Below are 57,671 nucleotides of genomic sequence, written 5' to 3'. Positions count from 1 at the left end.
TGCAGCAAGCTTGATCCAAGAAACAGGTGCAAATGCAGTAAAACTGGAAGGCGCAGACGATGTAATTGAACAAATCAACTATTTAACAAATGCTGGTATTCCAGTGATGGCGCACTTAGGTTTAACCCCTCAGTCAGTAGGTGTATTAGGTGGTTATAAAGTACAAGGAAAAAGTTCGGATGAAGCGAAGCGGCTTATGGATAATGCATTAAAATGCCAAGCGGCAGGAGCTTTTGCGATAGTATTGGAGTGTGTGCCGATGCAAGTTGCTAAAGAGGTGAGTAAGAGACTGGATATTCCTACAATCGGTATCGGAGCTGGAAGTGAAACAGATGGGCAAGTTCTTGTTTATCACGATTTGATCACATATGGTGTGGATCGAGTTGCAAAATTTGTAAAACAATATGCAAATGTCAATGAAGCTATTTCTCTTGCAATCGATCAATATATTTCTGAAGTGAAAATGGGGGCTTTTCCAGAAATGAAGCATAGCTTTCAGATGAAAGCGGAAGAAATAAAAAGCTTATATGGAGGAAACACCCAATGAATATCCTCACAAATCCAAAGCAATTACAGGATATAACTACTTCGTTACAAAAGAATCAAGTAACCATTGGCTTTGTGCCGACAATGGGGTATCTACATGAAGGACATCGAGCACTGCTTAAAGCTGCAAGAGAACAAAATGAAATTGTTATTATGAGTGTATTTGTCAATCCACTGCAATTTGGGCCAAATGAAGATTTTGCCTCCTATCCAAAAGATTTTGAACATGATAAACAAGTGGCAATGGAAGAAGGAGTAGATTATTTATTTCATCCATCTGTGGAAGAAATGTATCCAGGGCAAATGTCTGTGACTGTTAAAGTGGAAAAACGCACGAACTGTTTATGTGGTAAGTCAAGACCTGGTCATTTTGATGGAGTAGCAACTGTATTAACGAAGTTATTCCATTTAGTTCAGCCGACGAATGTTTATTTTGGTAAAAAAGATGCACAGCAAGTCGCAGTGGTAGATGGATTAATAGAAGATTTTCATTTTCCTATTAATCTAGTTGCGGTTAATACGGTAAGAGAAGAAGATGGCTTAGCAAAGAGTTCTAGAAATGTTCGCCTTACGCCAACCGAAAGGCAAGAGGCAGGTATTTTATATAAAGCTCTTAGTATAGCTAGAAGTGAATTAATAAAAGGAACTGCAGATAGAGAAATATTAAAAAATTCTATTATTGCTTTCATTGAAAGAGAGTCAAGCGGCAAGGTTGACTACTTTGAGATATTATCCTATCCCCAATTAGAGACATTAAAGGAGCTAAATGGGAAGATTATTATTGCGATTGCAGTCCAATTTAGTAAAGCAAGGCTAATAGACAATATAATTTTTGAATTAGACAATGCATCTAGATAAACATATGACTATAATGGAGGGTTATCCTTATGTTTCGGATAATGATGAACGGAAAAATCCATCGAGCTACTGTAACAGAAGCAAACTTAAATTATGTTGGCAGTATTACAATTGATGAAGATATTTTAGATGCGGTTGGAATGGTAGCGAATGAAAAAGTTCAAATTGTAAATAACAATAATGGTGCAAGATTAGAAACATATATTATCCCTGGTGAAAGAGGAACTGGGACGATTTGTTTAAACGGTGCAGCCGCAAGATTAGTTCAAGTAGGAGATATTGTTATTATCATTTCTTATTGTTATGTTTCAAATGAAGAGCTTACCCAGCATAAGCCTAAAGTAGCGATTATGGATGAAAACAATCGTATTACAACTATTCTTCAGCAAGAACCAGAGAAAACAGTGCTATAATAACAGAAAAAACTTAAAACCAAAATAATTATATAAATATTGCTTAATATGTACGTATATGATTCGGATTTCTATTTGGTTGGAATATTTATGTTCCAACCTTTTTTTTCGTTTATTTTTCTCTAAAGTGTAAAAGTAACGAAAAAAAAAGCACAATAAAAGAATCATTACATAAAGCAGGAACATCTTTCCCTTTTTTCATTTTTATGATACCGTTTGATTGACTGAAAGTTTGAGGTGGACGTAATGAGTAACAAATTTGTAGTAGTTGATTTGGAGACAAACGGTAATTCTCCGAGAAAAGGGGATCGAATCATACAGTTTGCAGCGGTGGTTATAGAGAATGGGAAGATTGTTGAGGAGTACTCTTCCTTACTTAATCCTCTTCAGCCGATAACTCCGTTTATTGAAGAATTAACTGGAATCACAGATGAAATGGTGGAATCAGCACCAATTTTCGAAGAAATAGCAGACAAAATTGTTCATTTATTAGAAGATGCTTATTTTGTTGCACATAATGTTTTATTTGATTTATCTTTTTTAAATGAAGAGCTAGAACAGGCAGGTTGTAGACAATTTTATGGTCCTATCCTTGATACAGTCGAACTAGCAAGGATTTTATACCCTACAGCAGACAGTTATAAATTAACAGACCTTGCCGCACAGGAAGGGATTGTCCATACAAGACCACATCAGGCTGATAGTGATGCTTATGTGACAGCAGAACTATTGCTTTTATTGCTAAAGAAACTGAATGCACTGCCTCAAGTTACGACAAAGCAATTAGAATTTCTAAGTTCATCGCTAAAAAGCGATTTAGATATTTATTTACAAACATTACTTCAAGAGAAACAATCAAAAGTTGAGTATATACCTGAAAGCTGGGAAATATATCGTGGATTAACACTTAAAAGATTACCTAATAATTTGATTAGTAGCCAAAGTAAAGATTATACTGTTTCTTTTGATGTAAATAATGTTGAAAAACGAATGAAAGATACTTTGTCTTTTTATCAAAAAAGAGAAGGACAGCTAGAAATGATGAATGCCGTTCATCAAGCACTAACAAGTAATCAGCATGGGCTTATTGAAGCTGGTACCGGTGTCGGAAAGTCTCTTGGTTATTTAGTGCCAGCAGCTTATTTTTCGATAGAGAATAAAGAGCAAGTTATTATTAGTACATTTACAACTCAGTTACAGGAACAACTGTTTCATAAAGACTTGCCTTTGCTTAAAAGAATTCTTCCGTTTCCTATTACTTATACGCTTTTAAAAGGCAGAAATCACTATATTAGTTTAGATAAATTTGAAATATCTCTAAAGGAGCAAGAGGATAACTATGATATTGTTTTAACAAAAATGCAGATTTTAGTGTGGTTAACCGAAACCGAAACGGGAGATAAAGATGAATTAAATTTAACAAGCGGTGGAATAAATTATTGGGAAAAAATAAAAAATGACGGAAATTTTTCATTACCAATTTCAAAAGAATGGGCCCAGAAGGATTTTTATCGGAGAACCCGGAATGCTGCTCAAAAGGCTAATATGATTATTACGAATCATGCTTTGCTTGTAAAAGATCTAACAGCAGATCAACATTTGCTTCCATCTTATCATTATGCCATTATCGATGAGGGCCATCATTTTGAAAAAACAGCTACTAAGCATTTTGGTTTCCGCTTTTCATATGTAGCCGTACGATTAAGTATTAATGCGATTGGGACGACAGATCAAAAGCAGCTTATGTATCATTTAGAACATTTGCTAGGTGATTTATCTCTAACGGAAAAAGTGGAATTCAATCAATTTATTTTATCGTTACATGTAGAATTAGATGAACTGTTTCGTGCTGTTCTACGTTATGTGAAAAAAACAAATCAGTCAAGTAAAGAAGGAAAAGGCAGCTACCGTTTAAAGAAAACCGAAACAGGAGATTGGAATGCAGTCAAAAGCGTTGCAGAGAGAATGGTTTTTCTATGGAAGGATGGAAGAAACGCGCTTGGAGAGAAAGTGCTTCGATTAAAAGAGCAAAATAGAAAATTTAGCTCTTCGCAAATGCTTGTAGTTGAACGAATTGAATCGATATTAAATGACTGGCAAATATATATTAATCATTTGCGAGAGATGTTTTTGCGTGAAGGAGACAATATAGCCTGGTTGGAAGCAGATAAGAAAAGTTTTCCTAATAATGCTGTTTTGTATACACAGCCATCTTCTGTTGCAGAACCTTTACAGAATCGTTTTTTTAATCAGAAACAAAGTATTGTTTTTACCTCCGCAACTATAACTGTAAATAATTCATTTGATTACTATTTGAAAGTTTTAGGGCTAGGGAAAAACCAGTTAGAGGTTCAAATTGATTCCCCATTTAAGTATGAGAAACAAGTACAGCTGCTTATTCCAACAGATGTACCCGAAGTGAATACAGTCTCATTAAATGAGTATGTATCGACTATTGGCGAACAAATCATTAATATCGCGCAAGCTACAAAAGGGAGAATGCTTATTCTTTTCACTGCAAATGATATGCTGAAAAAGACATATGATTACATGAAAGAAAGTGGCTGTCTAGAAGAATATGCTATTTTGGCCCAAGGAATTACTAATGGAAGCCGAATGAGATTAACACGTAATTTTCAACGATACGATAAGGCGATATTATTGGGAACAAATAGTTTTTGGGAAGGCATTGATATTCCAGGAGAAGACTTAACCTGCCTAATTATTGTTAGACTTCCCTTTTCTTCACCAGAAGATCCTTTAACAGAAGCGAAAAATGAACGCATTAAGAATGAGGGTGGAAATCCGTTTTTAGAAAATAGTCTTCCAGAGGCAGTTTTGCGATTTAAACAAGGATTCGGAAGATTAATTCGTACAGAAGAAGATAAAGGATTTATAATTGTATTTGATCGGCGCATTGTTACCACTTCTTATGGGGAAACATTTTTAAAGTCTATTCCTGCTGTACCAATTAAGCAGCAAAATAATGCCAAAATGGTCGAGTTTATTGAAAAGTGGCTGAAGTAGAAGTAGATAACCCTTCTGTTATCTTATTGATGCAGCTTGCATACACATCAACTTTTAAAGGAACAGAATTTCTGTTAAAAAATAGAAAAGGAAGTGGATGCAGGCTGGTCATTTCTCGAAAAAACTACTGATTATTAGTATTATTATTTCTTTCTGTTTATAAATCCTGTTATAATAACCTATGTATAAAATATTGTATTAAAGAAGTGATGAAAATGAAGAAATGGATTTGGATAATTGTCGTTGTTGTTCTTATTGGACTAGCTGTAAGTATTAATACATATGTTCAAGCGATGAAGCCTGTTAAATCTGCAAGGGAAGTAGCGGAAGATATTGCTAAGAAAGAAGTCGATTTGAAAGAAGTCGACAACTTTCAATTATATAATGGCAAGGAAGCCTATTATATTTTAGAAGGTAAAAACGATGATAATAAGGATATTATTGTTTGGATTAATGAAAAAACCCATAAAGTTACCGAGAAATTGAAAAAAGATGGGCTGACCAAACAAGAAGCGCTTAATATATTATTATCGAAGCAGACGCCAGAAAAAGTCAATCATGTGCGTTTAGGAATGTATGATGGCATACCGGTATGGGAGATCTATTCTCATACAAATAAAGACTCCATAAACTATCATTGGATAGACTTTGAAACAGGAGAAATTCTTTTAACAATTGAAAATTATTAACCAATAGGAGTGGTAAATAACAATGAAAATTCAGTTAGCACAAAGAGTGAATGCATTAACTCCATCAACAACTTTGGCCATTACTGCAAAAGCAGCTAGTTTAAAAGCAGATGGTCATGATGTGATCGGTTTAGGAGCTGGAGAGCCTGATTTTAACACTCCTCAAAATATTATTGACGCTGCAGTTAGAAGCATGAATGAAGGACATACAAAATACACTCCAGCATCAGGTTTACAAGCATTAAAAAAGGAAATTGCGGCAAAGTTAAAGCGAGATCAACAGCTGGATTATGAAACAAATCAGATTATCGTCACAAATGGAGCAAAACATGGATTATATACTTTGTTCCAAGTAATTTTGGACAAAGGGGACGAAGTTATTATCCCTACGCCTTATTGGGTTAGTTATCCAGAACAAGTGAAGCTGGCAGAAGGAGAGCCTGTTTTTATTAAAGGTTATGAATCAAATGAATTTAAGATTACCCCAGAACAATTAAAAGAGGCTATTACTTCCAAAACGAAAGCAATCATTATCAATTCACCAAGTAATCCAACTGGAATGATCTATACAGAAGAAGAATTAAAAGCAATTGGGGAGATTTGTCTAGAACATAATATTTTAATTATATCTGATGAAATTTATGAAAAGTTAGTTTATGGAGATAACAAGCATGTATCAATTGCTTCTTTATCCCCTGAACTGAAGAAAGCCACTATTATTATCAATGGGGTTTCAAAATCTCACTCCATGACTGGCTGGAGAATTGGCTATGCAGCGGGTTCTAAAGAAATTATTACAGCGATGACAAATCTAGCGAGTCACAGTACTTCAAACCCGACGACACCATCTCAGTATGCAACGATAGAAGCATATGCAGGCCCGCAAGATTCAGTCGAAGAAATGCGTCAAGCATTTAATAAGCGCTTAGATATTATTCATGAAAAATTAAATAATATTCCTGGGTTTTCATGTCTAAAACCCCAAGGAGCGTTTTATCTTTTCCCTAATGTGCAAAAGGCTGTAGAATTAACTGGATTTAAGTCTGTAGATGAGTTTTCAACAGCTTTATTAGAAGAGGCATTAGTAGCAGTTGTTCCAGGTTCAGGATTTGGAGCAGATAGTTACATCCGACTATCTTATGCAACATCACTTGAAAAACTAGAAGCAGCAGTAACGCGAATGGAGCAATTTGTCGAAAAAAAAATAGTCGTTAACAAGTAAAGTTTTATTAGTAGAGTATGCCCACAAAGATACTATTTCTTTTAGGGCATTCTTTCTTTTTCTGTTATTTATTTTTGAAGAGAAATTGACCGGAGTAGGATTAAATAAAAGAAAAGTCGTTGTATACGCTAATATTATCCTGGAAGGTGATCGATAGTGTTGATTGTCTACAGATGTAAAGGTATAATGTTTTGGTAGAATATTTTTTTATGGTGTAGAATGATTTCTATTAAATCTGCTACTAAGAGTAGAAACAATCGGTCGTTAATCCCATTTATTTTTCTATAGGGTGTACCGAAGTATCTATTTAAGTACATATATTTATTTGTTTTTGGAGGAGTTAATCGTGATTAAAGCAACTATTGCCGAGTTACCAAAATATGTTGATAAAGAGGTTAAAGTAGGCGCGTGGATTGCCAACAAGCGTTCTAGCGGAAAAATTGCCTTTTTACAACTTCGCGACGGATCAGGATTTGTACAAGGAGTTATTGTCAAAAGTGACGTAGCAGAGGAAGTTTTCCAAACAGCTAAATCAATTACTCAAGAATCATCTGTATATGTCACTGGTACTGTTCAAAAGGATGAACGTTCTCCGTTTGGATATGAGTTATTAGTAACAAATATTGAATTGATTCATACTTCAACAGATTACCCGATAACGCCAAAAGAACATGGAACAGAGTTCTTGATGGATAATCGTCATTTATGGTTACGTTCTAAGCGCCAGCATGCAGTAATGAAAGTAAGAAATGAAATAATACGTGCAACATATGAATTTTTTAATGAAAACGGCTTTGTAAAAGTCGATCCACCAATTCTGACAGGAAGTGCTCCTGAGGGTACAACAGAACTATTTGCAACTAAGTATTTTGAGGAAGATGCTTATCTGTCACAAAGTGGACAACTTTATATGGAAGCAGCTGCAATGGCTTTAGGAAAGGTGTTTTCATTTGGCCCTACATTCCGTGCCGAAAAATCTAAAACTCGTCGTCATTTAATCGAGTTTTGGATGATTGAGCCTGAAATGGCATTTGTAGAGTTTGATGAGAATTTAGAAGTTCAAGAACAATACGTATCATATGTTGTTCAATCTGTGTTGAAAAATTGTCAGCTTGAGCTTAACACTTTAGGAAGAGATGTTTCTAAATTAGAGAAAATCACTGCTCCTTTCCCTAGAATAAGCTATGACGATGCAATCACATTCTTACATGAAAAAGGCTTTGATGATATCGAATGGGGAGATGACTTTGGGTCTCCGCATGAAACAGCGATTGCGGAAAGTTTTGATAAGCCTGTGTTTATCACACATTATCCAACTAAAATTAAACCTTTCTATATGCAGCCAGACCCTGAAAGAGAAGATGTTGTCCTTTGCGCAGATTTAATTGCTCCAGAAGGCTATGGTGAAATTATTGGTGGTTCTGAGCGTATCCATGATATGGATCTATTAAATAAACGTGTAGAAGAGCATCAGCTAGATCCAGAAACATACAAATGGTATCTAGAACTAAGAGAATATGGTTCAGTACCTCATTCTGGTTTTGGTCTTGGATTAGAAAGAACAGTTGCTTGGATTACAGGAGTGGAGCATGTTCGTGAAACGATTCCATTCCCAAGATTATTAAATCGTCTATATCCTTAATCAACAAGGGTAGAAAATACGGAAAGTTTAGGAGGAAGACCTCACAGCGAATACACAGTGTGAGGTTTTCATCTTTGATAACATTCCTTGTTTTCTCCCTTCTTCTTTTTGTTAACTATTGCTAGGTTTGGGTGATTTTCATTATTACATGCTTATTGCCAACATGATATACTTAATTAGAGGTGTCCTTATGAATAAAACAATTTTTTTAAAATGGCTGCAAGAAGGGAATGTAAATATTCCTTCCACACTTCTAACACATTACAAACATTTAAAAATAAATGAAAAAGAATTAGTTCTTTTACTGCAAGTACATTATTACTTAGAACGAGGGAAGGATTTTCCGACCCCTGCAGAAATAGCTGCGCAAATGACGATAGATATTAATGAATGTCATGAATTATTGAGTCAACTTATCCGCAAAGGCTTTATCGACATATTAGATGGAAATAGTGATACTGGAATCCGATTTGAGAGATATTCATTAGAGCCTCTTTGGAATAAATTAATTGAGCAATTTCTCCTAAATAATAAAAAAGAAGAAGAAGCTTTAATAGAAAAAGAAGAATCAGATTTATATACTTGTTTTGAAAGAGAATTTGGAAGACCATTGTCTCCTTTTGAAATTGAAACGTTAAATATGTGGGTTGACGACGATCAGCATGAAATAGTAATTATAAAAGCAGCGCTTAGGGAAGCTGTGATTTCAGGTAAATTAAATTTTCGTTATATTGACCGAATCTTGTTTGAATGGAAAAAGAACGGAATTAAGACAATCGAGCAAGCAAAGAGCCATGGGAAAAAGTTTAGACAGCATCAATCTGTTGGTTATAAAGCAGAACAATCAGAAGAATCTTCTAACAACAAGACTGTGCCATTTTATAATTGGTTGGATCAATAATCTTTTGATGGAGAAGAAGGATGTATAGGCAAAAATAAGCAGGAGGCTCCTTTTTTCTTTCCTCCTGAGTACTAATTGTTCTTCCTAATATAGGATAAAAAGTAGCATACTTGTGTAAAAAAGCAACATTGAAAGCTAGGATTGTCACTAGAATAACGTTTAGACTTTCATTAAAACATCTATCAAATAGAAAGATTTCTTAGGTAGATAGATGTTAGTCTTACTATTCTTAGGATGACCCTTTTTTTTATAGAGAGTAAGTATATTCATTTCGGAGGATCACATGTTAAAAAAAGATGAAATTAGATATTGTCTAGATACGATGGGAGAGATGTTTCCAGAAGCGCATTGTGAATTAGTTCATTCTAATCCGTTTGAATTAGTGATTGCCGTATCATTATCTGCCCAGTGTACCGATGCCCTTGTTAATAAGGTAACAAAAAATTTATTTCAAAAATATAAAACACCAGAAGATTATTTGAGTGTTCCCTTAGAAGAATTACAGAATGATATTCGTTCGATCGGCTTATATCGAAATAAAGCCAAAAATATTCAAAAACTATGCCAAATGGTTTTAGACAAATATAATGGGGAAATACCAATGGATCGGGATGAACTGATTAATTTACCTGGTGTCGGAAGAAAAACGGCTAATGTCGTTGTTTCTGTCGCTTATAATATTCCCGCTATTGCTGTTGATACACATGTGGAGAGAGTTAGTAAGCGATTAGGTTTTTGTCGTTGGAAAGACTCCGTTTTAGAAGTAGAGAAAACACTTATGAAAAAAGTTCCCAAAGAGGAATGGTCTGTAACGCATCATCGTATGATCTTTTTTGGAAGATATCACTGTAAAGCTCAAAACCCGCAATGCGAGGCTTGTCCACTACTAGCATTGTGCCGAGAAGGGAAAAAGAGAATGAAGACGAAGGGGATAGTCTAATGGCTAACAATCAATTAGATGCACCACCTGAGCTTATATATGGACCGTTCCCAGCTGTAAAGCAATTTCCTAGTATCGCTCCGGATAGCTTTGAACTAATGCCAGCTTTTTTGCATGAGGCTAATTACTATCATAATAAGGTAGTTTATCAGCCATGGAACAAAGCAAACTTTTCTGAGTGTGTAAAATTGGTTTTTGATAAGTGGAGACAGCTTAAACAGGAAATACAATTATTTGTGAAAGAAAGAGATTCTAATAGGCTTCAACAAGGACTAACGATTGGAGTGGAATACTTTTTAGAATGTTTATATTGGGTTAACGAAAAACCGGTCACATTTAAAAATGGTTTAGTAGATCCTAGTTTAGAAGTAAAACCTTTCAATTTAGAAGATCGACTTCAGTTTATATTAAAAAGATTAAATGGTTATCATTCCTTTAAACAGCTGGATGAGCTATATAAAGAATTAGAAAAACAGTTTGCGATTAAATTAGTAAGATTAAAGAGAAGCAATTAAATAGTAGAAAAAGCTGGAACATAAATGTTCTATCAAAAAAACCCCAACCAATTATACGGAGGTGATAACTTTGTATAATTGGTTGGGTTTTTTATTCATTAATAAAAGAGGTCAGGTTAATTTAACTAATTATTTAACAGGGGGAGGGAAGTCCCCGCTGTTGGAAGTTCGTTTTATTGAGAATCATTTTGATTTTGTTCTCTATTACGGTTCTGGTTCTGGTTCTGGTTAGGTTCATTACTATTAGGATGATTATTTTGTCCAGTATTATTGTTACCAGTATTGTTATTATCATTATTGTTATTGTTATTGCCATTGTTGTTCTCGCCATTATTACCATTGTTATTGCCATTGTTGTTATCTTGATCGTTGTGATTTTCATCCCCATTGTCTGAGTCATCATTGTCGCCATTATCTTGATTGTCCTCAGAATCTTCGCCGTTAGGATCGTCTTGCTTATCCTCGTCATCTATTGTCTCATTCGGTTCCTCTGGCGGCTGTTCCTCAATTTTTTCTGGTACAGTAATACTAGCAGACGCAGGATCACTTTCTTGATCACCTTTAATTGCTTTTACGGCGAAGTTATAGGTGCTGCCAGGAGTAGGTTTAGCGATTTTTAAACTTGTGTCAGAAGTGACAGTTAATTGCTCACTAGCTCCACCATCTACACTGACGCTGACATCAAATTTAATGCCATCTTTTTTGCCATAATTCCAAGATAAGTCAATTTCATCACTGTTTTCATTATAACTAGCTTTTACTCCATTTGGTGCATCTGGTTTATTATATTTCTGTGATACCTCATTAAGAATATTTCCTTTTACCGCATATTCGGTCAGTATTTGACTACTTGGTGTATAGGAACTTGCTAACCGCGCCGGATAGGTTCCTTTCTCAATTTTAACGGTTTCCACACTATCTGGTTTCTTGAAATCCGCTGTTTCTACCCCTTCAGAAATATGCCCCATGACAGCTTTGAAAATTTGTTGGGCAACTTTCTGATTAGCACCGGGCGTGAGTGGATTTTTTCGTTCCGTATATCCGGTCCATACAGCCATGGTGAAATTCGTTGTGTAACCAGCGAACCAGGCGTCAGGAACACTTTTAGAATTCGTTATGCCCCATTTAGTTCGTTCTTCTTGTGAATAGTTGGTTGTTCCTGTTTTACCAGCAACAGGCAATCCAGGAATATTTGCAAGTTTTCCTGTTCCATCGCTGCTTGTAAGAACGCCTTTTAGCATATCAGATATAAGGAATGCTGTATAATCTTGCATGACAACTTTTGATTTAGGTTCCATATTTATCTTTGTACCATCTTTTAATTTAAAGGATCGCACAGCATGAGGTGCATTATATACTCCTTCATTACCAAAGGCGCTATAAGCTCCAGCCATTTCTAGTGTGCTAGCTTCAAACGCTCCGATTGCATATGATTCATATGCTTCCTCAAGCGGGATACCAAGATTCACGGCAAATTCTTTAGCATTTTCAGCACCAACAGCTTGGAATGCTTTAAGAGCAGGGATATTTCTTGACATTTCTAACGCTTTTCGCATAGTCATAGAGCCTTTATAGCTGTTATCCCAGTTGCTTATCGGTGTTCCGTCTGAATAGGTACTGCGTTCATCTACGATTGTTTGATAAGTACCCCATTTTAAATGTTCAATTGCTGGACCATAATCTAAGATTGGCTTAGCTGTTGATCCTGGCTGGCGCTTCATATCTGTTGCATAGTTTGTGCCTAGCTTTACTTCAGGATCACGATCTCCGCCAAGTGCTAAAATACCGCCTGTTTTTGTATCCAACAATGTAATTCCAGCTTGGAAATCTTTGTCAGGGAAAGGAACGATTTCTCCTTCATACATTAATTTTTCCACATATTCCTGAGCTTTCTGATCCATTGTTGTATAAATTTCTAATCCATCTGTAAATACATTAACATCCGGATATTTTTTCTCAATTTCGGCAATAACTTGTTTTATAAATGGATCAAATGGCAAGTCATTTGATTTACGTTTTTCTTTTGCCACTAATGTATCTTCCACAGAAGTCTTTTGAGCTTTTTCCATTTCCGCTTTAGAAATATAGCCATGCTGGTGCATTAAAGATAAGACGATATTACGTCTTTTCTCTGCTCTTTCCGGATTATTAAACGGATTATACGCATTTGGCGCCTGTGGCATTCCTGCTAAGAGGGCAGCCTCAGGTAAGGTTAATTCATCTAAGCTTTTATCAAAATAGACTCTGGCTGCGGTTTTCACGCCGCTCATATTTTCAGACATAAAGATTTTATTGACATACATTTCAAATATTTCTTCTTTTGAGTATTTCCGTTCTAATTCAAGAGCCAGCCATGCTTCTTGTGCTTTTCGGCTTAATGTTTTTTGCGGCTGGTTAAAGAAGAAGTTTTTCACTACTTGTTGTGTAATCGTACTTGCTCCTTCAGAACCAAACCCATCTCGGAAGTTTGCAATAACAGCTCCGCCTAGGCGAATAGGATCAATTCCATGATGCTTAAAAAATCGCGAATCCTCGGTTGCGATAAACGCATCTTTCACTAAATCAGGAATATCTTCATAGTTTACATAGTCTCGGTTTACGGCACCTACTTTGGCTATTTCATCATTGTTTTTGTCATAGATAGTAGAAGAAATAGGATCCTTTAATGTCTCTGGATTTAATTCAGGTGCGTCTTTTACCATAATAGCAAAGGTCACACCACCGGCAATAATGCCGATAATGCCGATTGTTAATAAAATAAGCAGAACGCGCTTAAACAAATTCTTGCCGCTTTTTTTCTTTGCTTTTTTAGGAGCTTTTTTCTTAGAGGCTTCAAGTTGTTTACGGCGCTCCTCTCGCGTTTGATATTTATCTGTCATAATTATTCCTACCTTTCTTTCTAAAAACAAAAGGAATTAGTTAAAATCATAAATAGTATCGATTACTTTTATATAGTCAATTCGAGGTCGGTAACCTAGGCTGATGGAATGACCATTGCTTGCTAATTCTTGTTTTGTAATCGATTTTCTTCCCCCATTTATCATTCTTTCCCAAAATACAAATAGTTTTTCTGCATCTAAATAGAATATTTCATTAGTTTCAGAAAAGGAGATAATGACAAAGCAAATTCCTTGTTGCTCACATACCAACCGCATATGCTTGATTTGGTGTTCATGGAAGTTATTCAGCGGAAAGGAAGTTGTATGCTTCGTTTCTTTCGCTTCAAAGTCAATATATTTACCTCGATAAACACCATTATAGTCTGTAGTGGAAGCTTGTTTAAAATAGGCTTCTTTTATTACAGCAGCACTTCTTTTAGGGTAATCGACTTGGACTATTTGAACAGGCGTCGGCTTTTTATGTATGACTGCCTTTCCAAATTCTAAATAGTATTTATTGGTTTCGTTCAGATCATCCTCTAGTGTCATACCTCGATTACTATAATTTACCTTTTGGGGCGGCTTGGTATGTACGTTTTTTAAAGGAGTGTACCTTTTCCCATTTGGATAATGAATCTTCATTTTTTCACCTCACAAAGATTCTTTCAAAGTATAACTTATTGCAATCAACAAACAATAATACCATAAAGCGTTCATAAGAGGTGAACAATTTGATAGGTAAAAAATCATATTTTTCTTCATTGGAAGAAGAAAAACTTATTAATAGAATAAGACTAATTACCGATAAGTGCAACTTTGACAATATTTCGAGAACGAAAGCATATCTCCACTATTATAACAAACATAAAGAAATACAATGGGCGTTTCTTGCGAGTCAGGTTTCCCGAAATGCAGGCTGGAATATGTGCGATTTGAATGGAACTTGGCTCCCACAAGTAGTTAGTCAAGAAAAAAGACAGCAAATATTCTTAACTTACGAGAAAGCTAATTGGCTGATCTTTCATGATGCATACCCCCAATTATTACTCTATGAATATTCGACGAAAAAAAACTTGCCAATGTTTCATTTATTAAAATTTTTTCAAGTTTCCTCTTTTATGGAAGAAGAATGGAATTTCTATTGGGAGAATAAAAATAAGAAAAGATTAATGAATAGCTTAATTATTAATGAACAAAATGTTATTCAACAGCCTGTCATAGAAAACACAACAATTAAGCATCATGTTTTTCATTATCTTCCATATCTTTTTCAAGATTTTTTCCATTTTAACGCAGTCCTTTTTCCAACTTTGCAAGGAACACTTTATGGGGCAAGCGTTTCTAACTTCACATCACTAAGCGAACGGATTAAGCTTGGCAATACTTTAGCAAGTCTTTTATTTAAACCTAATTTATATCAAGAGTTTTATGATTTTGCAAGAAAAATAGAACATACAGGTTCGAGGAGTGATTATGAAAAATACATATACCCAAATTTAACCAATACGACACCTATTTTACGAGCTGCTTATCCAGTAGTGAGGCATCAATATATATTAAGAAATGATTGGTTTAAAAAGAATATCAAGAAAAAGTGGCGCATCCTGAAGGAACAGAAAGAACCTTTTCATATTACTGATTGGTATCTGAAAAAACAGCAGCAATTACATGCGCTTATTCGTCAGAAAAACAAATGGTTAACCTAATATTTGCTTAATCTTGTCGAAATTTAAACCAGTAATAAGAATATGTACTTTCTTTGCCGAATCTCTTCTAGTTTTGTCAACGATGCAGGATAGTTGCTAAAAAAAAAGAAAGAGTATATATCAAAATAGCCTGGAGGGATTTGCATGGAAAATGCTTATACAAAAGAAAAGTTATTGAATCTGTTAGAGGAAATCCAAGAGGAATTAGATACATTGGATGCAATGCTTTTAAATTCCTTTAATCAAAACATGCATCTTGTGAAGGAGCATATTACTTCTTTAAATGACATAGAAAGAGGAATCACTACTATGGAGAAAAAAATGGCAGCCAGTAAATTAACTATTCATACAGATGGTCCGCGACAACAAATGCCTCTTTACTTGAACTTGGCAAAGTAAATCGTTAAAATAAAATCATTAACGATAATAGGTAAAAATGGAGTGGCAAAATTGACGGAAAATCATCAATTGATGGAATATACAACTAAGCTTCTAGAAGCAGTAGAGTATGCATTAGATACGTTTTATAAAGTGAAGGAATCAGGAGTTGATAAGGATTTTTATGAGATTGTCCGACCTTTTGCCAATCAGATTAAAGAGCTTAATGATAAATGGAAGGAAATGGCGACAGAGTGGGTGCAGAAATCTAAGCCTGATTATTTGAATAAGATCCAAATAAATACAGCCGCTGATCATATTGAAATTATTTCCATTCAGGCATTTTTTACGCAAACAAGTAAAAAACGCTTTCTTGATTCAGCGAAATCTGTAAAATATATACTGCAAACATTACTGGATGCGTTAAAAAATGAAACGAAATAAGGATTAGTAAAAGGGAGATGAAATTTCTCTTTTTTTTTTTGCTTTTTTGTTAAATTTAAATTCCTGTTCCTTCTGAGATAACATAGAGGTCAAATTATTGGTACATCAATGCACAGTATAGGCGTTATTATCATATAGTAGATAAGGATATCTTTAACGTGGGAGGATAGAATTTCATGAATAAAGCATCTAATCAACAAAGCTGGAACATGCCACCTTATCAGACCGCTTATACGCATCCTGTGTCATCTGATAACAGACTATATCATCCATATATAAATCAAGGACAGTGGAATGGAGCAGGCATGAATGGACAAAATTTTTACAACATGCCACTAATGCAGCCGAATTATCAAAATAACCAATCGAATTATTACCACCCGCAAAATGCTTATAAAAACAATACACAAGATATATTCCAAAATCCACTTCATTATATGGAGAACAGTGAACTGAATCAATACACACCCAATTATATGAATCAAAGTCAAGGCTTTATGAATCCATATCCAAAGCAGTCCTTTATTCCGAAAAAACAAGGAAATATGAAAAGCATTATGAATTCTTTTAAATCACAAGATGGTTCTTTAGATTTTAATAAAATGATGGATACTGCAGGAATGATGATGAATGCAATGAATCAAGTAACAGGATTGGTAAAAGGAGTCGGGGGAATCTTTAAGGTGTAACATACCTTTAGGAAGCAATAAGCAGAGGCTGTCATGCGACAGCCTCAATTTCTTTTTCTCTACTACCAGCGGTGTGCTTTTGCATTACTTCTTAGAATGATATTATTCTGAGACATTTGCGTATGCCCATTTACTTGGGATTTAGAACGTTTAGGTCTCGTCCAATTGTGATGAAAAAGCGCAGAATGAGAATCTAACTGATCTCTATAACTCATCATATCACCTCAGGAAGTAAGATTAGAAAGAAATAGAAGGGATAGAAAAAGGATCTCTCCTTCTACCGTATGGAAGGAGAGGATATTCTTTTAACACCCACTAATATTATGTGCAGAGAAAGGAAAATTTACTCTTTCTGAATTTATGGATTAGTCTCGGTCTTCAATCATAATTTTTTTTCCTTTTTGTTTAGGGACTTTAATCGTAAGCAATCCATTTTGATAAGATGCCGTTACTTTTCTTTCATCAATTGGATGAGGAAATGCAATGCTTCGGCTGTTTCTTTTATACGTTTTACTTGTATGAAATGTTTTAGTCTGCGAATTTTCCTCTGTTAAAATTTCCTGATGATTAATACTGATAGTTAAATAATGATCATAGATGTCTAATTGAATTTGTTCTTTATTAACTCCAGGCAGCTCTGCCTTAATAATCGTAGCACCTTCTGTTTCATTTACACTCAGTGGAAAAGCCATATTAGGAAATGGGTTACTAAAAAATTCATCCATTTGCTGCAGAAAGTTTTTCACTGGCTTTTCCTGAAAAAACTGATTCATAGAACGCATGAACCCATTTAATGGCTGCGGTGTTTTTTCTTTTTTGTTTGGATCCATTGGGAAATTGGATGACATAATAAATTCACTCCTTACACTTAAAATATGAATGAAAGCTTTAAGTATTTCTTTTTTGCTTTAAAAATGGATATACTTTTTTCTACTATCCTATGCCCAATAGCTTGAATTGGTGTTTGGGTGTAAATTTTTTGAAATTCTATATAGTCAGAGGATGTTTCGTTCATCCATATAGAAAAAAAGTGATATATTAAAGGAAAAAGAAAGAAAGGAAGTTTTTAAAGATGAATCATATTGTAGTTGACAATGAACAACTATCCTATATAGAAGAAGGAAACGGAGAAACCGTTGTATTAATTCATGGTTTTTGTGGCAGTGTCGATTATTGGGAGTATATCATTCCACTCCTTTCTGAAAAGTATCATGTAATAGCAGTAGATCTAAGAGGACACGGCAGCTCTACCTATAGCGGTGAACCATTTGAGATAGAAGATTTAGCAAAGGACATAAATAGGCTGTTAAAAAAATTAGAGATAGAAAAAGTATATATGTTTGGTCATTCACTTGGGGGCTATGTAACATTGGCCTTTGCTGAACTTTTTGCAGAGCATTTAAAAGGCTTTGGCTTAGTACATTCCACTGCCTATTCTGATACAGAAGAAGGGAAAGAAGGCCGATTAAATGCTATTCGTAAAATCCAAAATTTTGGAATAAAAGAGTTTGTCAATGGGTTAATTCCTAATTTATTCGCAGATGAGTCACTAATGAATTTACCTGATGAAGTAGAAAAAGCAAAAAAAATTGGCTATCAAACCGATGGAATTGCGGCGATGGAGACACAAGCAGCAATGAGAAAAAGACCAGATAGAAATGGTGTAGTTGAACAGGCGAAGATTCCTGTTTTACTTATAAAGGGAACGAAGGATAAAGTGGTTTCCTTAGATCGCGTTACTTCTGCTTCAAATAGGAATGTCTCAGAAGTGCAATTAGAAACAGGGCATATGAGTATGCAGGAAGCACCAGAGAAGCTGGCAAATGCGATTCATTCCTTTATTTCGTCAAATAGTAAATAATGGCTGCTTTTTTCTTGTTAAAATCTCTTTCAAATCGAACGTCTATTCGATAAAATAGATGTATTAGAGGTGAAACAAAATGAAAGTACGTAAAAATCTTCAAGAAATTATAAAGGATTTAAAAACAAAAGATGAATATAAAGAGAGAATTTCTTTTTGGCATACAATTGAAGCGAAAGAGGCTGTTACCGTTCCGCTTCCAGATGATTTAATTCCTAATTTAAAAGATGCTTTGCAAAAGCGCGGGGTCACCCGGTTATATACACATCAACATTCCTCGTATCAGGCAATTCGAGAAGGGAAAAGCATCGTTGCTGTCACCCCAACAGCATCAGGTAAAACGCTTTGCTACAATCTGCCTGTCATCCAGTCGATTGCCGAGGACAAAAACGCTCGAGCATTATATATGTTTCCTACAAAGGCACTTGCACAGGATCAGAAAAGCGAATTGAATGAATTAATTGAAAGTGCAGAACTACAAATAAATAGTTATACATATGATGGAGATACACCTGCTTCTATTCGGCAGAAAGTTCGAAAAGCTGGCCATATTGTTATTACCAATCCAGATATGCTTCATTCTGCCATTTTGCCCCATCATACAAAATGGGTATCTCTATTTGAAAATCTTAAGTACGTCATTATCGATGAGCTCCATATATACAGAGGTGTATTCGGGAGTCATGTAGCCAATGTAATCCGTAGATTAAAGCGGATTTGTGCATTTTATGGCAGCAATCCTATTTTTATATGTACATCTGCTACGATTGCAAATCCAAAAGAATTAGCGGAAAACTTAACAGAACAACGTGTCCAATTAATAAATAACAATGGTGCTCCAAGTGGAAAGAAACATTTTGTTTTTTATAATCCTCCTATTGTGAATATCCCTTTGAATATAAGGAGAAGTGCTACTTTAGAAGTACGCCAATTAGCAGGAGAATTGTTGAAAAATAAAATTCAAACGATTATTTTTGCCAAAAGCCGTGTACGAGTAGAGATATTACTTACGTACTTACAGGAACTTGTCAAATTTCAGCTTGGACCTAAATCCATCCGCGGCTATCGAGGCGGCTATTTGCCAACAGAAAGAAGAGAAATTGAACAGGGATTACGTCAAGGCAATATTTATGGTGTGGTCAGTACAAATGCGTTAGAGCTAGGAGTGGACATTGGACAACTTCAAGCTTGTGTCATGACTGGATACCCTGGTACAATTGCAAGTTCGTGGCAGCAAGCAGGAAGAGCAGGCCGCAGGCATGATGAATCCCTTGTTATTATGGTCGCTAGCTCAAGTCCTCTAGATCAGTATATGGTGGCAAATCCAGATTATTTCTTTAGCAGAAATCCAGAAACGGCGAGAATAAATCCTGATAATCTTATTATTCTCATTGATCATATGAAATGTGCAGCTTACGAACTTCCTTTTAAAGAAGGGGATACTTTTGGCAATTGTGAGATTACCGAAATACTTGAATTTTTAACAGAAGAGCGCATTCTTTTTCAAAATGGGGATAAATGGTATTGGATGAATGATTCTTTTCCAGCTCATAATATTAGTCTCCGTTCTGCTTCTCAAGAAAATATCGTTATTATTGATATTTCGGATGTAAGTAAAAGCAGAGTAATTGGCGAAAGCGATCGCTTTTCAGCGATGACATTATTGCATGAAGAAGCAATTTATATGCATCAAGGAATACAATATCAAGTAGAAAAGCTTGATTGGGAAGAAAAGAAAGCATATGTCCGCGAGGTGAGTGTTGATTATTATACAGATGCAAATTTAGCGGTATCCTTAAAAGTGTTAGAAGAAGATAATAAAAGCAACTATCTAAAAGCAGAAACCGGATTTGGTGATGTCAGCATTGTTGCAATGAGCACTATTTTTAAAAAAATAAAATTTGAAACCCATGAAAATATTGGCTCTGGCCCGATTACTCTGCCAGAAGAGGAGCTCCATACAAATGCAGCATGGATATCTTTTCAGCCAAGTGATTTGGTATGGGAACAAGAGCAAACAGAACAGGGTCTATTAGGGGCTGCTCATGCATTAAAGCATATTGCCCCATTACTTGTCATGGCAGATCCACAAGATTTGCATGTAGTCCCACAAGTAAAAGCAGAACATAATGAAAAAGCAACAATATTCTTCTATGACCAATATCCTGGCGGGATTGGTTTAAGTAAGAAGATATATGAAGAAATGCCTGCCGTATTAAAAGAAGCAAAAAAAATGGTGAAAAATTGTTCCTGTGAATATGGCTGTCCTTCCTGCATAGGGACAGAGAGCCATGCGCATAACAGTAAAAGAGATGTAATGAAAATTCTCTCGCTTTTAGAGAATAGTGAGATTTCCATATAAGGGGATTAAAATGTCTATTAAAAATAAATTGAACAGAATGAAGACACATCTAAAAAAAGAAGAGCAGACCATACTTGTGAAAAATCTCGAAGCAAAAAAGGGGACAATCCCCTTTATGAAGGAGTGGGAACAGGAAAATGTCTTGCCATATTGGTTGGATAGTGAATACTGCTTAATTCGAGAAGTTCGCTATCCTCTCGATTATAAACACGGGAATTATACATTTCGAGATTTTTGTGGGGTGGTTGATGAATGGAATAAGGTAAGCTATGATCATCCCCTTTCTGCAAAAGGACATCAGCCCAAGGATTTATTCTTTTTTGATACAGAAACAACAGGACTTGGAGGCGGTGCAGGCAATACTATTTTTATTCTTGGTTATGCTCAGCTACAACAAGAGGAGATCGTTTTAAAACAGCATGTATTGCCACATCCTGGAGCAGAAGTGCCTTTATTTAATAGTTTCTTAGAGAATGTAGACTATACAACTCTCGTAACCTATAACGGCAAGGCCTTTGATTGGCCGCAAGTGAAAACAAGACATACGTTAATTAAGGAGCATGTACCAAACCTTCCTGAATTTGGTCACTTTGATTTGTACCACGCTTCCCGCCGTATGTGGAAGCATCGTTTAGAAAGAACAAAATTATCTATAGTGGAAGAAGAAATTCTCGGGGTAAAGCGGGAGAATGACATTCCTGGGTTTCTTGCTCCAATGATTTACTTTGATTTTGTAGAAAGAAAGAATCCTGAAGGAATGCTTGGCATCTTAAAGCATAATGAAATAGATATTCTTTCTTTAATTACCTTGTACACCCATCTAAGCAGTCAATTGTTAAGAAAAGATCAAAAAATCAGTGCAAGAGAGACTTTAGAGGTAGGGAAATGGTACGCAATTATCGGGCAAACAAATGTTGCTAAGCAAAACTTAGAGAGTATTAAGGAGCAGAATAAAGAAGAGCTTTTAGAAGCAGCTTTTTTATTAGCTAAGGAGTATAAAAGAGAGAAGAAGTTTGAGGATGCTCTTGGTTTGTGGCAAAAAATTGCGGAAACATATACAGGGAAGACGAATCAGGTCATGGTTATTCAATCATTAATTGAACTAGCAAAATTCGCTGAACATAAAGAGAAAAATCCTCAAAGAGCATTACAATTCACAAAAAAAGCGCAAAATCTACTTTATAAACAAGAAACATTAGGGAAGATGGAACAAGAACTTCAAAAAAGGCACGAACGTCTAGTTAGAAAACTGCATACGATTAAATGAAATAAATAATTCCATTAATCACCTAGTTGTATGTACTCTCGTTCCCTATTAAAATAGGAATGTATTCATTAAGTGAAATAATATTCTCTTTTAAAGAAGATAGGGAAAAGAAGTATTTTTCATAGAATGATAAACAGTCTAAATGAAATACTAATGGAGTGAACGAATTGTATAAAGTAGTTATGTGTTTATTTTTTGTGCTTGTTTGTTTAACCATCATCTTGTTTTCAACACTAAAAGACAGCTTTTACGCTTTTCTTTTATACAATTTTTTGCATCGATAAACAAAGCTTTAAAAAACATGACAAAATAGGTGTTTGTATTAGTACAAGATTATCCCTTTCAACATAAGTTGTTACTGTAAGATAACTAAATTATTTGAGAGGAGATTTTCTTATGCATTGTAAACCTAATCATATTTTACCTGCAGTAGTTCATCCGACAAAATGTTGCGTGAATAACACTTTTACAAATAATATTGTGCCGCATATCCACCCAACTCACACTACTACTGTAAATCATGTGAACTACGAGCACCAACATTTCTTCCCGCACACTCAATCTAGTGAGACAGTAGTAACTAATACTCAAGCTAATATGGGTCCTGCTCCAGCTCCATTCCCAACTGCACCTGCTGTTCCTCAAATGGGAGGAACTCCATTTACAGCAACTGGTCAATTCTTCCCAGGTCAAGCTGGTATGTCTGGAATGCCTGGTGGATTTCCATTCAGAAAACGATAAGGAAAAAACACAAGGTGCTTTTTAAGTTTCTTGTAGTTTGTAGACAAAGAGGACCAGAATGTTTTCATTCTAGTCCTCTTTGTCATTTTGGGTCTCGTATTATTATATTGTGTTATTTGCTATACAACGGAATCATTTTCCTTAAGTTGCACACTAATGAGAACACGAGGCATTGCTGCAAACTCGTTTATGTTTATATAAAAATGTGTGGAAATTTATTGGGTAGATTATTTTCATTCATTTTATCAAATACTTATCATATAATGAATCTGTAATGATAGACTGGCTGCGAAACAGCAATCTTTGGCTAAAAAATATAAATTCTTTATGGGATAATATATTTATGATATATTTTATATAACTACTGTAATTGTGAAGGAGTTCCTTAGATTATTATGAAAATAGCCGTCATTTCTGGCTATAAGCCTTTCGAAATTGGAATATTTAAGCGAGACGAATTAGCAGCCGAATACATAAAGATAGCGATTAGAAAGAACTTGCAAGCACTGCTCGAAGAAGGACTCGAGTGGGTATTAATAAGTGGCCAGCTTGGAACAGAGCTATGGGCTGCAGAAGTAGTATACGATTTGCAGATGGAAGAATATCCAGACTTAAAACTAGGGGTGATTACACCTTTCCTTGAACAGGAACAGAATTGGAAAGAGGCAAATCAAGAATGGTATGAAGAAATAATCTTGCAAGCTGATTTTGTTGATTCTGTTTCGAAGAAGCCCTATGAAAGTCCCCAGCAATTAAAAGATAAGAATATTTTTTTACTAACAAAAAGTGATGTGTTACTGCTTTTTTATGATGAAGAGAACCCTGGCAGTCCTAAGTACTTATATGAGCTAGCACAAAAGTATCAGGAGCAAAACTCATATGAAATTCGCAAAATTCAATTTTCAGATCTCCAAGATATTGTAGAAGAAGCAAGGTTTCAGGACGAGTATTAATAGATTTATTGACAAAATGGCGTTTCTTTGAAAAAATAATTGAGATAAATGGTAATCGACTGAGGTGAGCGATAAATGCTATCAGATAAAATGAAATTAACAGCAAAAGATATTTTAGAAAAAGAATTTAAAACAGGTGTAAGGGGCTATAAACCAGAAGAAGTTGATAAGTTTTTGGATTTAATTATTAAAGATTATGAAACCCTTCACCAAGAAATTGAAGAACTGCAGCAAGAGAATTTACGTTTAAAGAAGCTGGCAGAGGAAGCTAGTCGTAGACAGCCTGCTCCAACGACAGCCGGAACTACAAACTTTGATATTTTAAAAAGGTTATCTAATTTAGAAAAGCATGTATTTGGAAGTAAGCTATATGATTAATGTTTTTAAATTTTCTATGCAGTGTTATAGTTGAAAAGCTAATAATTTCCTATAATAACCATTGCATTAGATAGGTAAAACAACTATAATAGCTATTGTATCAATAAAACGCTTTGGTAATCGCTGCAAACCTTGTTTGTAGAGGAAAGTCCATGCTCGCACAAGCTGAGATGCTTGTAGTGTTCGTGCCTAGTCAAAAAATAAGCTAGGGCAGCATATTTATGCTGACGGCAGGGAAAATACCTAAGTCTTCGGATATGGTATGAATACTTTGAAAGTGCCACAGTGACGTAGCTTTGTCAGAAATGACAAGGGTGGAACGAGGTAAACCCCACGAGCGAGAAACCCAAATTATGGTAGGGGAACTTTCTCTGAGGAAATGAACGGAAGAGAAGGACAGAAATTATTTTCTGTAGATAGATGATTACCGCCTTAGTACGAGATGAAAAGTCGCATGAGTACAAAGGAACAGAACATGGCTTATAGAGCGTGATATTGATTATAATGATAATAACATGACAAAGGGTGACACGTAGATTTGTGTCTGATATGCTGGGAGAATTTTTTTCTAATCAGTATGTCATTCATATAATCTGGTCATCCTTTTTATATGGAATATACATACTAATTTGAAGCTATAGAAAAAGCAATAATAATACATAAGAAAATACAGCTAAAATGATGATAAAGGAGTCGTTATGAGAAATTTTGACTTAATAGCTACTGCAGCAATGGGACTTGAAGCAATAGTTGCAAAAGAGGTAAGAGAGCTAGGCTATGAATGTTCGGTGGATAATGGTAAAGTTTTATTTAAAGGCGACGAAAAGGCAATTGCAAGAAGCAATATGTGGCTTCGTACTGCTGATCGTGTAAAGATTAAAGTTGCTGAATTTAAAGCAACAACCTTTGATGAACTTTTTGAAAAAACAAAAGCGATAAAATGGGAAGAATATCTTCCAGTAAATGCACAATTCCCGGTTTCAGGTAAATCTGTCAAATCAAAGCTTTTCAGTGTGTCAGATTGTCAAGCAATAGTTAAAAAGGCGATTGTTAATCGGATAAGCACTCATTACAAGAAAACAGGTTGGCTAGAGGAAAACGGCGCGTTATTTAAGATTGAAGTTGCTATTTTGAAGGATATTGTTACATTAACGATTGATACTTCAGGACAAGGACTCCATAAAAGGGGGTATCGCGCAGGACAAGGGGAAGCACCTTTGAAAGAGACACTTGCTGCTGCTTTAATTTTATTAACTAATTGGACAGCGGATCGACCTTTTGTAGATCCTTTTTGTGGATCTGGTACCATTCCAATTGAAGCAGCTTTAATCGGGCAAAATATCGCACCAGGCTTTAATCGTGATTTTATCTCGGAAACATGGGATTGGATGCCAAATGAAGTATGGGAAGAGATACGTCAAGAAGCAGAAGAAAACGCAAATTATGATCAACCACTTGAAATCATTGGAACTGATATCGATCATCGGATGATTCAAATAGCGCAAGAAAATGCTTTTGAAGCAGGACTGGGAGACCTTATTACCTTTAAGCAAATGCAAGTAAAAGATTTTACCACAATGAAAGATAATGGTGTTATTGTAGGCAATCCGCCATATGGAGAGCGGTTAGGAGATAAACCGTCTGTTCAAAAAATGTATCAGGAAATGGGACAAGCATTTGCACCACTTGAAACATGGTCTATTTATATGCTTACAAGTGATGAAGAGTTTGAAACACATTATGGCAGAAAAGCGACGAAAAAACGCAAACTATTCAACGGATTCATTCGAACAGATTATTATCAATACTGGGGCAAGCGAAAAAGAGACTAACACATAAAGTCTGCTTTTTAGAAAGTTACATCTTATAAATAAGTATATTTTTTGAGTAACAGTATATATTTATTCTATACGTAATTTTCTGGAGGGAAGTTTTATGAAAGATAGTAATATAGATTATACAAAAATAATCGGTGCGTTAAATTCTTCGGTAAATCTAATAGAAGAAGAAGGTATTGCTGATCAAGCTGTTTTACAGCAATTATCAGCAGCACAACAAATGGTTCAGCAGGCCATGACTTATTCCTTATCAAGAGATAGAGGATAAGAAAAAGCAGGACGAAGATATTCCAAAATAATTAATAATGAAATGATGTAAGAGAGGGTGCCTGATTCTTTTGGAGGCAACCCTCTTTTCACTTGAATATTGCAGTCAAATTGACTATGATTAAGGTTCGTCATGAAAAAATTAAGTAAATTATTCATTGCTTATTAAATAGATAAAGATTAAAGACAAACAGCATAATTCGTAGGTCGGAGGGGTTTACATGCAAAATAGCATGCCATTTGAAGTATCAAAAACAGAATCATTTTATGAGAAGCTGGGAGAGTGGATTGGCGATGTCTTTTATGACATTCTTCCAGAAGCAGGTTATGAACTACGAGATGAGCAAGTATATATGGCTTATCAATTAGAAAAAGCGTTTAAGGAAAAGAAAACAATTTTTGCAGAGGCTGGAGTAGGAACTGGAAAGACCTTTGTCTATTTATTATATAGCATTTGTTATGCCCGTTATGTAAACAAGCCTGCCATTATTGCTTGTTCAGATGAGACGTTAATTGAACAGCTAGTAAAAAAAGAAGGCGATATTGCAAAGTTAGAGCAGGCGCTTGGATTAAACATTGATGTTCGTTTAGCTAAATCACGAAACCAATATTTATGCTTAACTAAACTGGATCAAAAAATTACATTGGAAGATACGTATAATACGATTTATGACAGCCTTCCAGATTTTGTGCACGGAACAGGATCATTACAATCTTTTTCACCATATGGAGACAGAAAAGATTATCCAGATTTAAATGATAAGGATTGGGAAGGGGTAGCATGGGATTCCATGCAAGATTGTTTTACTTGTGATAAACGCCATCGCTGTGGGCAGACATTACATCGAGATTATTATCGTAATGCTAAAGATTTAATCATCTGTTCCCATGACTTTTATATGGAACATATTTGGACAAAAGAAGCTAGAAAAAGAGAAGGACAGCTTCCTTTATTACCTGATAGTGCTTGTGTTGTTTTTGATGAAGGACATTTATTAGAATATGCTGCCCAAAGTGCATTAACATACAGATTGACAGAGCAAAACTTAGAAAATCTATTAACACGTTTAATGGCAAACGATGTACGTGAGAAAACCCTAAATATTATTGAGGAAACTATTTATCAAAATGAACAGTTTTTTAGAGAACTAACAGATGCATCCTATAAAACAGAAGGTTCAGATAAACAGGAAATCAAAAAAACAGATCGAGTAATCCAAGCAGGTAAAAAATTGGCAGGCTATATTTCTGAGCTAGAAGAAGAGCTTGTCTTTGAAAGTGAAATGTATGTTATCAATGAGTATGACTTAAAAGTGGTAGAAGAGTATTTAGAGCAGATTTCTCATTCGTTAGGTCTATTTTTAAAGGAAATGAATGGAATAACCTGGTTTGAGGAAAATAACGGGGAAAGAACGCTTGTTATTATGCCAAGACTTGTTCAAGATATTATGCAAGAAGAAGTATTTAGTCAACAAAAACCGATTATCTTCTCTTCGGCAACATTATCTGAGAATAAATCCTTTGAATATATGGCCAAAAGTATTGGCGCAGCTGATTATTTATCGTTTTCTGTTGATTCTCCGTTTGATTATGAAGAGAATATGGCTGTATATATTAAGTCATTCAATCAGAATGAAGACACAGAAAAACAAGCATATTGTTATGAAGAGTTAATAAAAGCAGAAGGTCGATCTCTTGTTCTTTTCAATAGTAAAGAAGATTTAGCTAGGTTTAAGGACAATCTGCCAAAGGAATTTTCCTTACCGATATACTTTGAGGGGGAAAGAGAAATTAGTACCCTTGTTTCAAAATTTCAAAATGAGGAAAATTCAATCCTTTGTGCAGTAAATCTATGGGAAGGACTAGATGTACCTGGGAGATCATTAGAAAACGTATTTATCTATTCTTTGCCATTCCCTCCAAATGATCCGGTTTATAAAAGTAAGCGTGAAAATGTAGAAAATCCTTTTCTAGAAGTTGATTTGCCATATATGGTTTTAAGGCTGCGTCAAGGTGTTGGTCGCTTAATCCGTACACATGAAGATAAAGGTACGATTCATATATGTATGGATGCAAATGTAGCAGGCCTAGTAAAGAATGCTGTAATAGAGGCTTTACCAGTAACAGCAATGTAATTGGTTCAATAATAAAAAGGCTCATAAGAAATTCTAAGTTGTTATCGAACAATGCATGAATAATCTTATGAGTTTTTTTGTATGTTCATTCTTTTATAGGATGGGCCGATTCTGCAAGGGATAACTACAAATCTTCTTTATTAGGAAGAAAAAGTATACAATTATACAAGGTTTTCAAGGCACATTCATCTAATTGTTCGGTTTTATATTTGGTTGGATTACTTATGTCTCAACTCCAAACAATATGTTAAGATAAAATCATACAGATAAGAAAAGAGGAGAGTATATTGTCTATTAATCAAAAAGAAATGGAAGAACAATTTATAAATTATGTGAAGAAGATGGGGGCTTACAATGAAGCACTTGCTCTAATTTACTGGGACTTACGTACAGGTGCCCCAAAAAAGGGAGTAGACCAACGAACAGAAGTAATCGGTGTCCTATCCTCTGAATTATTTGAATTATCAACTTCTGAAGAGCTAGAGTCCTATCTTACTGTCCTTTCTGAGGAAAGTATCCAAGCTCAATTATCACCAATTACAAGAAAGACAGTTGAAGAAATGAAAAAGGAATTTGATCGCAATAAAAAAATTCCTGCAGAGGAACATAAAGAATATGTGATGCTCCAATCAAAAGCGGAAAGTGTATGGGAAGAAGCGAAAGAAAAAGCGGACTTTTCCTTGTTTCAGCCTTATTTAGAAAAATTAGTAGAGATGAATAAACGATTCATTGAATATTGGGGACATAAAGAAAATAAATATGATGTTTTATTAGATATGTATGAGCCTGGTATGACAGTTGCTGTTTTAGATGAAGTATTTTTAGATGTAAAAGATAAAATTATACCGTTAGTTCATAAAATTGCGGCTTCAAAAAATCCCCCGACTACTGATTTTTTATATCAGACATTTCCAGCAAAAAGTCAAGAGGCATTTAGTCTTGATGTATTAAAACAAGTAGGATACGATTTTGACGCTGGACGTTTAGATAAAACGGTGCATCCATTTGCGACTGGAATCAATCCTGGCGATGTTCGAATTACAACTAAATATGATGAATCTGACTTTAGAGTGGCGGTTTTTGGAACAATCCATGAAGCAGGTCATGCACTGTATGAACAAAATATTTCGAAAGAGCTTATCGGAACACCATTATGCACAGGTACCTCAATGGGTATTCATGAATCCCAATCACTATTTTATGAAAATTTTGTGGGAAGAAATCTTGCGTTCTGGAAGCATAATTATGAAGCTTTGAAATCATTTGCTAATGGTCAATTTGATGATGTGAGTGTCGAAGACTTTTATCGAGCTATTAATGAATCCAAGCCGTCATTGATTAGAATTGAAGCAGATGAGCTAACATATCCATTACATATTATGATTCGTTACGAAATTGAGAAAGGCTTATTTGATGGTGATTTCGAAGTGAAGGATTTGCCGGCGATATGGAATGAAAAGTATCAATCTTATTTAGGGGTAGTTCCTGAAAATGATGGAGAAGGAGTACTCCAAGATGTGCATTGGGCAGGGGGAAGCTTTGGATATTTTCCATCCTATGCTCTAGGCTATATGTATGCTGCCCAACTAAAGCAAGTGATGGAAAAAGATATACCTGATTTTGATGCTTTATTAGAGCAGGGTAACTTGCTTCCTGTTAAAGAGTGGCTGAATGAAAAAATTCATCGTTTTGGGAAAATGAAAAAACCGCTCGAAATATTAAAGGATGTAACAGGGGAAGGATTAAACGCCCAATATTTAATTGATTATTTATACAAAAAGTATAGTGATGTTTATCAACTAGATCTGTAATAAATATATTCCTCAATCGTGATAATATAACTTAACTTTTGGGGCATGTTTTTTATAAAAGTAGCTCTCAATAAACCAGAATATAAGCAAAACGGTTAAACTTCTCTCGTTTCCGCACATATTCCACAAATGATAAATATACTAATATATGTTTATGAAGAAGTGGGTGTGATTTATATGGTAAATTATTATTGTAGCTACTGCCTGACTATCTATAAAGAAAAGACAATATGTAAATGCTGCGGGCATAAAGCGGAGAATCTAATAAAAATAGAAGTACAAAGCCATACGGATAGTAAGTAAACAGTAAAAAAAGCAGAAGAAAATGTTTATTCTGCTTTTTTTCGTTTGTTCTATGATAATATGCAATAAGAGTGATCATCATATGGAAAATAACAAACTAGTTATGAGACAAAAAAATTCTGCAAGCTAAAAGATTCTTGAAACAATCCTTTAATTCTCTAAAATTAGCACTATGTTTAATTGACCAATATTTTGAAGTGAAATCGGCAGGGTTAGAGCCTTATCAAACCCTGACAGCTTCGTTTGACCTGCTAAAACAGTAGGCGGTGTAATATCCATTTCAATTCCACTTTGAGATACAAATGTAGATAAATTTCCAGCAAGCATATTACCTAATTCCCCAGAGAAAGATTCCAGCATTGGCCCTTCCAAGAACATTCCATACATGGATTCGCCAATCTTACCAAAAACCTGTTCATTTCCGTCGATAATAATTCGACCACGGAAATCACCTGTTAATCCTATTAAAACCCCTAAAGATTGTAAAATAAATGGTGATACAGTTAAACTTGGCTTCTCAATTTGTTGTTCGCAGGGAATAACACCTTTTACAGCTTCTATAGTTGCGTTTAAAATTTCAGTAGTACTTTTTGTTAATGTCACTTACTATTCCCCCATCCGTCTGATAAAAATATCTTATCATAAATTAGACCTATTTTGTTTATATTTTTTTCGGTAAATAGGTTGTTTTTCATGGTACATATTTCCTATTTTTGTTGATATATCAGGTCTTTTGGGAAAAAATACTAAAAATTGAATAACTTTTTTCTTATTGAAAATGATTTTCAATAGTGATATTATTTAATTGAGATAGAGAATTATTCTCAGCTAAAAAGATAGGGGTGTAACGAATGATTGCTTTTCCAATTGGTTTGACACTTATCAGTTATTTATTTGTTATGAAATACGTTTTACATAATACTATAAAAGCTACGAAATAATAGAAATAACTAATATAAAAGGATTGTATACTGTTTTTTCATTTCAGCACTTTTTACCTGCTTGTAGGAGTGCTGAAAAGGAGAAACAGTTTTTTATTTTTATTTAAACAATAATAATCGAAAAATATTTTCTTATCTTAACGTCAAAAGTATCAGAAGTCCTCGAATAATAAGGAAAATGGACCAAGTTTATTTTGTCTTCGCTTTCAATTTTCAGTTTATTTTACTTTATTGTTATGTGGAAAATAGTTAAAATAAAAGAAATACATAGATGAAAAGGAGTATATCATGCTTTCAACGAATATAGACACATTACATAAATGGGCAGCATTTTACCAATATTTTTTGGCATATGATGATCAACAAACTGCGCAAAGATTACAAGAGCTTATTAAAAAAGCGACAAGACAAGAATTTATTGCAACTTTTTGTGGACATTATTCTGCCGGGAAATCAAGCATGATTAATAACCTAGTTGGTACAACAGTTTTACCAACAAGTCCTATTCCCACAACAGCCAATATAATCCGAGTAAAAAAGGGTGGCAAGCAGCTGAAAGTTTTATACCATTCTAATCAAGCAGATGTTTACAAAGAAGTGCTTGATATCAAAACAGTTTTACAGGCAGCAGAAAGAGTGGAAAATATAAAAGAATTAGAGGTTCAATTAGATACGGAGCTGCTAATAAAAAATGCTATTTTAATGGATACCCCAGGAATAGATAGTACAGATCAAGCTCATCAATTAGCAACGGAATCTAGTATTCATCTTGCAGATATTATTTTTTATGTAGTTGATTATAATCATGTTCAGTCGGAAATCAACTTTGACTTTACAAAGCAGCTTGTGGAGTCAGGTAAGAAATTTGTGTTAATTGTTAATCAGATGGATAAACATCGAGAAGCAGAAATTTCGTTTGCAGATTTTAAGCAAAGTGTATATGATTCTTTTTTATCTTATGGGATAAAGCCAGAGAAAATATTCTTTACCACCTTAATCGAAACGAATTCTTTCTATCAAGGATTGAAAGAATTAAAGAACTATATTATGAGAAAAATGGAAGAACAAGAATTAATACTGCCTTACTCTCTGGAAGAATCCTTTCAAAAGCTATATAAAGATCATATTTCCTTTATAGAAACAAAGAATGCTGAAATAATCGCTCCCTTCGAGGACCAATTATTAGAATTAACAGAAGACGAGTATCATTCTTTAGAAGCAACCTTAGAGACAACCAAAAAAGCCATCCAAACAATGGATGAGGATGAAAATAAAACAGTGATGTCATTAGAAAATGAGTGGCATTCGATTATTAAGAATGCCTATATCATGCCATATAATCTTCGGGAACTAGCTAAATTATATCTAGAATCAGAACAGAAAAATTTTAAAATTGGCCTATTTGGCAGTAAAAGCAAAACGCAAAGGGAAAGAGAAGATAGACTTTCAACTTTTTACATAGAATTGGAAAAGCTTGTTCAAATTCAATTAATAACACCATTATCTCAGTTTTTTGAGAAACAGGGTAAGGCAGAGTTCTTTTCGCAAATTAAAGGACTTACATCTATTTTAAGTACCCAGACATTAAAAGCGTTAGTAAATAAAGAGGCACAGCTTTCCGAAAATTATGTTCTAGTCTATTGTGAAACAGTTGAAAATGATTTGAAGCAGTCTTTCAGAAAAGAAATCACCCAACTCTTTAATCAATGGAAAGAACAACGACAGCAGCAATTACAGAAAGAAAAAGAAAATCTTTTAAAAGAAGAGAAGAAATGGCAAGAGTTTGTAAACTGTAAGATGAAAAAAGAGGAGATGGAGACCAAATGGCAAGAGTGGAAAGAAGAGCTTGAACATCTTTGTGAAATACAAAACGTGGATGCGAGCATTTTGCGAAGGTTACTTGAAACTAACGAGGAAGAGATAACTTATCGGTCACTATCCTCTCCTAAAACAAAAACCGTACAAAAGAATATAAAACCTGCTGAAGTTCAAAAACAAATCGAAAGTAAGGAAATGGATACAGATTTATTATTAAAACAGCTGCGTTTTTTAAGCAGCAAGCTACAACAAGTAAAGGGATTTGCGCATATAGCGAAAAATTTATTCCATAAAGCTGCCATTATTGAAAATCGAACATATACTATATGCTTATTTGGAGCTTTTAGTGCTGGAAAATCTTCATTTGCCAATGCATTACTTGATTATCCCATTTTGCCTGTGTCACCAAACCCAACAACTGCTACAATAAACAGAATATTACCAATTGATGACGAACATCCACATAAAACAGTTATTGTTAAATGGAAGTCAGAGTCAGAAATGCTTAGAGAAATAAATGACTATTTACAGCTAGTGAAGGAAGAGGCAAGTTCTTTAGAAGCTGCACAAAAGATAATAAACACGCTCGCGGCTAATCCAATGGAGAGATATGCCAATGAATTTCGCTATCTTCAAGCTTTCCTAAAAGGGTATTCTGACCATCGTCATTATTTAGGCAGTGAGATCAACATTGAATTAGAAGAACTTGCAAATTATGTGGCAATAGAAGAGACCTCTTGTTTTGTGGCATCCATTGATGTTTATTTTGATTGTAAGATTACGAGAAAAGGAATAACACTTGTTGATACTCCAGGAGGAGACTCCATTAACAGCAGACATACGGAATTAAGCTTTGAATTTATGAAAAAAGCGGATTGTATTTTTTATGTCAGCTACTATAATCATGCATTTTCCAAAGCAGACCGCGCGTTTTTAATGCAGCTTGGACGATTAAAGGATGCTTTTGAAAAAGATAAAATATTCTTTGTCATTAATGCAATTGATTTAGCAAAGAATGAAGAAGAGCAAGCAGCAGTAGAGGAGTATCTACAAGAACAATTGCAATTATACGGGATACGTTCGCCAAGAATTCTTCCTGTTTCTAGTCTCTATTATAAGCATGATGTTTATGGAAAGTGGATGAAAAAAGCAGAAGAGCAAATGTATGACTTTATCGAACATGAGTGGCTGTCCATGATGCTTCAATCTGCTCAGAAAGATTACGTGGAAACAATAGATTTATTAAAAAAATTGGTAGAATCAACTTTTGCGAAAAAAGAAGTAGCAGAACAAGAGTTATCGAGATTGAAGGAGGAAAAACGGATCATTCTATCTCAAATAGAAAATAAAGATTTCCAGGATACACTGGCAAAATTCAAAATGGAAGTAGAGGAACAATTGTTTTATTTAAAGCAAAGAGTGATGTTTCGTTTTCATGAATTAATGAAGGAAGCTTATCATCCATCAATCTTACGAGGAGACAATAAGAAAAGGGAATTATCGCTTGCGACTACTTCGTTTCTCATTCAATTGAATTTTGAATTTGAACAAGAGTTACGAGCAGTAAACCTAAGACTAGATCAACTCTTTTATAAACAAAGAATAGAAGGTTATGAGGAAGTTCGGCATTTGATTCAGTCTATTAATGAAGAAATTCGTTTACAAGAAGAAATAGAAAGAGAGTTAGAATCTAATATAACTTTCCATGCCCCTTTTAAAGAATTAGATACTATCCTTAATAAAATTGGCATGAAATATTACAAAAATCCGAAGAGTTTTTTTGAAAAGAATGAACGAAAGAATATGGGAGTAGAAATGGAACAATTGGTTGATGAGCATGGTAACATATATATAAAAGAACAAATTAACTCCTTTTTTGCTATTTATAAAGAATTATTTGCACAACATTTTGATATACTTCTTGTTAATCTAAAAGAACAAGTAGCCGAATATTATGATGGAAAAACAGCGTTATTAACTGAACATGAAAATATTGAAAAACTAGAGTGGATTATTAAAGAATCAACACAAACAGAGTTTGCGCAGCAAACGAACTAGAAATGAGAACAGTAGTGGAGGAATAATGATGGAATTTGTAAAAAGTGTTGATTGGTTAAATAAAAACATAGATCAGGATGCGATTAGAGTGATTGATTGTCGCTGTGATTTAAAGAATCCTGATGCAGGTTCAGAATGGTATAAAAAAAGTCATATCCCAAATAGTGTTTATTTTCATCTGGAAAAGGATCTTTCCGATCCAATCAGTAATCATGGGGGACGGCATCCATTGCCAGCCATAGAAGAGTTTGTTCATAAGTTAGAAAATATAGGGGTTGGTAAAGATACAACAGTCATCGCCTATGATAATGGAGAAGGGGCATTTTCCGGAAGACTTTGGTGGTTAATGAACTATATAGGTCATTCGAAAACATATATTTTAGATGGTGGCTATAAGGAATGGCTAAAGAAGGACTATCCGACCTCACAAGAAGTCCCTGCATTTTCAAAGAGTAATTTTTCTCCTCTTATTCAGTCTCATATGATTGCCACTTATGAGGAGGTTTTAGCACTAGTAAAAACAAAAGACCAAGATAAGATATTGATTGACTCTAGAGAGCATAAAAGGTATACAGGAGAAATAGAGCCAATTGATAAAAAAAAGGGACATATCCCAGGAGCAATAAACTTTGTATGGACAGAAGGGATAGAGAACGGCTTCTTTTTAACAGAAAGGGAGCAAAAGAATAGATTCTCTTCTCTAGATGCGAATAAAGAATATATTGTCTATTGTGGTTCTGGCATTACTGCTACTCCTAATTATATTTCCTTAAAAATGGCTGGACTAGATAAGGTCAAGCTTTATCCAGGCAGCTTTAGTGATTGGATTTCTTATGAAGAAAATGAAATTGAAACCTGTTCGCCAATTGACTTGAAAGAGGAAAATTCCCTTTGAAAAATATGGAGAATAAGACTATCTTTTGATGAATACGGGAAATGAACAAAAATAGAGCCAAACATTCAAACTTTTAAGTGATTGTTTGGCTTTATTTCCTTGCGGCGGATCCGAATGCTCTCGCTAGTTTTTTAGAGGCTGTCCTCAATATTTATATTCTATTATTTATCTATAGTGTACTTACCTATGAATGACTAAATTATTTTGTTTATATTGTTTGAAATTCAACCGTCCCCCTTTTTCTAAAGGCGCATTTTTCATTAGGGAATAAGATAATAAAAGAAAAACGATTGATAATCCAAATAAGATGGTAACAAATTTTAAATGATGCTCCAAAAATGTAGTTATTAAAGAGCTCATGTCACCAAAAACTACGGCAATTGTTCCGATTATTAGCAGTATTGTAGATACAGCGAGTAAAAATGCTGTGCCATAATTAAACCAAACTGTCTTTGCTATCATTCCTAAACTAAATAAAAAGAAAATCCAAGAAAAATCTATCCAAAAATAAATAAGCCAGTTCGTGGTATGGATGAATTTTGCGAAATGAAAAAGATAATTGCTGCTTGTTAATAGGGTAGTGAAAAAATAGAATAAATTAAGAATTACTCCACCCAAAACACTATAAATGACTGCGGAAAGATAGAAAGCTAATACAAACTGCTTTCTCGTCCCTCCTAATGAAAGGATATATTGATAACCACTAAAATTAATAAATGGGTATAAAAGAAAAACGACAAATAGGGGACCGAACAAGATAAAGGAACCAGATTCTGCTACACCCATATATCCTAGAACATTATAAAAAACAAACAGAGCAAAAGTAATAAAAACGTTGATATAAAATGTCATGCTCATTTCGCGCATCATTAATCGGAATGGTCCTGTAAAAGTATTCATATTTTTTGTCCCTCTTTTCTTGTTGTATAGTTAACAAGATAATCCTGTAATTTAGCTTTTTCTATAGTAACACCTGCATCTTTTGCTTTGGATATCCAGTTGTCCGAATAGACGTCGTCCATCATCACAGTCATTTGTTTTCCGAGTTTTCTTTTCTCTAAAATGGGATATCCTTCTATTAAAGGCTCGATTGCTGAAGCTAATCCAGATAAATGAATCCCACGACTCTTTAATTCTTCTGTTTCCTCATATCGTACGATTGTCTGCTCGTTAATGACGGCAATTTTTTCACACAATGCTTCCATTTCATCAATATGATGTGTCGATAAAATGATTAAACGTGGATCTTCTTCATACGTATTTAAAAGTGCGTTATAGAACTGTTTTCTCATATGAGCATCCAGTCCATTTGTAGGTTCGTCCATGATCGTTACAGGTGATTTACTAGCTAACCCAAGGATGATTTGTAACATCGTTTGCATTCCTTTAGAAAAATTCTTGATTTTCTTTTTTCGTGGAAGTTCGAAAAGAGAAACCAGCTGTTCGGCTAAATCTGCATCCCAGTTTTTATTAAATAATGGACCGAAATATAAGGCATCTTCGACATTCCAAAGAATAGAGAATGGATGATTTTCTTGTATATAAGTGATATTGTGCATTGTTTCTGTATTATTATATGGGGTAATCCCACTTACATTGATTCTTCCAGCATCAATATTCTCCATACCCGCTAAAAGTTTCATAAACGTTGTTTTACCAGAACCATTTCGACCCCAGAGCCCCATGATGATTGGTTCTGTTTCCTCTATACTTACATTCCGCAGAGCAGGCGTATTTCCATATGAAAAAGAGACATTTTCGAGTTTAATCATGCTTATAATCCTCCTTAATTATTTTTAATAATTCTTCTTTTTTTAATTCAAGACGCTTTGCTTCCTCAAACATTGGTTTTAAATAATCGTTGTAGAATTCTTCTTTTCGCTTTTCAAGTAACTTTTGCTTAGCATCTTTAGAAACAAACATTCCAACTCCGCGCTGCTTATATACATATCCAGCTTCCACTAATGCAGCAAGCCCTTTTTGTACCGTTGCACGATTCACTTGATAAAATTTAGAAATTTCGGTGGTGGATGGAATTTGGTCACCTTCTAACAACTCACCTTCGACGATTTCATTTGCAATCATATCTGAAATTTGCTGGAAAATAGGTTTTGAGTCATCAAAAACAGCTTTCACGATCTGCCCCTTCCTTATATTGTTGATTGGTTGATTAGTTGTGTAATCAACTATAAAACAATAACAAAATATTGTCAATATACTTAAGCGGATATTTATTCTTTTAAGTAAGTAATAGAAAAAGAAAAAGCTACCAGCCACAATTTTTGGAGATTCTGTTATAATGAACTAATGGATATAAAGGAGAGATGCATTTTGAACAAGGAGAAACAGGCAAACCTAATGTTAGTAGATGGAATGGCGCTATTATTTCGTGCATTTTTTGCTACAGCAGTAACAGGTCAATTTATGGTCAATACAAAAGGAATTCCAACAAATGCGATTCATGGTTTTGTAAAACACTTTTTCACAGCGATTGAACATTTTAATCCCTCTCATGTGGCGGTTTGCTGGGATATGGGGAGTACAACATTTCGCACAGAAATGTATCCTTCGTATAAAGCGAATCGTTCGGAAGCCCCAGTTGAACTCATTCCACAATTTGATTTAGTAAAGGAAGTTGTCGAAAGTTTTAATGTACCGAATATAGGTGTAGCAGGATTTGAAGCAGATGATTGTATAGGAACGATCGCAAAGCAAATGAAAGGGGAAGCAAATGTCATTATTCTTACAGGAGATCAGGATATCCTTCAATTATTAGATGACCATATTTCCGTAGCTCTATTAAAGAAAGGCTATGGTAATTATATGCTTTATACACCTTCTAGTTTTCAAGAAGAAAAAGGACTAACGCCAAAACAAATGATTGATTTAAAAGGCTTAATGGGCGATACAAGCGACAATTACCCAGGAGTAAAAGGCATTGGCGAAAAAACAGCATTGAAGCTGCTGCAAGTTCATGAGAATATCGAAGGAATTCTAGCTAATTTATCCCTTCTTACAAAGGGACAACGAACAAAGATTGAAGCGGATCTTGAAATTCTCCATTTAAGTAGGCAATTAGCAGAAATTAAATGTGACGTACCAGTGAGCTGTTTGTTAGAAGAAAGTTATCTAAATATCAATCCAGAAAGTGCAGTAAAAAAATTCGAAGAGCTAGAGTTTAAAAGATTTCATCATTACGTAGAAAAGAAAGAAGCACTTACTTTATTTTAATAACAGATTAACCCAAAAGATTAGGCGGAATGTTAATGGAATGTTTCGTATAATCTTTTTTTATTCGTTTTGTTTTTTAAAGGGAAACTAGACATTTACATTTTTACAGCATAACTTTTTCTGTTCCTTTGTTCTATGTCTATATAAATTTGTAAGAAGGGGGAAAAGAATAAGAGAAGCTGGATGAGGCTTTAATACAGCCCCATCCTCATAGCGAGGTTACTGGAATATCATTATTTTGTATTTTTCTTTTTCGCTGCATTTTCCAATTTACTTTTTGGAGATGGAGTTATATCGGCGTCTTGACCGTAGCCTTGTGGATTTACTCCTCCAGCTGTTTTTCCTCTGTTTCCATGGTTTTTACTCATTATATTCACCTCATCAACTAGTTGTGGAAATAAAAATTCATTCATAGTATGAACAACCAAGAATAATATCATCCATAAAGAAAGAGACTATTTAAAAGAGGTGATGACGATGAATAAGGGCATTTATGTTGCTTTAATTAGTATTGGGTTGGCACAGTTTCTAAAGATACCTTTACAATTTTTAAAAACAAAGAAGTGGGATAAAGGCTTGTTTTTTCAAACAGGCGGTATGCCAAGCTCTCATTCGGCAGGCGTATCTTCTCTTACAACATTTATAGCATTAAAGCGTGGTTTACCAACAATTGATTTTGCTTTGTCTTTAATTTTTGGCTTAATTGTTATGTATGATGCACAAGGGATTAGAAGACAAACAGGTGAATTAACATTAAAAGTAAATGATTTAGGCGAGTTAGTCGATAAAATTAATAAAGACAAAAATATCGCCTTTAAGGAGCAGCAGCCAAAAAAACTGAAAGAAATGCTTGGCCACCAGCCTCAAGAGGTGTTAGGAGGAGCTTTATTAGGGGTACTAGTTGGTTTTCTTGGACATTTATTTACAAAAAAGAAACGTTCATTACTGCGGTGGTAAACGAAAGGCTAGAGAAATAAAGTTCTTATGTTCTCTAGCCTTTTTAATTGTATAACTAGAATAAGAAAAATAGGTGACAAACGTTTGGAAAGAGACGGAAAAATGTTGAAAAAGCTAGAAAATTGTCGTGATATAAAGTAACATATAGGTAAAAGGATAGAGGGGAATGTACGTTAAGTTTGAAAACGGTAGAGGAATTTTTGCTCTTTTTAGAAAGTAAAGGCTTTTCCTTTGGTGAAGATGTGATAGGTTTTATTTATTTTGGTAAAGCATATACAAATGCTACAGATGAACTTGTCATAACTGCAATTGAATGTACTTTAAAAATACAAAAAAAATTTGATGGCAGTTTTTTCGTTTCCTTACTCGAGATGTTTAACGACAACGAATTGAAAACAAAAAAAGAAGTAATCGGCTTTATAAAAAGAAATCACTTATTTCCCCTCTAGAAAAAGAGGGATATTATTTTCCATCCAGAAAAGAGGATATTTCGATCCAGTTATCAGATAACCCGAGCGATTATACGAGAAAGCTATTAGAAAATTCGTATAATCGCATGGGTTTTTGCTCTTTTTAAGGCATTCCAAAAGGTTGTTGCATATCGCATCCTACATCCTAAATAACCTTCGCGTTTGCAGCTGTAATCCTGCACCTGAATAGTCTAAATGCTGTTTCATTAATCATATGCGGTTACTTAACTAACTTTAGGGAAAACATAAATAACCAAATATATAATCGCAGCTCTACTTACTAGTTTTATTAACGATTGTTTTACCAAGCCTTTACTTGGTGCCAACCTCTTTTTTATCCGCTAATTATTGGGTTTTATTATATGATTAAATCACTATTTTCTAAAAAAATCCCGTTTGAAAGAAATGTATATTTTATTGCTTTTGATGGGAAGGCTTAAAACAGAAAGGATGAAAACTTCCTTATTTATTTTTTCTAATGGCAATTCTTGCTAATTCGTCTGCTGTTTTATTCTCATTACTTGGAATCCATTTAATAAAGAATAATTCTAATTGACTGATAAGCTTTAAAGCTTGCTCTAAAAGCGGAGCAAATTTTTTGTTTTTCGCAAATTCCTTTTCCACTGCACGACTTACTAGTTCCGAATCAGTACGAAAACTTACGGTAAGATAATTATTATGGATGCAGATTTCTAATGCTTTAATCAATGCATAGTATTCCGCTTCATGATTACTCATTGAACCAAGAGGAAATGAATATTTATCCGCAGAACCATGGCCTTTTATGAAGACACCGGCACCACTTGGACCAGGATTTCCAGCACTAGCACCATCTATATAAACTTCAATCATTTTGCTACCTCCAAAAAATTTGATATGATTAAGCAATGATTATGTACGATCTGTGACTATTTTACTTTCATACTAATTGTATAAATTGTATATATATCATTAAACTTATATCGACTTATTAGGTGTGAGAAGTTTCCATCAGGATAGGAAATGAAAAATAAATAAGAAATAGGATGTAAAATATTATAAATGAAAAGATTGGTTTCTAAAAGTCCGTTGTTTTTGCAATAGTTTCAGTAGATGACATACTGTGAAGTTCTAATTGATAAGCTATTTTTTACGGAGCTGGGAGAAAGTGAGAGATCATACAGCTGGGGAGAAAACAAAAAGGTTCTTGAGCTCCTTAATCAATCTTTATAAAAACCGTATAGTTAGGTGAATTTTTGATATCTTTTAGCAGAATAGTTTATTTTCCCCTCCATTAACGGACAATAAGAATAGTCCGGCCCTTATTGACGTCATTCTATATGTAGAAAGGTTGTTCCGTAATGAAATACAAATTAGAATATAAATTTCAAATGAAGAAAAAGAAAGATTTTATCTACTTTACATCAGATTGGATTCAATCAAGTATGGCTCTCGAAGCAGGGGATGAGTTGGAAAAACGCAATGATGTAGCAGATATTCTTTTTTATGATGAAAAAGGCACAAGCTGGACATTAAAAGAATTACGAAAGCTAAATGAAGAATTAGAAGAAGAGCCACATGACTTTACGATTTATTTTGATGGAGGTTACCATAAAGAAACGAAAACGGCGGGGATTGGCGCCGTACTTTTCTTTCATCAAGGAAAGAAAAAATTTAGAGTTAGGGCAAATGAATTATTTCATGATATCCTCTCCAATAATGAAGCTGAATATGCTGCTCTTTTCCACGCATTAAATCTTTTAGAAGAATTGGAAGTCAAGGGTGTTACTTGTGAAGTGAAGGGGGATTCTCAAGTAGTATTGAAACAATTAGAAGGCGAGTGGCCATGCTATGAAGAAGATTTAAATAATTGGCTCGATCGGATAGAATCGAAAATCAAAACTTTACATTTAAGTATGGTTTATACTTCAATTGGCAGAAACGACAATAAGGAAGCAGATAAACTGGCAACTCAAGCATTAGAAGGGAAACGTATCTATAGCAAAATGCAATTGCTCTAATCGGCAAGTAAGTAGAAAGGAGTGGTGAAGCTTGCAAAGAAAAGAACTGATGAAAGAAGCAGATGAATTAATGCAAGATTATTGTAAAGATTGTTTTTTATATCGCCAAAACAAAGTAGAGTATGGTAAAAGGAGAGCTCACCGCTTTTGTATTTCGCAATGTACGGTGGGAAATAAGCTAAGGGAATACGGGGAAAAACTATCCAGTTCAAAGTGATGAGGTCACTTTTTCCATAAGCAAAAAATAAAAGGGGATTTTTCAAGAAGAAAACTCCTTGAAAAATCCCCTGAATACTATTATTAATTATAGTTTAACAACATTAGCAGCTTGAGGTCCACGGTTTCCTTCAACGATTTCGAAAGAAACTTCTTGTCCTTCTTCTAATGATTTAAAACCTTCGCCTTGAATAGCAGTGAAATGTACGAATACGTCATCTCCGCCTTCAACTTCGATGAAGCCAAATCCTTTTTCGTTATTGAACCATTTTACTTTACCGTTTTGCATAATAAATTTCCTCCTAAGCCTTTCAAGACACATGAATTGTGCCTATAAAATAAATATTTTCATAGAACAAAATAATAATAGAAAATAATTATTCTGAATTTTGTTAAATGATGTCTATAATATACACGATTACCCATATGTAGTCAAGGTTTCTAAGCGTTTTTTCGGAAAACTTAATTAAATTTTTGGAAGGGTTTTCTTATAAAGCGAATAAAAAAGAAAACGAATACATAGAAGAATTAAATATGGTGTGATTCAAAATAAATGGATGATAATATGATACTTGGATGAGAAAAAGAGGAGGGATCTGAAAGAGGTCTTTACCCAAACTACAATGTTACATAAATAATGATTTTCCACATATGATGAAATAGCAGTTTTGTTTTTTTTAGGAATTAGAATAAGAGGGTGGCTTAATGTATCGATTTTCAATTGAAAAGGAAAATTGGATTTTGCGATTTACCCCAAATATTGTTCTCGAGGAAGACAGTAAGGAAGCGTTAGTAAAAAGTATTCTTCAATTAGGGAGTGTGCTGCCTAGCTTTTCACATGGGGAGTCGTTTGTCATTTTGGTAAAAAAAATCGGGTTAATCGTATTCATTGTAGAAAAAATCCCATCTCTTATTTTAACTGTATCAAACATAATTGAAAAAGAAAATTGGTATATCCAAACAGACAGCAAAATTAAGAAGTACTTTATGTAAACTAGCTGACAGCTAGTTTTTTTATGTGACGAGAAAAATTATTTTTTTAAAACTGTGCGCGCTTTCATTGTTGTACTTGCGGAGTTCAATTCTGACAGGCTTTTAAAAGGAGTTTGTTAAGCAAAAATTTCCTGTGAAAAAAAGCAAAAATTATTCTTGAAATCATTGAATTATAGGGGGAAATGTGTTTTTATTAACATGATTACTATTATATAACTGAGTTTATTTTTATGAAATAAACCCAAAACAAGTAAAGTAAAAAATAAATAAAAGGGAAGATTTATTAAAATGATTGAAACGATTGTAAAGAGCAGTCAAAGTCCGTATTATGAAATTTCCAGAGAAGACCAGATGATCCTTAGTCCATTTGAAGGAACTGTTAGTGAGATTCTAATGAAGGAAAAAGCTTATTTCTATGAGTGGGAACCTATTTTGACTATTAGAACATTAGCAGGAGAAATAAAAGATGTCAGTGTTCCATTTAGTGGATCTGTGGTGCAACTTTTAGTAAAAGCTGGTGATAAAATTGCAATAAATACGAGGTTAGCTTCTTTACAGGATGATTTATTAGTTACTGGTTGTGATTGATGATGCGAATGCATAGAGCTTTGCGAAATCTGAAAAAATATAAAATTGGTTATCGAACTTTTAAAACAGCAGTTGCGGTAAGTATAGGAATAACTATCGCCCAGTTTTTTCACTTAGATTTCTATGTATCTTCAGCAATTATAACCATACTTTGTGTTCAAAACTCGAAGAAAAAGTCTTTGCATAGTGCATTTTCACGTTTTATCGCATGTATACTTGCCATTCCATTTTCCTATGTTTTCTTTGAGGGTATGGCATATGAACCGTATATCATTGGTTTATTATTGCTATTATTTATCCCAACCACTGTCTTACTTAAGGTAAATGAAGGGGTTGTAACAAGTACTGTTATTATCCTCCATATATATTCCACCAACCATATGACTTGGGACGTTGTTCTTAATGAATGGGGATTAATCGTAATTGGAATAGGAGCAGCATTACTTGTTAATAGCTATATGCCTAGTCTAGATAAGGAAATGAAAGTTCATCAAAAAGATATAGAGTACTATTTTAAAGCATTATTGATGGATATGGTTGTTTACTTGCGGACAAATGAAATCACAGAAGAGTATGCTTCAAAATTAAAGCGTGCATCTGATATTGTACAATGTGCAAAATCAGTCGCCTATCGTGATGTTGAAAATCATTTTACTCGAAAAGAGAATTATTATTATCATTACTTCACAATTCGAGAAAAGCAATTAGAGATCATATCAAGGCTTTTTGATCGGATTTTATCTGTAGAGACATTAGATAATCAACGAGAGCTTGTGGCAGACTTTCTGGAAGAACTTAGTTTATGTGTCCATTCAGGAAATACAGCCGTATTATTTTTGAGTAAACTGCAAAGAGTAGAAGAGCTGATCAAGCATGATAAACTGCCTGATGACTGGGATTCATTTGAAGAACAGGCGCATGTCTTTTTTGTTTTAAAAGAATTAGAACAGTATTTACAAATTAAAAAATCCCTGAAGGTGGCATATTAGTTACTATAGAAAGACGGAGGCCATGTTCTCCGTCTATTTAGTATGGAAGGAACCCCCCTTTTTGTATGGTTAAATCAGTAGCAAAAATATAGTAATCTTATAAGTTAATTGAAAATACCTCAATATCCTCTAGTTGCATTTCTACAGCTTTTCCCCTTTCTATACAATTATCTTTTTTGCGATTATAATATTATTTTGTATAAAATAACAAGGAACGTAAGTTATGAAAAAAGGTGATATAGATGAAATTAATATTGGCAGAAAAACCATCTGTATCGAAAAACATTGCAGATGCTTTAAAAATAAAAAACAGACAAGATGGTTATTTTGAAGGAAATGGCTATATTGTTACATGGGCTTTTGGCCATTTATTGCAGTTAAATGATGCAAAAGATTATGATGAAAAAATGTCTACATGGAAATTAGAAAATTTTCCATTTATCCCTCCAAAATTTCAATACAAAGTAAAGTCTGATCCGAAAGATAGAGACAAACCTGACCGTGGAGCAGAAAAACAACTGAAAATTATTCATAGATTAATAAAAAGACAAGATGTAGATTCCATTATATCTGCATGTGACTATGATCGAGAAGGGCAACTCATTGGAGATAGTATTATTTATAATTTAAAAACGGAAAAAGAAGTTTACCGCCTATTGCTGAATGAATGGACACCTAATGAAGTATTGAATGGATTAAATAATCTTCGCTCTAATAAAGAGTTACGTCCTCTTCAAGATGCTGGTGTCAGCAGACAATGGGCCGATTGGTTAATTGGTATTAATTTAACCTCTGTGGCAACTTTGAAATATCAAAAAGGCAAAGGGAAGGCATTAAATATTGGAAGAGTTTTGTTGCCAACTCTTAAAATCATTTATGATCGTGATAAAGAAATCGAAAATTTCGTTCCAGAAAATTATTATAAACTGCAGGCAACGTTTATGACAGAAAACGGAAGCAGTTATATAGGTACTTATACTGAAAAAAAAGAAGAAAAGTTTAAAGAAGAACTATATTTGAAAGAAATAGAAGAACAGATTAAAGGCAAAACAGCAATTGTAACAGATAAGAAAGTGCAAAAGAAAAAGGAATATCCGCCTTTTTTGTTTAATCTTTCTAATCTTCAAGGCTATATAACTAGCAAATATAAGGGATGGACGGCCGATAAAGTATTAAAAGTTGCGCAAAGTCTTTATGAAAAGAAGTATATCACGTACCCAAGAACAGCAAGTATTGCCCTGGAAGAAAGTCTAATTGCAAAAACACAAAAAGTGGTAAATCTCCTCGCAGCAGATTTACCATTTAAAAATGAAGTGAAATTTGTTCCATCCAAACGGATTTTTGATAATAAAAAAGTGGAAAGCCACAGTGCGATTATTCCTACTTATGTCCTCCCAAAAAAATTAAGCCAAGAGGAAGAACAAGTATATGTAGCGATAAAAAATCGGTTATTAATGCAATTTATGCCTGTTGCTGAGGTAGAAGAGACAAGAATCATCACAAGCATGAATCATGTGGAATTAAAAGGTAGCTTTGTAACAAAAGGAAAAGTTCAATTAGTAGAGGGTTGGAAAAAGATTGAGAATATACAATCGAAAGATGTTATGCTTCCGTTAGTAAACTTGCAAGAAGAGGTTTTTACACAAAAAGCAGCCACTAGCACCCATACTACACAGCCGCCAAAGGAACATACGGAAAAGACACTGCTTCGGCTGATGGAAACTTGCGGAAAAAATTTTGATGCGGATACAGAGGAAGATGTATTATCCATTTTAAGCGGATTTAGCATTGGGACGCCAGCTACTCGCGCTGAAACGATCAAAAAACTAAAAGATATCGGTTATATAGAAGCAAAAAATAAAAGCTTAGTTTGTACGGAGTTAGGAAGAAGAATGGTCGAAATTTTTCCGATTAAAGATTTGTTTAACTTAGATTTCACAGGAAGACTTGAAAAAGCACTTTATGATATTGAAAAAGGACAATTTAGTAAACAACAATTTTTGCAAATAATTAGCAGCTTCACAACAAACGCGGTGGAAACAATAAAGAAGGAAGAAGATATCATTATCCAAGAAGTTACATATGCTAAGGCCAAAACAGAAGTATTGGGAAAATGTCCCCTTTGTGGTCATGCTGTTATAGAAGGAAAAAAGGGGTTTGGCTGCAGTAACTGGAAAAATGGCTGTAAATATGTCATTTGGAAAAATGATAAATTTCTTGCGACCATGAAGAAGAAGCCGACGAAAACGATGGTTAAAGCACTACTCAAGAATGGGAAAGCACCAGTTAAAGGATTAATTAGCAAAAAAGGAAATAAATTTGATGCTATCATGAAATATGAGAAAAATCAGGATAACGAGTATTTTAGTTGGAAAATGGAATTTCCCGAATAGATTTTGCTACAAATTTGCAACAGTGCTAAAATAGAAGGGTATAGCACATTGGAATTTTACATAAGGAAACAGTCTTTTTAGAAGGTTGTGTTAGAAAGAATCTTGTTTCCTTATTTTTTTTATAGTAAAATGCTTAAGAAACACTTTTATACCATCCTAGTTTAACTAGCTTATCCTTAAAACGCTTATTCCCTCTATAAAGAGGCGAATTTTTTGTTTGAACAGGTATTTACATACATATAACGTAGACAAGCATGATGGAATAGAATAGAAAAAAGGAGTAATCCTGGTAAAGGAGGGGTTGAATTGCCGACACCTAGTATGGAAGACTACATTGAGCGCATTTACAACCTAATAGAAGATAAAGGATATGCACGAGTATCAGATATCGCCGAAGGCCTATCTGTCCATCCCTCCTCTGTAACAAAAATGGTTCAGAAATTGGATAAGGATGAATATCTTGTTTATGAAAAATATAGAGGCTTGGTTTTGACCCCAAAAGGAAAGAAAATCGGTAAACGATTAGTGTATAGACATGAGCTTTTAGAGCAATTATTACGAATTATTGGGGTTAAAGAAGAAAATATTTATAATGATGTGGAAGGAATAGAACACCATTTAAGCTGGGACTCTATTGATCGTATTGGGGATTTAGTGCAATTTTTTGAAGAAAATCCACAACATGTAGAAGAGTTAAAAATAATCCAACAAAAAAACGATTCGATCGAATAAAGGGCAATTTTCTCTAGGTGTGTGCTTTAATAAAGCAGAATAAACGCCTACAGAGAATTGCCCTTGATTTTTTAAGAAACTGTTAAAAAATAGGTGGATAATTGTCAAAGTTATCTATTATCGAGTAGGATAAATCTTCTTGCTCTCTTTCATTTTCCACAACATCTACTCCATCAATTACCCCAGTTTCGATATCAAGCAAAGCTTTTCGATAGGAAATTACTCTACCATTAGATGTTTTAAAACTAATAATGTCTCCCATATAATTTCGCTCTACTGCAACAATTTTTTCCATAATTAGCCCCTTTCCTTCGTAATCACATATGATTTTTTTCTTACCAATTAATGTATATAAAATAGTATATACAAACACGTTTAAAATTATCATGAATTGCCGGCTGCAGTGATAGATTATAGAAGAAAATATATTTAACCTTACCCTATATTTTTATTTTCATGCAACTAGCTAAATGATATCCTTAAATTAACAATTTTAGAAGAGGTGAGAAAATGGGGAGATATGACTTAGAGGAATTTTTAGTTAAGACAGAGCAGCAAGATAAAAATGAAGGAGTTTTCGAACTAGAAACTGAAAGAATGCTTGAAATTAATTTAACAAATAAAATTTGGGCGAAAGCAGGAAGTATGGTTTCTTATCGAGGAAACATTCGTTTTACCCGCGAAGGTATTTTGGAACATGGAATAGGTAAAATGTTTAAAAAAGCGTTAACTGGTGAAGGTGCTTCCTTAATGAAAGCAGAAGGAACGGGGAAACTTTACTTAGCTGACCAAGGAAAGAAAATATCCATTCTCCGTTTAAATGGTGATTCTATCTTTGTAAATGGAAATGATTTACTGGCATTTGAGCCGTCTATCAAATGGGATATTAAGTTAATGAAAAGAATTGCCGGGATGCTATCTGGCGGCTTATTTAATATCAACCTGTCAGGAAGTGGCATCGTCGCCATTACGTCACATTACGAACCATTAACGTTAAGAGTTACTCCAAATAACCCGGTATTCACAGATCCTAATGCGACAGTTGCTTGGTCGGGAAGTCTACAACCAGAATTTGTAACAGACATAACTCTTAAATCGTTTTTTGGGAGAGGCAGCGGAGAATCTATTCAAATGAAATTTTCCGGAGAGGGCTTTGTGGTTATTCAGCCATATGAAGAAGTTTATTTTTCGAATAATGGAGGAAATAACAGCTAAATAGTCTATCATTAAAAAACCCAAACGATAATCTTCGTTTGGGTTTGAATCTTATGTGCCAGTCTTTTTTACTTGGTGCATTTTTATTTCCACTCATAAGGTGTTTCTTGATAGACATAATAATTCAGCCAGTTGGAAAATAGTAAATGAGCATGGGATCGCCAGCTATTTAATGGCTTTTTACTCGGATTATTCTCGGGAAAATATCCAAGAGGCAGATGAATGTTTAAACCTTTTTCTTTATCTCGTTTGTATTCTTCAGCAAGTGTGCTAGCATCATACTCTAAGTGACCAGTAACCATGATTTGTTTGCCTTTATTTCCACTAATAATAAAGGCGCCAGCTTCATCAGAGGCAGACAGCAGCTCAAGGTTTGGGTGTGCATTGATTTCTTCACTTGATACATTAGTATATCTTGAATGTGGAGCTAAATAGCTGTCATCAAAACCACGCATTAATTTATCTGACGGATTTAATACATGGTGGGAATAAATTCCATAACACTTTTGATCCAGTTCATACTTATTAATCCCAAAATGGTGAAATAAAGCTGCTTGTGCACCCCAGCAAATATGTAAAGTAGATGTCACATTTGTTTTCGACCATTCCATTATTTGGGTTAACTCATCCCAATAATCTACTTCTTCAAAACTCATTAATTCAACAGGGGCTCCTGTAATAATCATTCCATCGTATTTATTTGTTTTTATTGCTGCAAAATCGCGATAAAATTGTTCTAAATGATAGGAACTTGTATTCTTTGATTCATACGATGCTGTTCTTAAAAAGGAGATATTGACCTGCAAAGGAGTGTTACCAAGCAATCGCAATATTTGTACCTCCGTTTTTTCTTTTTGAGGCATTAAGTTTAATATTAATATGTTTAATGGTCGAATATCCTGGGTTCTTGCACGCCCTTCTTCCATTACAAATATATTTTCATCTTCCAGTATTTCTCGTGCTGGCAAAAGTTGAGGAATTCTAATAGGCATAAAGGTATGTCTCCTCCTAAAGTTATAATCGTCTTTTCAGTAATGTCAGTGGTGCTTACTGCATTTTTTTCATAACAATCGGTTTTAAACGATAAATTAGTTATTACTTTCTCCCATCAATATCATAGCTTATTATAAGTTTGATTTGAATATGTCGCAATCATAATGTTTTGAATTTTTGAAAGATATTATATAATCTTTTGGAAGGAAGAAATGTTAAAAAGGATTAGTGGATACATAATAAGTATGTTTGTAAGATAATGATTTTGTCGAAACGTGTATGTATCACGTCTCATTTAATGTACAATGTTAAAAGGAAGACCGAAATTAGCAGAGGATAATCATGGAGGTATAGACGTAAATGAAATCTGACATCGAAATTGCTCAACAAGCAGTTATGAAACCAATAATACATATTGCTGAGAGGCTTGGTTTATCAGAAGATGATCTTGAATTATATGGAAAATATAAAGCGAAAATCACAGCATCTACCTTAAATAAGTTGAAAAAGAATAAATCAGGTAAACTTATCCTTGTGACGGCTATTAATCCAACTCCTGCTGGCGAAGGCAAATCAACTGTTACAGTTGGATTAGGGGATGCGTTGAATAAATTACAGAGAAAAACCGTCATAGCAATGAGAGAACCATCTTTAGGTCCAACAATGGGCATAAAAGGAGGGGCTGCAGGGGGCGGTAAAGCACAGGTATTACCTATGGAGGATATTAATCTGCATTTTACTGGAGATCTTCATGCCATTACAACAGCAAATAATGCGCTGGCAGCTTTAGTAGATAATCATATACATCAAGGGAATGAATGTCGTATTGATCAGCGCCGTATAGTCTGGAAAAGAGCAGTTGATCTAAACGATCGTGCGCTGCGAAAAGTAGTGATTGGTTTAGGTGGTCCATTACAAGGAGTTCCGAGAGAGGATGGCTTTGACATTACGGTTGCTTCTGAAATTATGGCTGTATTATGTCTGGCTGCAGATATTAAGGATTTAAAAGTTCGATTAGCTCGAATGGTCGTTGCGTATAATGTAGACAGAGAACCTGTAACCGTGGGAGATTTGAAAGTAGAAGGTGCGCTTACATTACTACTAAAAGACGCAATTAAACCAAACTTGGTTCAAACAATCGAGCATTCTCCAGCGATTATTCATGGCGGTCCGTTTGCCAATATTGCCCATGGCTGCAATAGTGTCATAGCAACTGCTGCTGCTGCCAAATTAGGAGATTATGTTGTCACAGAAGCTGGATTTGGTGCGGATTTAGGAGCAGAGAAATTTTTAAATATTAAGGCTAGAAATAAAGAGATAGATCCGGAAATCGTCGTGATAGTTGCGACAATTCGTGCCTTAAAAATGCATGGAGGAGTAGCAAAGAAGGAGCTTGGGGTTGAAAATATAGAAGCGCTGCGAGCAGGTTTCGCTAATTTACAAAAGCATGTGGACAGTATTAAAGAATTCGGTTTACCTTTTGTTGTAGCTATTAATAAATTCGTAACAGATACTGAATTAGAAATTAGCGTGTTAAAAGAGCTTTGTGAACAAGCACAGATTCCCGTTGCTTTAACAGAGGTTTGGGAAAAAGGTGGAAATGGCGGTATAGAGCTTGCTCAAAAGGTTTTAGCGATTCTCGAAAAGAAAGAACAAAGTTTTCAACATTTATATTCGCTTAATACTACGATAGAAGAGAAAGTGCATGCGATTGCAACAAAAATTTATGGTGCGAATAGGGTAGAATATTCTTCTAAAGCAAAGAAACAGATTGCCGACTTTGAAAAATATGGTTGGGGACATCTTCCTATTTGTATGGCGAAGACACAATATTCTTTATCGGATGATCCATCATTAATTGGCAGACCAGAAGGATTTTCGATTACAATTCGTGAATTCAAGCCATCTATTGGGGCAGGCTTCCTTGTAGCACTCACTGGTGAAGTCATGACAATGCCAGGTTTACCGAAAACTCCTGCTGCTTTAAACATGGACGTTGATGAAGACGGTAAAGCAGTTGGATTGTTTTAAAATACGGTTGTATTTAGGAAAAAGGAGAACAAAGGATGTTTGATCCCACTGCGTTTGAAAATATGAGAACAGTAATGGAAGGCTTAATATATGATAAAGATTTAGATGGCGATATTATTGTCTTAGATCGAAATGATGTATTTAATAGTAGTAAGCTATCAAGAAATTATACCATTACTTTTCGATTGAAAAATCAACAAAATGCTAAGCTAATGTTTGAATTATCCGCTGATTTACAAAATTTATCGGCGGAACTATTAGAAAGTGTAAAAAAAGAAAAATGGATTGGTGCTACCGTTTATATTCATCTTTTTTTACGCCATAAGCAAGACAAAACTCTTTATCCACTATTACAGCAATTAGTGGAAGATATATGGGGAAAAGACTTGAAGATTAGGCAAGAAATCAGCTATCAGCCACTTGAGGCGGAGCAAACGATACTGAATCATATTACGATTGATTTTAATCGTTTAATCACAGAAGAACAGATAGATGATATGATTACGATGATGGAATTTATGGAAAAAACTTTAGCTGCCCTTCAATCGATTGATTCATTATTAACTGTATAAGGAGATTGTAAAATGAGCATTTACGATTTTAAAGTAAAAACGATGGATGGAAAAATGCAGGCATTAAGCGATTTTAAAGGGAATATCATATTAATTGTGAATACTGCAAGTAAATGTGGTTTTACTCCTCAATTTAAAGAGCTGCAAGAATTGTATCAAAAGTTTAAAGAGGAGGGGTTTGTTGTTCTAGGTTTTCCAAGTAATCAATTTATGAGTCAAGATCCGGGAACGAATGAAGAAATAAAATCATTCTGTGAAATGAATTACGGTGTGACTTTTCCGATGTTTGCTAAAATTGATGTGAATGGAAAAGAGGCAGATCCTCTTTATCAATATTTAACAAAAGAAGCACCAGGTACATTAGGTGTGAAAGCAATCAAGTGGAATTTTACGAAGTTTCTTATTGATCGAAATGGAAATGTCGTGGACCGCTATGCACCAAGTACAAGTCCTAGTGAGATAAAAGCGGATATTGAAAAGCTCATCCGATAACAGAAAAAAATAGGGATCTTCTGCTTTTAGTGAACGAACACCCTTTCACTAAAGGGCTGAAGATCCTTATTTTTTATGATAAGGAACGATTAACGATAAGAAAAGAGGCGGATAAATCCACTTTTTTTCTCCTTTGTTTCCCGCTCATTAAGATCGGCCAGCTTCTTTTTTCTAGATTTAGCATAGTATTGTTCCTCTTTTTCTTTTAGAACAATTGGATTTTCTAATAAAGTTATTTTTCTTTCTTGACTGGCAATATGTTCTTGTTGAAATTCGATATGCTCTTGCTGCTTTTTTAGTTGCTGTACTAATACTTGATTGAAATTTTTTTGAAGTTCTAATTCTTCTTTGATTGTTTGTAAATCTTGAAGAATTTTTTCCGTAGCTTCAGCGGCAATGGGGATAGAGGGTAAAGGGCTTGTCAGCTCATCTTCAATTTGTCTTAAAGACATTTGTTTTTCATTACGCATTTGTTTAACTTTTACTAAAATGTCTAAGCTTTTTTGATCGAAATATCGGTAGCCATTTTCGCCAATAATAACTGGTATGAGTGTTTTCAATTCTCTTAACCAATTTCGAACAACTCCAGGACCTTCATTAATATATTCTGCAGCTTCCTTCACACTTAATAATTTGCTGTTTTCTTCCTTAATCGTAAGTTCTTTTGATTGTATGCTTAACATTCTACACACCCCTCATTATAAAATAATCGAAACAGACCAATGGCAAGAAGGACGTTTAAAACCCTTGTCTTTATAATTTTCGCGAAAAGAAAAAAAAATCCTTTGACGAGCTTTGTCTAGTTTTGTTGGATATACATAATTATTAGAAAAATTATTATTATGCTATCTTTACAAAAATTCTCAATAATAATACGATAGAATAGGAATATTGGAAAAACATTCCTACAATAAAGAAAGGAGGAGTTAGGATGAATACAAATAAAGAAGTAACAATGCAAACAAAAATGGAAAATAAGAGGAAAGAGGGTTCTTAGTGGAAAAGATAATCAAGGGTTCAGAGGCAATTAAAATAGTAAGCTACCATGATGGTCTTGCTGGTAAAGTGGCCGACATGTGGACAAAAAGTAAAGATTCTTGGGGAGGAACAGGAAAAACAGAAGAACAAGTACGCGATCAACAGCAAAGCTCAGATAATATTGATACATTCTTAGCTGTTATAGGAGAAGAAGTAGTAGGGTACTGTGGTTTTTCTGTTTATAAAGAAGATGCAGGGGCCTTGTATGTTCCTTTATTAAATGTTCGTCCAGATTATCATGGCAAGAAAATTGGTAAGCTGCTTTTACTGCATGCCCTCAATGCAGCGACAGAATTAAAATGGCCAAGACTTGATTTATATACTTGGGCAGGTAATCTTAAGGCAGTTCCATTATATAAACGCTGCGGTTTTTTTTGGGAGGATAATGACCAATATACTCATCTTATGAATTTTATCCCAACTGTCCGAAATGATGAAGTAATGAATCATTATTTAAAGAACATGGATTGGTATGCAGATTTAAAAAGAAATCTTGAAATAAAGCCAGATGGGATGCTTAAAAGAGGTTTTACACATTATGAATATATTTGGCAAAAAGAAACAGAGACTGTTGTTGTAAAATTTGAAAAAACAAGTAGAGGAATCTGCTCTTTGGAAACAAAGGATTTTCAGATTGAATTAACAATGGACAATCATAAATGTATAGAAGAAATAGAGCATAAGGTCTATTTAAAGATGAAAAATAAAACAGCAAACCCGCTTTCCTTAGAAGCATTGGCAGATAATCAGGGCAGAATTCAATGCAGTTTTCAAAGTTCACAAGAGATAAAGGGTAATCAAGAAATAGCGATTTCTTCTCCCTTTACGATTAAAAAAGGAGAAGAACCTGTAGATGGAAAGACCTTTCCAGCATTAAAGGTTACAGTTAGAATTAATGGATTAGAAACAAGCTTACAACTGGGGGTTTTCCCGCAAGCGCCTATTTCTATAGAGGGAAAGGAAATAGAGGCCATTTTAGCGAATGGAATGAAGACTTACTTAGATTTAGAGATTAGTAATAATTTAGAAAAAGATATTAATGGATATTTCACCATTCCCAAAAATGGCCACTTATATTTTGAAGGGGATAAGTATTCATTCGCACTGGCTAAAAAAGCGAAGAAGTGGATTCGAATTCCGGTTCAAGTGAAGAGCTGCGGCAGTTTTAAAGAAAAAATCATAGGAGAAATTGTGGAGAATGAGCAGGGGATTTTAACATTTGAAAAGGAAATTGCGCTTGCCTTAAAAGGGATTGGCGAACAGTTTGTAGTAGAACAAGAAAAGAGTTGGCAGGTTTATAATGGTCCACATCAACTTACCGTAAGCAAAATAGATCTTACGACAGAAATTGCTCATACAGACTTTGCTCTGTTTGCACCGTCTATTGGAAAGCCTTATTCCAATGAGCTGTCTAAACAAAAGCCATATAAAGTTCGTACAGAAAAGACTGGAAACAGTATTAAACTAGAGCTATTCTTTAAGTCTAATGCTTTTCCGTATCTGGATATTATGTTAACAAATCAGCTCTTTGCAGAAGGGTTGATTAAACGTTGGATAACAATTACTAATAATAGTTTGGAAGAAAAAGAAATCAGTGTACAGGAAACATTTTTTGACATATGGCAGAATCTCTATTTCCCTTTAAATGGGGAAGTTGTTTCCTTTAATGAATGGAACCTAGTACAACCTTTTGAATTAAATTCAAAGGATATAACGGGGAATTGGTATTTTACTTCTCCAAACTCTACCCCATTCGGTGTTGCATGGGCTAAAGAGGCCCGCATCAAAATGGATAATTGGAAGGTGCATGTAGAGGCGACAAGCATACTCGGAAAAAATGAATCCGTTGCTTTTTCGCCCATTAGTGTAAATATCGGTGCCTATCGTAATTGGCAGCAATGGGAGTTAGCAGCAGAAGGGTTACAGAGAGAGCACGCAAGTACTGTTACCCCAGGATTTAAGGTTGAATTTAATGAGGCAAATCTCATTATAGATAGAGATAATGACTTAAAAGTACGAATAAAGAATTATAGTAATCAAGCAATACAAGGTGAAATGACCATAACAATGAATGAAAGACAGGGAGATTCACAGAGAATTGATACGGGGGCATCAGAAATCTACCAAATTCAGCCTCAAAGGGATCTTCAATTAGGGCTAAACATAGTGAAAACAACCATTTCTTTGCCGGCAAAAATAATAGATAACGATGATTTATTTTTTGTGCCAAGCAGAAAGAACATGACAACAGAAGTAAAAATAGAAGAAGGAGTTACCGTATACC

At 34.4% G+C, this 57,671-nt stretch carries 55 protein-coding genes and 1 other RNA gene (2 of these 56 cut by a window edge); 42 read left to right on the top strand and 14 right to left on the bottom strand.

Annotated features, from left to right (window positions below; all coding sequences use genetic code 11):
• The 10 genes from panB to NSQ92_RS12490 all read left to right on the top strand — a co-directional run.
• A protein-coding gene (panB, locus tag NSQ92_RS12535; protein ID WP_047940387.1) for a 3-methyl-2-oxobutanoate hydroxymethyltransferase crosses the window boundary here: on the top strand, nucleotides 1-547 show its 3' portion. 293 nt of this gene lie to the left of the window's left edge; the window shows 547 of its 840 coding nt (coding positions 294-840); the start codon falls outside the window, past its left edge; its stop codon occupies nucleotides 545-547.
• The gene (gene panC / locus NSQ92_RS12530) at nucleotides 544-1,404 is read left to right on the top strand and encodes a pantoate--beta-alanine ligase (protein WP_341132642.1); all 861 of its coding nucleotides are present in this window, start codon (nucleotides 544-546) and stop codon (nucleotides 1,402-1,404) included. The genes panB and panC overlap by 4 nt, the downstream gene beginning before the upstream one ends.
• Nucleotides 1,405-1,433: 29 nt before the next feature.
• Complete coding sequence (gene panD, locus NSQ92_RS12525; protein ID WP_047940389.1) at nucleotides 1,434-1,817, top strand: aspartate 1-decarboxylase; 384 nt, start codon at nucleotides 1,434-1,436, stop codon at nucleotides 1,815-1,817.
• Nucleotides 1,818-2,063: 246 nt separating this feature from the next.
• On the top strand, nucleotides 2,064-4,844 hold the full coding sequence (gene dinG, locus NSQ92_RS12520) for an ATP-dependent DNA helicase DinG (protein WP_341152825.1): 2,781 nt from the start codon (nucleotides 2,064-2,066) through the stop codon (nucleotides 4,842-4,844).
• 215 nt (nucleotides 4,845-5,059) lie between these two features.
• Nucleotides 5,060-5,533: a cell wall elongation regulator TseB-like domain-containing protein gene (locus tag NSQ92_RS12515; RefSeq protein ID WP_047940391.1), complete on the top strand. Its 474-nt coding sequence runs from the start codon at nucleotides 5,060-5,062 to the stop codon at nucleotides 5,531-5,533.
• 22 nt (nucleotides 5,534-5,555) lie between these two features.
• Entirely contained in the window at nucleotides 5,556-6,755 is a 1,200-nt protein-coding gene (locus NSQ92_RS12510; protein WP_047940392.1) for a pyridoxal phosphate-dependent aminotransferase, read from the top strand.
• Between the two features lie 346 nt (nucleotides 6,756-7,101).
• Nucleotides 7,102-8,397 carry an asparagine--tRNA ligase gene (gene asnS / locus NSQ92_RS12505; RefSeq protein WP_047940393.1) on the top strand — a complete coding sequence of 432 codons (1,296 nt, stop codon included), beginning with the start codon at nucleotides 7,102-7,104 and terminating at the stop codon, nucleotides 8,395-8,397.
• Nucleotides 8,398-8,587: 190 nt separating this feature from the next.
• Entirely contained in the window at nucleotides 8,588-9,298 is a 711-nt protein-coding gene (locus NSQ92_RS12500) for a DnaD domain-containing protein (protein ID WP_061796476.1), read from the top strand.
• A 283-nt stretch (nucleotides 9,299-9,581) separates the two neighbouring features.
• Nucleotides 9,582-10,238 (top strand): endonuclease III, encoded by a 657-nt coding sequence (nth, locus tag NSQ92_RS12495; protein WP_047940395.1) that lies wholly within the window; start codon nucleotides 9,582-9,584, stop codon nucleotides 10,236-10,238.
• Nucleotides 10,238-10,753, top strand: a complete 516-nt coding sequence (locus NSQ92_RS12490; RefSeq protein WP_053215562.1) for a YpoC family protein — start codon at nucleotides 10,238-10,240, stop codon at nucleotides 10,751-10,753. Before nth ends, NSQ92_RS12490 begins: the two co-directional genes overlap by 1 nt.
• Nucleotides 10,754-10,926: 173 nt before the next feature.
• On the opposite strand, the gene NSQ92_RS12485 is transcribed toward NSQ92_RS12490, so the two are convergent.
• Both NSQ92_RS12485 and recU read right to left on the bottom strand, forming a co-directional pair.
• Nucleotides 10,927-13,632, bottom strand: a complete 2,706-nt coding sequence (locus NSQ92_RS12485; protein ID WP_095320639.1) for a penicillin-binding protein 1A — start codon at nucleotides 13,630-13,632, stop codon at nucleotides 10,927-10,929.
• A gap of 36 nt (nucleotides 13,633-13,668) precedes the next feature.
• Nucleotides 13,669-14,274 (bottom strand): Holliday junction resolvase RecU, encoded by a 606-nt coding sequence (gene recU / locus NSQ92_RS12480; RefSeq protein ID WP_047940397.1) that lies wholly within the window; start codon nucleotides 14,272-14,274, stop codon nucleotides 13,669-13,671.
• An 89-nt stretch (nucleotides 14,275-14,363) separates the two neighbouring features.
• On the opposite strand from recU, the gene NSQ92_RS12475 reads away from it, so the two are divergent.
• The 4 genes from NSQ92_RS12475 (at nucleotide 14,364) to NSQ92_RS12460 (ending at nucleotide 16,849) form a co-directional block, all read left to right on the top strand.
• The gene (locus tag NSQ92_RS12475) at nucleotides 14,364-15,338 is read left to right on the top strand and encodes a DUF2515 domain-containing protein (RefSeq protein ID WP_047940398.1); all 975 of its coding nucleotides are present in this window, start codon (nucleotides 14,364-14,366) and stop codon (nucleotides 15,336-15,338) included.
• A gap of 144 nt (nucleotides 15,339-15,482) precedes the next feature.
• A complete protein-coding gene (locus NSQ92_RS12470) occupies nucleotides 15,483-15,737 on the top strand; it encodes a hypothetical protein (protein ID WP_047940399.1) in 255 nt (84 codons plus the stop codon).
• Between the two features lie 51 nt (nucleotides 15,738-15,788).
• Nucleotides 15,789-16,160: a YppE family protein gene (locus NSQ92_RS12465; RefSeq protein ID WP_047940400.1), complete on the top strand. Its 372-nt coding sequence runs from the start codon at nucleotides 15,789-15,791 to the stop codon at nucleotides 16,158-16,160.
• A 176-nt stretch (nucleotides 16,161-16,336) separates the two neighbouring features.
• Complete coding sequence (locus NSQ92_RS12460; protein ID WP_341132638.1) at nucleotides 16,337-16,849, top strand: YppG family protein; 513 nt, start codon at nucleotides 16,337-16,339, stop codon at nucleotides 16,847-16,849.
• Nucleotides 16,850-16,911: 62 nt separating this feature from the next.
• On the opposite strand, the gene NSQ92_RS12455 is transcribed toward NSQ92_RS12460, so the two are convergent.
• Complete coding sequence (locus tag NSQ92_RS12455; protein WP_082138221.1) at nucleotides 16,912-17,064, bottom strand: YpzG family protein; 153 nt, start codon at nucleotides 17,062-17,064, stop codon at nucleotides 16,912-16,914.
• A 150-nt stretch (nucleotides 17,065-17,214) separates the two neighbouring features.
• Nucleotides 17,215-17,697 carry an Hsp20/alpha crystallin family protein gene (locus NSQ92_RS12450; RefSeq protein WP_047940401.1) on the bottom strand — a complete coding sequence of 161 codons (483 nt, stop codon included), beginning with the start codon at nucleotides 17,695-17,697 and terminating at the stop codon, nucleotides 17,215-17,217.
• Between the two features lie 224 nt (nucleotides 17,698-17,921).
• Between NSQ92_RS12450 and NSQ92_RS12445 the strand changes: the two genes are divergently transcribed.
• The 11 genes from NSQ92_RS12445 (at nucleotide 17,922) to NSQ92_RS12395 (ending at nucleotide 30,462) form a co-directional block, all read left to right on the top strand.
• Nucleotides 17,922-18,710 carry an alpha/beta fold hydrolase gene (locus NSQ92_RS12445; RefSeq protein WP_047940402.1) on the top strand — a complete coding sequence of 263 codons (789 nt, stop codon included), beginning with the start codon at nucleotides 17,922-17,924 and terminating at the stop codon, nucleotides 18,708-18,710.
• A gap of 79 nt (nucleotides 18,711-18,789) precedes the next feature.
• Entirely contained in the window at nucleotides 18,790-21,072 is a 2,283-nt protein-coding gene (locus tag NSQ92_RS12440) for a DEAD/DEAH box helicase (protein WP_047940403.1), read from the top strand.
• Between the two features lie 10 nt (nucleotides 21,073-21,082).
• Nucleotides 21,083-22,339, top strand: a complete 1,257-nt coding sequence (locus NSQ92_RS12435) for a ribonuclease H-like domain-containing protein (protein WP_047940404.1) — start codon at nucleotides 21,083-21,085, stop codon at nucleotides 22,337-22,339.
• Nucleotides 22,340-22,735: 396 nt separating this feature from the next.
• Nucleotides 22,736-23,080: a CotD family spore coat protein gene (locus NSQ92_RS12430; RefSeq protein ID WP_047940405.1), complete on the top strand. Its 345-nt coding sequence runs from the start codon at nucleotides 22,736-22,738 to the stop codon at nucleotides 23,078-23,080.
• A 395-nt stretch (nucleotides 23,081-23,475) separates the two neighbouring features.
• A complete protein-coding gene (locus NSQ92_RS12425; RefSeq protein ID WP_095322300.1) occupies nucleotides 23,476-24,033 on the top strand; it encodes a DUF1273 domain-containing protein in 558 nt (185 codons plus the stop codon).
• 75 nt (nucleotides 24,034-24,108) lie between these two features.
• On the top strand, nucleotides 24,109-24,411 hold the full coding sequence (gene gpsB / locus NSQ92_RS12420; RefSeq protein ID WP_047940407.1) for a cell division regulator GpsB: 303 nt from the start codon (nucleotides 24,109-24,111) through the stop codon (nucleotides 24,409-24,411).
• A gap of 108 nt (nucleotides 24,412-24,519) precedes the next feature.
• Nucleotides 24,520-24,899: RNase P RNA component class B (rnpB, locus tag NSQ92_RS12415), an RNA gene on the top strand.
• Nucleotides 24,900-25,109: 210 nt separating this feature from the next.
• Entirely contained in the window at nucleotides 25,110-26,243 is a 1,134-nt protein-coding gene (locus NSQ92_RS12410) for a THUMP domain-containing class I SAM-dependent RNA methyltransferase (protein ID WP_047940408.1), read from the top strand.
• A gap of 103 nt (nucleotides 26,244-26,346) precedes the next feature.
• Nucleotides 26,347-26,517 carry a hypothetical protein gene (locus NSQ92_RS12405; RefSeq protein WP_156485380.1) on the top strand — a complete coding sequence of 57 codons (171 nt, stop codon included), beginning with the start codon at nucleotides 26,347-26,349 and terminating at the stop codon, nucleotides 26,515-26,517.
• 220 nt (nucleotides 26,518-26,737) lie between these two features.
• Nucleotides 26,738-28,651: an ATP-dependent DNA helicase gene (locus tag NSQ92_RS12400; protein ID WP_047940409.1), complete on the top strand. Its 1,914-nt coding sequence runs from the start codon at nucleotides 26,738-26,740 to the stop codon at nucleotides 28,649-28,651.
• 308 nt (nucleotides 28,652-28,959) lie between these two features.
• On the top strand, nucleotides 28,960-30,462 hold the full coding sequence (locus NSQ92_RS12395) for a carboxypeptidase M32 (RefSeq protein ID WP_412973487.1): 1,503 nt from the start codon (nucleotides 28,960-28,962) through the stop codon (nucleotides 30,460-30,462).
• A 453-nt stretch (nucleotides 30,463-30,915) separates the two neighbouring features.
• Here NSQ92_RS12395 and NSQ92_RS12390 read toward each other — a convergent pair whose 3' ends face one another.
• Nucleotides 30,916-31,368 (bottom strand): chemotaxis protein CheX, encoded by a 453-nt coding sequence (locus NSQ92_RS12390; protein ID WP_047940411.1) that lies wholly within the window; start codon nucleotides 31,366-31,368, stop codon nucleotides 30,916-30,918.
• Nucleotides 31,369-31,994: 626 nt separating this feature from the next.
• Between NSQ92_RS12390 and NSQ92_RS12385 the strand changes: the two genes are divergently transcribed.
• Entirely contained in the window at nucleotides 31,995-35,582 is a 3,588-nt protein-coding gene (locus tag NSQ92_RS12385) for a dynamin family protein (RefSeq protein WP_047940412.1), read from the top strand.
• Nucleotides 35,583-35,610: 28 nt separating this feature from the next.
• The gene (locus NSQ92_RS12380) at nucleotides 35,611-36,477 is read left to right on the top strand and encodes a sulfurtransferase (RefSeq protein ID WP_047940413.1); all 867 of its coding nucleotides are present in this window, start codon (nucleotides 35,611-35,613) and stop codon (nucleotides 36,475-36,477) included.
• A 180-nt stretch (nucleotides 36,478-36,657) separates the two neighbouring features.
• Here NSQ92_RS12380 and NSQ92_RS12375 read toward each other — a convergent pair whose 3' ends face one another.
• Genes NSQ92_RS12375 through NSQ92_RS12365 form a run of 3 tightly spaced genes read right to left on the bottom strand, consistent with a single transcriptional unit; the run spans nucleotide 36,658 to nucleotide 38,613 of the window.
• Nucleotides 36,658-37,377 (bottom strand): hypothetical protein, encoded by a 720-nt coding sequence (locus NSQ92_RS12375; protein ID WP_047940414.1) that lies wholly within the window; start codon nucleotides 37,375-37,377, stop codon nucleotides 36,658-36,660.
• A complete protein-coding gene (locus NSQ92_RS12370; protein WP_095259077.1) occupies nucleotides 37,374-38,249 on the bottom strand; it encodes an ATP-binding cassette domain-containing protein in 876 nt (291 codons plus the stop codon). Before NSQ92_RS12370 ends, NSQ92_RS12375 begins: the two co-directional genes overlap by 4 nt.
• Nucleotides 38,242-38,613 (bottom strand): GntR family transcriptional regulator, encoded by a 372-nt coding sequence (locus NSQ92_RS12365; protein WP_047940416.1) that lies wholly within the window; start codon nucleotides 38,611-38,613, stop codon nucleotides 38,242-38,244. Before NSQ92_RS12365 ends, NSQ92_RS12370 begins: the two co-directional genes overlap by 8 nt.
• 222 nt (nucleotides 38,614-38,835) lie before the next feature.
• Between NSQ92_RS12365 and NSQ92_RS12360 the strand changes: the two genes are divergently transcribed.
• Nucleotides 38,836-39,708: a 5'-3' exonuclease gene (locus NSQ92_RS12360; protein WP_341152920.1), complete on the top strand. Its 873-nt coding sequence runs from the start codon at nucleotides 38,836-38,838 to the stop codon at nucleotides 39,706-39,708.
• A 233-nt stretch (nucleotides 39,709-39,941) separates the two neighbouring features.
• Here the strand turns inward: NSQ92_RS12360 and sspL are convergent, their stop codons facing one another.
• Entirely contained in the window at nucleotides 39,942-40,076 is a 135-nt protein-coding gene (sspL, locus tag NSQ92_RS12355) for a small, acid-soluble spore protein L (RefSeq protein ID WP_047940691.1), read from the bottom strand.
• A 109-nt stretch (nucleotides 40,077-40,185) separates the two neighbouring features.
• Here sspL and NSQ92_RS12350 point away from each other — a divergent pair, with 109 nt between their 5' ends.
• A complete protein-coding gene (locus NSQ92_RS12350) occupies nucleotides 40,186-40,665 on the top strand; it encodes a divergent PAP2 family protein (RefSeq protein WP_328283563.1) in 480 nt (159 codons plus the stop codon).
• 179 nt (nucleotides 40,666-40,844) lie between these two features.
• On the top strand, nucleotides 40,845-41,114 hold the full coding sequence (locus NSQ92_RS12345; protein ID WP_047940419.1) for a DUF6123 family protein: 270 nt from the start codon (nucleotides 40,845-40,847) through the stop codon (nucleotides 41,112-41,114).
• Between the two features lie 483 nt (nucleotides 41,115-41,597).
• On the opposite strand, the gene NSQ92_RS12340 is transcribed toward NSQ92_RS12345, so the two are convergent.
• Entirely contained in the window at nucleotides 41,598-41,987 is a 390-nt protein-coding gene (locus tag NSQ92_RS12340; protein WP_047940420.1) for a reverse transcriptase-like protein, read from the bottom strand.
• Nucleotides 41,988-42,475: 488 nt separating this feature from the next.
• On the opposite strand from NSQ92_RS12340, the gene NSQ92_RS12335 reads away from it, so the two are divergent.
• On the top strand, nucleotides 42,476-43,135 hold the full coding sequence (locus NSQ92_RS12335; protein ID WP_095320643.1) for a reverse transcriptase-like protein: 660 nt from the start codon (nucleotides 42,476-42,478) through the stop codon (nucleotides 43,133-43,135).
• 31 nt (nucleotides 43,136-43,166) lie between these two features.
• A complete protein-coding gene (locus NSQ92_RS12330) occupies nucleotides 43,167-43,352 on the top strand; it encodes a zinc-finger domain-containing protein (protein ID WP_047940422.1) in 186 nt (61 codons plus the stop codon).
• An 87-nt stretch (nucleotides 43,353-43,439) separates the two neighbouring features.
• On the opposite strand, the gene cspD is transcribed toward NSQ92_RS12330, so the two are convergent.
• Nucleotides 43,440-43,640: a cold-shock protein CspD gene (cspD, locus tag NSQ92_RS12325; RefSeq protein WP_009332654.1), complete on the bottom strand. Its 201-nt coding sequence runs from the start codon at nucleotides 43,638-43,640 to the stop codon at nucleotides 43,440-43,442.
• 416 nt (nucleotides 43,641-44,056) lie between these two features.
• On the opposite strand from cspD, the gene NSQ92_RS12320 reads away from it, so the two are divergent.
• The 5 genes from NSQ92_RS12320 to mntR all read left to right on the top strand — a co-directional run bounded on the left by NSQ92_RS12320 (nucleotide 44,057) and on the right by mntR (nucleotide 49,046).
• Nucleotides 44,057-44,344, top strand: a complete 288-nt coding sequence (locus tag NSQ92_RS12320; RefSeq protein ID WP_047940423.1) for a hypothetical protein — start codon at nucleotides 44,057-44,059, stop codon at nucleotides 44,342-44,344.
• A 288-nt stretch (nucleotides 44,345-44,632) separates the two neighbouring features.
• Nucleotides 44,633-44,932 (top strand): hypothetical protein, encoded by a 300-nt coding sequence (locus NSQ92_RS12315; RefSeq protein WP_047940424.1) that lies wholly within the window; start codon nucleotides 44,633-44,635, stop codon nucleotides 44,930-44,932.
• Nucleotides 44,932-45,921 (top strand): aromatic acid exporter family protein, encoded by a 990-nt coding sequence (locus NSQ92_RS12310; protein WP_235844424.1) that lies wholly within the window; start codon nucleotides 44,932-44,934, stop codon nucleotides 45,919-45,921. Before NSQ92_RS12315 ends, NSQ92_RS12310 begins: the two co-directional genes overlap by 1 nt.
• Before the next feature lie 242 nt (nucleotides 45,922-46,163).
• Nucleotides 46,164-48,314: a type IA DNA topoisomerase gene (locus tag NSQ92_RS12305; protein WP_047940425.1), complete on the top strand. Its 2,151-nt coding sequence runs from the start codon at nucleotides 46,164-46,166 to the stop codon at nucleotides 48,312-48,314.
• Nucleotides 48,315-48,620: 306 nt separating this feature from the next.
• The gene (gene mntR / locus NSQ92_RS12300) at nucleotides 48,621-49,046 is read left to right on the top strand and encodes a transcriptional regulator MntR (RefSeq protein ID WP_047940426.1); all 426 of its coding nucleotides are present in this window, start codon (nucleotides 48,621-48,623) and stop codon (nucleotides 49,044-49,046) included.
• Between the two features lie 82 nt (nucleotides 49,047-49,128).
• Here mntR and NSQ92_RS12295 read toward each other — a convergent pair whose 3' ends face one another.
• Nucleotides 49,129-49,341 carry a DUF3892 domain-containing protein gene (locus NSQ92_RS12295; protein ID WP_047940427.1) on the bottom strand — a complete coding sequence of 71 codons (213 nt, stop codon included), beginning with the start codon at nucleotides 49,339-49,341 and terminating at the stop codon, nucleotides 49,129-49,131.
• Between the two features lie 215 nt (nucleotides 49,342-49,556).
• On the opposite strand from NSQ92_RS12295, the gene NSQ92_RS12290 reads away from it, so the two are divergent.
• On the top strand, nucleotides 49,557-50,261 hold the full coding sequence (locus tag NSQ92_RS12290) for an AIM24 family protein (RefSeq protein ID WP_047940428.1): 705 nt from the start codon (nucleotides 49,557-49,559) through the stop codon (nucleotides 50,259-50,261).
• An 83-nt stretch (nucleotides 50,262-50,344) separates the two neighbouring features.
• Here the strand turns inward: NSQ92_RS12290 and metA are convergent, their stop codons facing one another.
• The gene (gene metA, locus NSQ92_RS12285; RefSeq protein WP_047940429.1) at nucleotides 50,345-51,253 is read right to left on the bottom strand and encodes a homoserine O-acetyltransferase MetA; all 909 of its coding nucleotides are present in this window, start codon (nucleotides 51,251-51,253) and stop codon (nucleotides 50,345-50,347) included.
• A gap of 361 nt (nucleotides 51,254-51,614) precedes the next feature.
• Here metA and NSQ92_RS12280 point away from each other — a divergent pair, with 361 nt between their 5' ends.
• Genes NSQ92_RS12280 through NSQ92_RS12270 form a run of 3 tightly spaced genes read left to right on the top strand, consistent with a single transcriptional unit; the run spans nucleotide 51,615 to nucleotide 54,349 of the window.
• Nucleotides 51,615-53,285, top strand: a complete 1,671-nt coding sequence (locus tag NSQ92_RS12280; RefSeq protein ID WP_095259075.1) for a formate--tetrahydrofolate ligase — start codon at nucleotides 51,615-51,617, stop codon at nucleotides 53,283-53,285.
• A gap of 35 nt (nucleotides 53,286-53,320) precedes the next feature.
• On the top strand, nucleotides 53,321-53,857 hold the full coding sequence (locus NSQ92_RS12275; protein WP_047940431.1) for a hypothetical protein: 537 nt from the start codon (nucleotides 53,321-53,323) through the stop codon (nucleotides 53,855-53,857).
• Nucleotides 53,858-53,869: 12 nt separating this feature from the next.
• Entirely contained in the window at nucleotides 53,870-54,349 is a 480-nt protein-coding gene (locus tag NSQ92_RS12270; RefSeq protein ID WP_047940432.1) for a glutathione peroxidase, read from the top strand.
• A gap of 89 nt (nucleotides 54,350-54,438) precedes the next feature.
• Here the strand turns inward: NSQ92_RS12270 and NSQ92_RS12265 are convergent, their stop codons facing one another.
• On the bottom strand, nucleotides 54,439-55,032 hold the full coding sequence (locus NSQ92_RS12265) for a MerR family transcriptional regulator (RefSeq protein ID WP_047940433.1): 594 nt from the start codon (nucleotides 55,030-55,032) through the stop codon (nucleotides 54,439-54,441).
• A 313-nt stretch (nucleotides 55,033-55,345) separates the two neighbouring features.
• Here NSQ92_RS12265 and NSQ92_RS12260 point away from each other — a divergent pair, with 313 nt between their 5' ends.
• On the top strand, nucleotides 55,346-57,671 hold the 5' portion of the coding sequence (locus tag NSQ92_RS12260) for a GNAT family N-acetyltransferase (RefSeq protein WP_341152824.1). It continues 776 nt past the right edge of the window; only the first 2,326 of its 3,102 coding nucleotides appear in the window; its start codon is at nucleotides 55,346-55,348; its stop codon lies off the right edge, out of view.

The organism is Niallia sp. FSL M8-0099 (assembly GCF_038006945.1).
Classification (GTDB): Bacteria; Bacillota; Bacilli; order Bacillales; family Cytobacillaceae; genus Niallia; species Niallia circulans.
Note: the sequence above shows the minus strand (reverse complement) of the source record. Positions and strands in the feature narration are given on the sequence as shown.

Bases quoted from the DNA above. Each gene is read 5' to 3' on its own strand.
- panC (WP_341132642.1), top strand. From the start codon at position 544: ATGAATATCCTCACAAATCCAAAGCAATTACAGGATATAACTACTTCG.
- panD (WP_047940389.1), top strand. From the start codon at position 1,434: ATGTTTCGGATAATGATGAACGGAAAAATCCATCGAGCTACTGTAACA.
- dinG (WP_341152825.1), top strand. From the start codon at position 2,064: ATGAGTAACAAATTTGTAGTAGTTGATTTGGAGACAAACGGTAATTCT.
- NSQ92_RS12515 (WP_047940391.1), top strand. From the start codon at position 5,060: ATGAAGAAATGGATTTGGATAATTGTCGTTGTTGTTCTTATTGGACTA.
- NSQ92_RS12510 (WP_047940392.1), top strand. From the start codon at position 5,556: ATGAAAATTCAGTTAGCACAAAGAGTGAATGCATTAACTCCATCAACA.
- NSQ92_RS12500 (WP_061796476.1), top strand. From the start codon at position 8,588: ATGAATAAAACAATTTTTTTAAAATGGCTGCAAGAAGGGAATGTAAAT.
- nth (WP_047940395.1), top strand. From the start codon at position 9,582: ATGTTAAAAAAAGATGAAATTAGATATTGTCTAGATACGATGGGAGAG.
- NSQ92_RS12490 (WP_053215562.1), top strand. From the start codon at position 10,238: ATGGCTAACAATCAATTAGATGCACCACCTGAGCTTATATATGGACCG.
- NSQ92_RS12485 (WP_095320639.1), bottom strand. From the start codon at position 13,632: ATGACAGATAAATATCAAACGCGAGAGGAGCGCCGTAAACAACTTGAA.
- recU (WP_047940397.1), bottom strand. From the start codon at position 14,274: ATGAAGATTCATTATCCAAATGGGAAAAGGTACACTCCTTTAAAAAAC.
- NSQ92_RS12470 (WP_047940399.1), top strand. From the start codon at position 15,483: ATGGAAAATGCTTATACAAAAGAAAAGTTATTGAATCTGTTAGAGGAA.
- NSQ92_RS12460 (WP_341132638.1), top strand. From the start codon at position 16,337: ATGAATAAAGCATCTAATCAACAAAGCTGGAACATGCCACCTTATCAG.
- NSQ92_RS12455 (WP_082138221.1), bottom strand. From the start codon at position 17,064: ATGAGTTATAGAGATCAGTTAGATTCTCATTCTGCGCTTTTTCATCAC.
- NSQ92_RS12450 (WP_047940401.1), bottom strand. From the start codon at position 17,697: ATGTCATCCAATTTCCCAATGGATCCAAACAAAAAAGAAAAAACACCG.
- NSQ92_RS12445 (WP_047940402.1), top strand. From the start codon at position 17,922: ATGAATCATATTGTAGTTGACAATGAACAACTATCCTATATAGAAGAA.
- NSQ92_RS12440 (WP_047940403.1), top strand. From the start codon at position 18,790: ATGAAAGTACGTAAAAATCTTCAAGAAATTATAAAGGATTTAAAAACA.
- NSQ92_RS12435 (WP_047940404.1), top strand. From the start codon at position 21,083: ATGTCTATTAAAAATAAATTGAACAGAATGAAGACACATCTAAAAAAA.
- NSQ92_RS12430 (WP_047940405.1), top strand. From the start codon at position 22,736: ATGCATTGTAAACCTAATCATATTTTACCTGCAGTAGTTCATCCGACA.
- NSQ92_RS12425 (WP_095322300.1), top strand. From the start codon at position 23,476: ATGAAAATAGCCGTCATTTCTGGCTATAAGCCTTTCGAAATTGGAATA.
- gpsB (WP_047940407.1), top strand. From the start codon at position 24,109: ATGCTATCAGATAAAATGAAATTAACAGCAAAAGATATTTTAGAAAAA.
- NSQ92_RS12410 (WP_047940408.1), top strand. From the start codon at position 25,110: ATGAGAAATTTTGACTTAATAGCTACTGCAGCAATGGGACTTGAAGCA.
- NSQ92_RS12405 (WP_156485380.1), top strand. From the start codon at position 26,347: ATGAAAGATAGTAATATAGATTATACAAAAATAATCGGTGCGTTAAAT.
- NSQ92_RS12400 (WP_047940409.1), top strand. From the start codon at position 26,738: ATGCAAAATAGCATGCCATTTGAAGTATCAAAAACAGAATCATTTTAT.
- NSQ92_RS12395 (WP_412973487.1), top strand. From the start codon at position 28,960: ATGGAAGAACAATTTATAAATTATGTGAAGAAGATGGGGGCTTACAAT.
- NSQ92_RS12385 (WP_047940412.1), top strand. From the start codon at position 31,995: ATGCTTTCAACGAATATAGACACATTACATAAATGGGCAGCATTTTAC.
- NSQ92_RS12380 (WP_047940413.1), top strand. From the start codon at position 35,611: ATGGAATTTGTAAAAAGTGTTGATTGGTTAAATAAAAACATAGATCAG.
- NSQ92_RS12375 (WP_047940414.1), bottom strand. From the start codon at position 37,377: ATGAATACTTTTACAGGACCATTCCGATTAATGATGCGCGAAATGAGC.
- NSQ92_RS12370 (WP_095259077.1), bottom strand. From the start codon at position 38,249: ATGATTAAACTCGAAAATGTCTCTTTTTCATATGGAAATACGCCTGCT.
- NSQ92_RS12360 (WP_341152920.1), top strand. From the start codon at position 38,836: ATGTTAGTAGATGGAATGGCGCTATTATTTCGTGCATTTTTTGCTACA.
- sspL (WP_047940691.1), bottom strand. From the start codon at position 40,076: ATGAGTAAAAACCATGGAAACAGAGGAAAAACAGCTGGAGGAGTAAAT.
- NSQ92_RS12350 (WP_328283563.1), top strand. From the start codon at position 40,186: ATGAATAAGGGCATTTATGTTGCTTTAATTAGTATTGGGTTGGCACAG.
- NSQ92_RS12340 (WP_047940420.1), bottom strand. From the start codon at position 41,987: ATGATTGAAGTTTATATAGATGGTGCTAGTGCTGGAAATCCTGGTCCA.
- NSQ92_RS12335 (WP_095320643.1), top strand. From the start codon at position 42,476: ATGAAATACAAATTAGAATATAAATTTCAAATGAAGAAAAAGAAAGAT.
- cspD (WP_009332654.1), bottom strand. From the start codon at position 43,640: ATGCAAAACGGTAAAGTAAAATGGTTCAATAACGAAAAAGGATTTGGC.
- NSQ92_RS12320 (WP_047940423.1), top strand. From the start codon at position 44,057: ATGTATCGATTTTCAATTGAAAAGGAAAATTGGATTTTGCGATTTACC.
- NSQ92_RS12315 (WP_047940424.1), top strand. From the start codon at position 44,633: ATGATTGAAACGATTGTAAAGAGCAGTCAAAGTCCGTATTATGAAATT.
- NSQ92_RS12310 (WP_235844424.1), top strand. From the start codon at position 44,932: ATGATGCGAATGCATAGAGCTTTGCGAAATCTGAAAAAATATAAAATT.
- NSQ92_RS12305 (WP_047940425.1), top strand. From the start codon at position 46,164: ATGAAATTAATATTGGCAGAAAAACCATCTGTATCGAAAAACATTGCA.
- NSQ92_RS12295 (WP_047940427.1), bottom strand. From the start codon at position 49,341: ATGGAAAAAATTGTTGCAGTAGAGCGAAATTATATGGGAGACATTATT.
- NSQ92_RS12290 (WP_047940428.1), top strand. From the start codon at position 49,557: ATGGGGAGATATGACTTAGAGGAATTTTTAGTTAAGACAGAGCAGCAA.
- metA (WP_047940429.1), bottom strand. From the start codon at position 51,253: ATGCCTATTAGAATTCCTCAACTTTTGCCAGCACGAGAAATACTGGAA.
- NSQ92_RS12280 (WP_095259075.1), top strand. From the start codon at position 51,615: ATGAAATCTGACATCGAAATTGCTCAACAAGCAGTTATGAAACCAATA.
- NSQ92_RS12275 (WP_047940431.1), top strand. From the start codon at position 53,321: ATGTTTGATCCCACTGCGTTTGAAAATATGAGAACAGTAATGGAAGGC.
- NSQ92_RS12270 (WP_047940432.1), top strand. From the start codon at position 53,870: ATGAGCATTTACGATTTTAAAGTAAAAACGATGGATGGAAAAATGCAG.
- NSQ92_RS12265 (WP_047940433.1), bottom strand. From the start codon at position 55,032: ATGTTAAGCATACAATCAAAAGAACTTACGATTAAGGAAGAAAACAGC.